This is a genomic window from Occallatibacter riparius (assembly GCF_025264625.1).
Taxonomy (GTDB): domain Bacteria; phylum Acidobacteriota; class Terriglobia; order Terriglobales; family Acidobacteriaceae; genus Telmatobacter; species Telmatobacter riparius.
On record NZ_CP093313.1, the window covers coordinates 1,438,042 to 1,495,712 of the forward strand.

Sequence of the window (57,671 nt, forward strand, 5' to 3'; positions counted from 1 at the left end):
TCAGAACAGTTCCGACGATGAGGCACGCGAGCTTTTCCTGGCGATTCGCAGGGAAGTACAGCCAGATGTGGACAACCCCACAACATTGCTGCATCCGGACGGCATGCTGGAGAGCGTGTACGCTGAGGGGCGCGGCATTTCGGGAACATCCCTCCGCGACAGCTTTCATCTGGGTCAGACGATTGTGAACGACTATGGACGCCCTTACGAGCACGGATTCAACTTTTATGGGGGTCTTTCAGCACGAGCGGAGGCGGGACGATTTTCGGTCTACTTCCGCGGCGAATATCAACACTCTCCGTCGGCGGACGGCTACTCCCCCGATCTGCGGTCCTATCTGTCGGACACTGTAGATACAGTCGATCTGGCGACGCATCCCGAACAAGAGACGCTTCCGGACACACACATCAGATCGCAGAACAACGCACGCCTGATGGAAGGTTATGTCTCGTATCAGGTGCTGAATCACGAGGTAGCGTTTGGAAAGATGGATCACTGGCTTTCGCCGGCGCGTGGCGGAGCTCTGCTGATCAGCAACAACGCCCAGAATGCGTATGAGTTCCAGATCGATCGGATAGAGCCTTTGCGGATTCCCGGGCTGTCGAAGATCACCGGCCCGTTTCGTTATGAGTTTTATGTGGGAAGCCTGAAGGGACATACCGAGCCAAACGCTCCGTGGGAGCACGTAGAGAAGATCAGCTTCAAGCCTTACAGAGATCTGGAATTCGGCTTTTCTCGACTCGTGATCTGGGGCGGCGAAGGTCACGTTCCGATTACACTGCACTCCTTTCTCAAGAGCTTTTTTAGCGTGGCCAACGTCTCCTATGCGGAGAAGAACTCCAGGAACGATCCGGGAGCGCGCTTCGCGGCCTTCGACTTCAATTGGCGTCTTCCGTTCATGCGTCACTGGATCACTCTCTACAGCGACTCGTTCGTTCACGACGATGTGAGCCCGGTGGATGCACCACGACGCGCAGCCTACCATCCGGGCATTTATCTCTCGCGGATGCCGGGCCTGCAGCATCTGGACCTGCGTGCGGAAGCTGCTACTACGGACGCGAGCGCAGCCTCTAACCGCAACAAGAATGGTCAGTTCTTCTATTGGGAAACGATTCAGCGTCAGGGGCCCACTAACGAGGGTTACCTGCTGGGCGACTGGGTTGGGCGGAATGCCAAGGGTGGACAGGCATGGGCGACCTGGCATTTCTCGCCGAAGGATCAGGTTGGCGTGGCCTACCGACATGTCAAGGCTTCGCAGCAGTTCTTTACCGGTGGATCTACGCAAAACGATTATGCGGTCAGCGCGCGCAAGTGGTTTGCGAAGCAGTTCCAGGTGGAAGGGTCAGTACAGTACGAGAGCTGGACCATTCCTCTCTACCAGAGCGGCAAGCAGAGCGATACGACGGTGGCGGCACGGTTCACGTGGTTCCCACCGCGCAAGGATTAGCACAGCGGCCTTTCGGCGAAAGAGAGGGTATATGTATAAGCAAGTCTTGATCGCCGCGATGGCAGTTAGCCGCTTAACGGCGTGTTTTGCATTGCAGGCGGGACCGCCCCCTACAACGGATGGACCCGGGACTGCTGCGAAAGTGCACGTGCTCTCAGCCGCGCAGATGTCCAGAGAGGATGCGGAGGTAATCGCGGCGCACCGGAGGGATATTGCAGAGGCCGCCGAGGTGAACGGGTACGACCTTGGAACGGGGTCATGGATACGCAACCAGGTGGTGTGCCCCGATGCCCCCCGGCACGTACTGATGCACTACCTGAAGATCAACCAGGACGGCTCTCTTTCGCAGTTCACTGCAGCGGTGCCCCGCTCGAGGGGCGCAGAAAATCTCAGGGTGCGGATCGTTCCGGTGCTGTATCACGGGGCGCAGGCGTTCCACATGTTTGGGTCGTCTCCGTCGCAGCGCCAGCTAATGGACGAGGTGGTTTCGGCCCAACCGCACGCGATGCCGCTGAAGGACAACCTTGACTGGACCACGCTCGCCTATTGCTACGCGGGATTGGCAGGGGCGGAACCCAGAGCAAAGAGCGTGACCGCGCCGGAAGAGATGACGCCCTTGCTTTCGGTCTCAGAAGACGGAAAGCTGCGGGAAATGCGTTTTAGCGTTGTGGGCCCGGAACACCTTGTTCAAAGCTGGAACGTTGAGTTTGACAAGGAAGCCAGGGTGAAGGGCATCTATCTTTCAACCAAACCGGCGAGCGAAGCGCATCAGGTTGTACAGGCGCTGCCAGCTCCCAAAGAGAAGCGGCTCAAGGAGAAACCGATCCCGGAGGCGAAGCCCACTGCGGAGAAAACTATTCCAGCGGTTGGGCCTGCGAACGAGAAGCCGATCCCGCCTCAGTGATGGCGCACGGCAGATCCTAAGTGCGGGGTCGACACTGCCCTACTGGACCTCTGATGATGGTCGCCGCGACTCAAGGACGTCAGTTGATAAAGCAGCTGCTCAGGAACCGAGTAGACGAGCCAAGAAGCTTTTTTTCTTGGTCGGGGTGCGTTCATACAGTGGACCGAATGCCTCAGGCTGTTTCGGCAAGGACTCACCCAGGAATATAGATTTGGGATTGTCCACACATAACCGCTGGGCTGTCTCCACTCCGAAGTCCCTCTTCAACACGCCAAACGCCCTGCTCATTGAAGGACGGCGCGAATCGAGGTCGTGGGCGTCGCTTGCTATGACATGGACGTAATTCCCCTTCAGAAGCAGGCGGGACAGCATCTCGGAGCGGCTGCCGAATCGTCCTGTCAGGGAAGAGGCGGTGACCTGCATCAAGCAGCCGCTGTGCACCCAATCGATGATCGGATTGGGTGACTGAAGCAGCGTTTGATTCCGCTCGGGGTGGGTGACGATGGGGGTGATCCCCATGCTCAACATTCTGAAGAATACCTCCGCGTACGTCGCGGGGTTAAAGAGATCTGGAAATTCAACGAGCAGATAGTTCGTGCCGTTGATCGTGAATTTCTTGGGGTTGGTTTCAAGTTCTGCGAGATTATCGAAGGAGAGGTGAAAGTCGCATCCGAGCCCGAGCGTGAGGCGGCCATTTAGGCACTGATTCAAGGCGTCCAGCCGCTCCCGATTCAATTCCGCCTGATAGGGATACCTATATGACGAATGCGGCGTTGCCACAATATGGGTGACACCTTCTGCGATGGATGCCTCGGCGAGTCCCAGAGAACCTTCGATGGTTTTTGGCCCGTCATCCACGCCGAAGATCAGGTGATAATGAATATCAAACATTCGTCCTTTTTCCCCGAGGACGCAAAGATCAAGAGACCGCAGGGTAGTAAGTCACTTTTTCCGGCTGCCTTCTCAGCTCCCTTTGGCGCGTTTACTCGTTGCTCCATTTTACGCCTTCAATCAACGAACTGGGCGCTCTCTATGACGTTCCATTATGCTCCGGAACCCCGGCTTCTTGCCAATCGCTGCAACAGTCCTCAAACCCCGCGGCTCTAGACGAGGTGGACGCAACAGCTCTGTGGTGCTGGTTGGGGATCTGTGACGGACCGACGCGGCCCATTCTCCGGGCTAGCTGGTTTTGCCGTTGGGCTTGTGGCTGACACCGTGGCAGACCAGGACGCAGGTGTTCGTGGCCCGACTGTACGAGATCGGTTGCTTATTGTATTGAGCAACGATATTCATATCGAAGTTGACCATTCGCTCGCCTGTGATGGTGGCGCTAGTGGCACCCATGCCGTGGGCCGTGTGGCATGTGGAGCAACTGAAGCCATCATTGATGTGGATTGCGTGCTTGCTAAAGCTGGTGTTCTTGAGGATCTGATTGGGCAGATCGTGGCACTTGCCGCAGAGGGCATAGGGCCCGGCGGAGCTGGTGTCGGGGGTGGGGAACAGATTGGTGACGGTCTGGCCGGGGACTACGGCTTTGTTGAACTCGTAACGGCGCTCGAGGATGTGCTGCCAGCGCGAGCCGTGAGGTCCGTTGGCGCCGGTGCCGCCGAACTCGCGGTTGTCGTCGCTGTTGTGGCAGTCGGTGCAGAGGATCTGCGTGCCCATGGTGCGGCCGTGGCTGATGCCATCCAGCTGAAGCATGGAGGTCATGAGGCTGGGCTGGAGCAGGGAGCTGTTGCGCGCATGCATCACGGGGTGGCTTGATGTGGAGGTGAGGGCAAATTGCGGGATGACGTTGAGAGAGTCACCCGCAGAAACTGCCCACACCGGGAAATACCCATAGATGGCCAGAGCTTGTTTTCCGGAGCTTGTGCCATGGCAGCGCAGGCAGTTTTCGTACTGATTGATGGCGGGGGTGACGGGAGAGGTGCCGTCCGCGGCGCTGATGCCGGCGATGTTCTTCTGCGAGGCGCGCATGAGAGGCGGCTGGGGGAAGACGCCGACGAGCTGGGAGCCGTGGCTGTTGTGGCAATCGACGCAGGTGGAGTGGCGATTGTTCTGCAGAAGCGCGGGTTCAGTGTCGTCGTGCTGACTGGTTGATTGCGGAAACGGGTGGCCGACTTTGCCGCTGCCGTACTCAGCAAAAGCGTTGGCGTAGGTAGGCATGGACGTAATATTGGTGCCGCCGTTGTGGCAGGCGATGCAGTCCTGCTCATTCTGGCCGCGGAGAATGCGGGAGGGGCCACCGGCATTGTGCGGCGCGTGACAGGAGATGCAAGCACTCGTACCGACCGTGGGATAGGTGCCGAGATTGGCCGAGGCCGCTACCTTTGCCGTGGAGATGGCGTGTGCGCTGGTAGCCCAGTCAGCGAGCGGGTTGACCTGGCCGCTCATCTGGCGGGTGGGATCGTGGCAGGCTAGGCAGAGCTGGCCGCCGGAACTGTCCTTGACCAGGAAGTTCTGCGAGAGAGTATCGCGGGACTGGACGTGGGGATCGTGGCAGGAGATGCACTCGACACTGCCGTGAGACAGCTTGACTGCGCCGGTCGTGTCGGCAGTGGTGCCGTTGGATGCGAGCGAAGCTGCCAGATGAACATTGTCCTTCAGCGGAGTTGTGAGGCTGAATGGGTGCGAGGACTGCATGGTGCCGTTGAATACGTCGGCGCTGTACATGGAGCCCGTGGTGGTGATGCTACCGTAGGCGACGGAGGTGCCGACCGCGACGGTTCCGTCATGGCAACTGAGGCACTGATTGGTTGAATTTCCGAGAATGGGTTGGCGGCTGGTGTTCTTCTCGGTGTTGCTGGTGTACATCGAGTAATTCTTGGTGGTGAGCTGCTGGTTCCAGAGACCGACGTTCAATCCGGAATGGGGGGCATGGCAATAAGAGCAGGCATCGGGCCTGGCACCCTTCACGGGCGAATTGCTGCGAGGCCCGAGATTGTGCATGCCCATGACATCGCTGGACGGCCCCTGGGCGGGGGCGGCTACCGCGGAGATCGCGATGCAGGCAAGACCTGCGAGCCAGAGTGTGATCTTCACTTCAATCCTTCCCTGGCCTGTGTTTTCAGGCCCGAGTATTGGAAGACCTGCACGCGGCGGTTGAACGAGTCTACAACGTAGACGTGATCGTCGTGATCAATGAACATGCCAGCGGGCAACTGGAACTCGCCCACATGGGTACCGTGGGTGCCGAAATAGTAGAGAAGCTGCCCCTGGCGGTTGAAGACCTGGACGGCGCCGAGGGCGCCATCAACTATATAGAGGTCGCCTTCAGAATCGACAGCAAGCCCCTTGGGCCGGAAGATATCACCCTGTCCGTCGCCGGACTTGCCGATGGCGAACTGGAAGGCTCCGGTGCGGTCGAACGCCTGCACGCGGAAGTTCATGGCGTCGACGACGAGCAGGTTGGAGCCGTCGAGGCGGAGTTCGGTAGGAAAGTTGAACTCGCCATCGCCTGTGCCGGGCTGGCCGATGGTGCTGAGGACCTTGCCCTCCATGTCGAGGACGACTATCTTGTTGCGCAGAGTATCTGAGACGTAGATGCGCTGCGCCTCTGAGTCGACGGCGATGCCCGTGGGGCGCCGGAAATAGCCTTCCCCGCCGCGCAAGCGTCCGATGGTACGAACATATTTGCCGCCTGAGTCGAAGACAAATACGGCGCCGGAATCGGAATCGCTGACGTAGATATTGTCGCGGGCATCGACGGCGACGCACTGCGGCTTGAGCATGGAGTCGCGGGTTTTGCCGATGCGTTGAATCAGCTTGTACTTGTGCTGTTTGAAATCGAAGATGTGAACACCGGCCACGGCAGGGTCGGTGATGATGACGCGTCCGCGCGAGTCGACTGCGATGCCATACGGCTGCACGAGCGGACGGAAATCAGGCGCGCCGGCGATGACGTCGACGACCTTATTCCAGAAGCTGCGATCGGGCTTGACCTCGGACTCAGAACTGAAGCTGCGCTCCCATGTGAGCTTGCGGCCGCCGAGGAGGGACATCTCCCAGAGCTCGCGTTCGGAGGTCTTGGAGCGGGATTTTGGAGCGGCCTGAAGCGGGAGCAATCCGGCGCACAAGACGAGAACCAGAGCGCCGGCAAGGCGGCATTTTTGCCTGCTCAGAAGAACTTGAACCACCGCGATGCCCCGAAGTAGTACGATGCAACCATTTGTGGCGGCAAACCCGACCCGCTGAAACCTTGCACAAGGCGCGCATAGCCGCTAGTAAAGTTCAATTTACGATAATGGTACCGCAGTAGTGTATTGAATTGCTCATTCTCGTTCTCCGAAGTAATGTCATTGCTCGATGTATTGCTGGTGGACTTCGCATAAGAGGCCGAGATGATGAGGTTCTTCACCGGATTGCTCGAAAAGCTGAAAGCGTAGCTATTGCCGCCGTAGAGGCTCACCAGCGAGGAGGGAACGACCGGCGGGGGTATGGGAATCGGGACCAGCCCGCCGCCAGTGGCAATGGCCTGTCCGCTTGCCCGCGAATAGCTGCCAGTAAGTGTGGCCCAAGAGCTGTAGCCAACAGTGGCATTGAACCCGGCACTGCTGCTGGCAGTGCCTTCCTGGGAAGTCAATGCAGTGCGCCCTGCGGAACCTCCTACACCGAAATTGAGCTTGCCCCAACTCCGCCGGGCGGTGCCCGAATAGTTGTAATGCGAGTTCATGTAGGTGACAAGGATGGTCTGGACGTTCTGGGCGTAGGCAAATGAGCCGTTCAGGTGCCATCGCGCGATCTTGGTTGTATAGGTTCCGTAGGTTGAGAAGCCGAGAGTGTCCTGCCCCGTCTGATCGGCACTATTGGCCAGGAAACTGAGCGAGGCGCTGAAGTTTCCCTCTAAGAGGGAATGGGCATAGCTGGCGCTTGCAGCGTAGGACGTCATACCGTAGTTCTTTCCCAGAAAAGCCTGAGAGCGCCGCTCGACCGAAACGTTTGTCTGCAGATTCTCCTGGGGCGCATAGCCGACGACGCCCAGTAGGTCGAGCGCGCTGGAGCTCGAATTGTTCAACAGCGACGCGGACGAACCGCTCTGGACTACCGATTCGAATAGCTGCCCACTGAGGTTATCGGAATAGGTCGCGCTGCCTGAGACCGAGACTTTTGTCGCTGGGTGCACTTGAGCTACGGCATCGAGGATATCGACACTTCCGGTGGACTTATCGCCGAGGAAGTTGGTGTCCCAGTAGGAACGGCTGACAGTTCCGGACGTGGATCCATGCATCGGCAGAGCGTGAGTGACGTTGAATCCATACGCTCCAGTATTGGAATTGGTTTCGGATTGCGGCAGCCCGGAGATGAACTGCGGAACCTTTGAGTGGCTGGTGCCATCGGAGAAGAACGCACCCATGTTGAAGCCGGCCAAAAGGTATGACGAGTGAAGGTTTACCGCCTGGAAGTTACTTTTGCCGGAGTCATCGGTTCCGTACACCGTGTAGCGGCTACTCCCCAGGCTGTACCCCGCAGATACACTCGGCTTGCGCGGAATGTTCTCGGTCCAATTGATGTTGAAGCTGTCGCTATCGCCATGCGTCACATAGTCCGCTATGCCGGGGATCGCATAATTGCCATCGCTGTTATAGCTCTTGGTGTAGTTGATCGCTCCGGGAAACTCGCTGCCTGCAAAGATGTTCGCAGTACCGCTGAAGCCGCTGGCGTTCGAGATGGACTGAAAGTTGGAGTTGGCACGAGACTGGTTGAGGTAAAGGCCAAGATCGTAGGACAAGAAGTTCGGGCTGTGATAGGAGCCTGACAGGTCGGCTGTACCGCCGATGGCCCAACTGTGGCTCGAGTTGGTTTGATTGCCGTAAGTAGCCGAGTAGCCGGGCGCCACTGTTCCGCTCATGCTCGCTTTGAGCTCTCCAAGCTGCACCTGTGCGTGGGCGGCCCATGCCTGGACGACCAGGCATGCCGCCAACCCCCACGCGGCTTGGATTTTCGATTTCATCGTTACTCAATCTCTCCGAATGGCTCATAAAGGGGACGTGCCTTCCGGTCCACCTACTAAATCCGCTCTACTTTGGCTGCCTTCCGTAACTGCGTATCCAGGTCCTTACGCAACTGCTCTTTTTTCCGCTCGTGCAAATCTTTAGCGAGATTTGCCCTCACAGCAGTGAGCGGCGTTTTGCCGGCGGGCGTATGTTCATTCAACTTCACGATGGTGTACGCCTGTTCGAGCTGGATGATGTCGCTGACATCGCCCGGCTTCATGGCCTGGAGCGCCTTCAAAACCTGAGGTGCGAGTTGGCTGGGCGGTATTGGTTTGTGCTGGCCCAGCACGACGCGGTAGTCGTCATCGGAGAGCTTCTCAGCCAACAGGCCGAAATCCATGGCAGTTTTGGCGGCCTTTGCCTGCTTCAACGCCTTCTCTGCGCGCGCGCGGTTTTCCTTCACCTGCTCCGGGGTCGCGTTTGGCGGCGGAAGCATGGAGATGGTCTGAAACGTGTAGAGTTCCGGCTTCTTGAATTGGTCGGCGTTCTTGTTGTAATAGGCCTGAATTTCAGCCGGGGTGACCGCGCTCTTGTTGTCCACTTCGGACTTAAGGAGCGCCTCAATGAGCAGCGAGCGGCGGATCTTGTCGTCGAGCAGCTTCTGCGAGTCCTGAAAATCGGTCTTCAGGAATGATCCGTATTCGTCGGGGGTGGAGAACTGCTTGCGGAAGTCGGCACGGGCGCGCTGCATGCGCGCAGGCGCCACAGCCATATGGCGGCGCAGAGCTTCCTGGTAGACGAGTTCCTCAAAGACGATCATCTGGAGGGCGCCTTCGCGGATTTGCGGAGCAAGGTCTTTAGGGATGCCATTGTGCTGCTTGGCGTAAGGGAAGATTGCATATTCTTCGCGGACCAGGTCGACGTCGGTGAGCTCGACACCGTTGACGCGGACAACGGGCTTTCCCGAAGCCTGCAACGGCACGACGGATGAGCTACCCGCTGCGCCCATCTGGCCGTGGGGTGCCTGCTTCGAATTTGTGGGCGCGTGGGAAGCGACCTGGGAATTGGCGTTGCCGAACGCCAGCAAAATCACGGCCGCGACGGAGAATGTGCGGTTCATAGGACCTCCAAGCCGAGGGAAAAGCAAGGGGAGGGAAAACTGCTGCCCTCCCCTGTAGTGCAGGTGCAAGTTAGAAGATTGTTCCAGCGGAGCTGCCGTTCATTTCGTTGGCCTCTCCACCATGGCACTGGCGGCAGAACTGCGCCGTCTGGTTGCTCGCCTGGTTGGTGTCGGCCGGGTTGTACGGTCCGCGCAGGAAGAACATGGTCGCATAGGTTCCGTTGGCCAAGCCGAGGGTGTTGCCACCGCCGAAGGTGCCACTGGTGGTGGAGATCGCGCCGGTCTTGACGGTGACTGTGTTCATGACGTGCTGATTGTGGCAGGTGGTGCACATCACAACAGGCTTGTTGTTCACGACGTAGGGCCGGACGAAGAAGCCGTAGTTGGTGATGAACGAGGTCATCTTCGGTCCGGGCACGATGCCCCCGGTTGCGTTGACCGTGCAGTCCCAGTTGTACTGACCGCCGCAGCCGATAACGGCGTCATCGCCTACCGGGTGATCGTTGGAGTAGTTGCCGGCTGTGGTTCCGTCACTGCCGAGCAGGGTGGGGATGCTCTTGGCGGCGGGGCCGTAGGTGGACGGGAGAGTCTCATACACCGTACCCGACATGTGAGCGCCCTGAGCGAGGTTGCCGTCATGGCAGCTGAGGCACATGAGGATGCCGGCCACGTCGGGGGTATTCGCCGTCAGGCTGCCGGGGAGAGTCACAACGGAGCTTCCGTGCTCGCTGGTGCCGGTGGTGAGGACCTGGCCGTAGAGGCCGCTTACATCCTCACCCCAGAGAGCGATTCCGCCGGTGCCGGCGTCCTTGGTGGCAACGCCGTTTCCGGCCGCGCCGCTATGTGGTGCGTGACATGCGGCGCAACCGCGGCCGTAGTTCAGGTGAGCGCCGAGTACGTCCGACGTCTGCGTGATTTGTTGGGCGGCTGCAAAGCTGGCAGCGCCGATGAAAATAAGAGCGATTGAGAACATCCGCTTCATAAATGAAGCCTCCTGGTGCGCACTTTCTGCTGCTCGGCTGAACTGTGCATCGGGCTTTCTGGTGTCGATCGAAAAGTGGTCTTTGAGCGGTACCGATTCACGAAACATGCCATTGCCGAAAGGCAGGGGCAGAGTCTGGCTACTGTTCGTGTCCGGTTGCTGGCAAAGCGTTCCGACAATTGCCGGCCCGCTGCTTACAAGACCGATTCCGAGATCCACCAACCGATGATGAGCGTCCTGGCACAGTGACATTGGTGAATAGCCCCAATCGCAGTAAACTCCAAGTTCGAAAATTGCGTCGTGAGCTACGTCACACATGATTAGGAGGCTTTAATCGCTGGAGTGCTTCTGATGCATTCCAAGGTCACGTGCCCTTGGTCACAAGTGATTGGGATCACACCCCAATTCAAAACTGCATGATCTTCTAGCTATGGACATCACCTCGGACTATCGATGGGCCGGGACCGAGGCGCCGGGCGGCGCGGGATCACCGATAGGCTGAGTTGCTCCGGCAGGTACCGATACGGGATCGGCCGTGAAGATGCCAGGAGACAGCAAGGCATGGAAAGCAATGAAACGATGGCGCCGCCAGTGAATCGGATGTTGCAAGCGAGGCACGTCTACCTGATGGCAGCGCTGTGCCTCATCGCGGGCCTGGCCATCGGATACCTGGTGCGCGCATGGCGGATGCCTGCAGCACCGGTGCAGGCGCGCGTGGTGATGCCGCACCCGCCCATGAGCGGACGCAGGCCGAGCCTGGAAGAGATGAAGGTGATGGCTGATAAGCAGGCTGCGCCGCTGCTGGCTAAGCTCGACAAGGATGAGAAGAATACAGACCTGCTGGTGCAGGTAGGCGGAATTTATCACAGCGCGCACCAGTACAAGCAGGCGGCCTCGTACTACGACAGGGCGGTTGCAGCCAAGCCCAGCGATGTGGCGATCCGCACGAAGCTGGCAGCGAGCCTCTTCCGCATGGGCGATATCGATAGCGCGATCGACCAGTTGAATCAGGCCCTGAGCTACGATCCGAAGGATGCGAACTCGCTGTTTAATCTCGGCCTGATCCAGTGGCAGGGCAAGCTCGACGGCAAGAGCGCACTGGCAACGTGGCAGAAACTGCTGAAAACCAATCCCCAACTGGCCCCTGAACGCAAAGCGATGGTGGATAAGATGATCGCCGAAGTGAAGGCGCATGGGCATCAGGGCCAGTAATAAAGGTTGAAGGAGCACGAAAGCGATGAGTGGAACGAATCAAGTTTCGGAAGACTGGGCACTGCGGCGTGCAATGTTGCTGGGTGCGCTGTGCCTGGCGGTGGGACTCGCTGCGGGATGGTTGATCCGCGGTTGGGAGAGCCCGGTTGCTCCGACGGTAGCCGCTTCGGCTCCGGTGCAGGCGGGCTCGGCCGCGCCGTCCGCGAATGCCGCACAGCAGAAGCAGCAAGCTGATGCGCAGGCTGCTCCGATACTAGAGCAGCTCAAGGCGCAGCCCGAGAATGCGGACCTGCTGACGAACATCGGGAACATCTATTACGACGCGCAGTTGTATCCAACGGCCATTGATTACTATACCCGTTCGCTGAAGGCGAAGCCGGCGGATGCGTCGGTGCGCACCGACCTGGGGACGGCTTACTGGTATTTGGGGAATGCCGACTCGGCGATTAAGGAGTTCGATACTGCCCTCACCTATGCGCCGACGAATCCGAATACGCTGTTCAATCGCGGACTGGTGAAGTGGCAAGGCAAAGGCGATGCTGCCGGCGCGAGCGCGGACTGGAAGAAGCTGCTGGCTACTAATCCGAACTACGAGGCCAAGGACAAGGTTGAGCAGATGCTGGCGCAGGTTGAGAAGCACACGAATATCGGCATGAAAGGGCAGTGACGCTCGGCAACTGCCCGCAAGGGCCGGACGCGAGGAGGCGTCCGGCCCTTTCCTTTTTTCGGATCTGGACACATTGCGAACAGCTTCCTGTTGACATTCGTACTATAGACCTGTAGTAATTCAACAGGAACGAACTTTATGGGCGAAAACAAACCTGACATCTTGCAGGGCACGCTGGATTTGATGGTGCTCAAGACGCTTGAAGCGATGGGACCGCTGCATGGCTACGGCATCGCGCGGCGCATCGAGCAGGTGAGCGGTGAGACCATCATGCTGAACCAGGGCACGATCTATCCGGCACTGCTGCGCCTGGAACAGCGCGGGTGGATCAAGGCCGAGTGGGGAAAGTCCGAGACCAACCGGCGGGCCCGCTTCTACACACTGACTCGCACGGGCAAGAGCCGGATCGCCGAGGAAACGCGCAACTGGGAGCGCGTGGCCGCCACCATGGCACTGTTTCTCGCTTCGGAATAGGCACCGCAACAGGAGTAACCTATGGACCTGGTTCGCTCGCTACTCAGCCGCATGGTCGCCATGTTTCAGCGGCGCCGCCTCGACGCTTCACTCGATGAGGAACTTCGCGTACACATCGATCTAGCGATCGAAGAACAGATGCGCCGCGGCGTCCCTGAAGCCGAAGCGAGGCGCCTTGCACTGCGCGAGTTCGGCGGCGTGACGCAGGTGCGCGAGACGTATCGTGAGCAGCGCGGCTTGCCGCTTATCGAGCAGATCCGGCGCGATATTCGGTACGGCATCTTCCAGCTTTGGAAGTCGCCTGGATTCGCGCTGACAGCGATCCTGACGCTGGCGCTGGGTGTGGGTGCGAATACGACGGTGTTCTCGATGATCAACGGGCTGCTGCTGCGGCCGCTGCCTGTGCCGGAGAGCGATCGGCTTGCCGTGGTGGGGATGCAGTTTGGAGCCCCGAATCCCAATTACAGCTTCCCGGAGCCGTTGTTTCGCGCATTTGAACGGAGGCATGGCGCGTTCAGCACCACGTTCGCATTCAATCACACCACGTTTCAGGTGAAGAGCGGGGCGTCGACGGAAAACATTCAGGGGCAGTATGTGAGCGGAGGCTTCTTTGATGCTCTGCGGACCGTGCCGATGCTGGGCCGCACGCTGAATGCGCAGGACGACCGCAAAGGTGGCGATTCGGCGGGCTTTGCAGCAGTGATTAGCGAGACGCTATGGGAGAACCGCTACCACCGCGATCCGGCGATTCTGGGGCAGCGGATTGTGATCGACAATGTGGCGTTCACGATTGTGGGTGTGATGCCGCGCAGTTTCTTTGGCGCGGATCCTCTGCAGAGACCGCAGTTCTTCGTTCCCCTGGCCGATGAGGAGGTGCTGGCGGGCGAGCGCAGCCTGGTGAAGTTCGGGCATCGCGCGTGGTGGCTCAACGTAATGGGGCGGCTTGCGCCCGGAGCGACGCTGGAGCAGGCGAGCAAGGAGGTGGGCGCCGCGGAAGGCGCCGTTCTACGCGAGGCAGTTCAGGACGCGGATTGGATCAAGCGAACGGAGCAGGAGCGGCATATCCGGTTTTTCGCGGAGCCGGGATCGACGGGGTTCACGTATATCCGCCTGAATTTTCGCAAGCCGCTGATGGCGGTGTTTGCGATGTGCGGAGGGATTCTGTTGCTGGCGTGCATGAACCTCGCGAGTCTGCTGATGGCGCGGGGCACGGCTCGACAGAAGGAACTGGCGACGCGGATGGCGCTGGGCGCGACGCGGCGCAGGCTGATTCAGCAACTGATGATTGAGGGGCTGCTGCTGGGAGTGACGGGCACGATCGCGGGACTGGCGCTGGCTCCAGCGGTCAGCCACCTGCTCGTGGCGGTTCTGCTGAGCGGACATCAGCAGGCGCACCTCGACACCTCGCTTGATTGGCGGGTGTTTGCGTTTGCCTCCGCGACCGCGGTGCTGGCGACACTGCTCTTCGCGCTGGTGCCGGCGATTAAGGCGACCTCGCGCAACTTGATGGAACGGATGAAGGACGGTCAGAATGCAACGCGCACGATCGATAGAAGCGGAATTTTGCCACGAGTGTTGATGGGGGCGGAAGTGGGTGTGGCGCTTCTGCTGGTGGTTGGCGCGGGCTTGATCGCGACGAGCCTCGTGCGCCTCTATCACGATGGGATGGGATTCGATCCAAGAGGGCTCGAGAATATCGAGTTCAGCATGGAAAACTCCGGGCTGAAGGGCGATGCACTGATGAGTTTCTATCGCGAGATGGGGCAGCGGCTGAGCCATGCGCCGGGAGTAACGAGCGTGAGCTACGAGCTCATGACGCCTCTGATCGGCTATCAGTGGGACGAGGACTACAACGATACCCGGGGCGCGGTACACGACACGTTCATGAACTCTGTGGCTCCGGCCTATTTCAGCACCATGCGAATTCCGCTGCTGGCCGGGCGGGATTTCACATGGGACGACACGCCGTCAGTAGGAAAGAAGCTGATCCTGAACCAGACAGCTGCGGGCCAGCTCTTCCCGGATGGGCCGGCACTGGGGCGAACCATTCGCCATGAGGAGCGCAAGAAGCTTGAAGTCTACGAGGTGGTGGGGATTGTGGGAGACGCGAAGTACGCCGACATCCACTCGGTTGCGCCGCCCACGGGGTACGTTCCGATGCCGCAGAATGATTTTGTGCAGTCGGCCTCATTTGTGGCGGTGGTGCGGACGAATGGCAGCACGGGTTCGCTGATGGGCACGGCGCGCGCGATCACCGCACAGATGGCGCCACAGGTTCCTGTACCTGAAGTCACGTCGATGGAGAAGATTATCGATGACGCGATGGGTCCGGAGCGCATGATGACGCTGCTCGCCGTGTTCTTCGCTGTTTGCGCGCTGGTGGTCACGGCCATCGGGCTCTACGGCACGCTGGCGTATGCCACTGCTCGGCGCACAACGGAGATCGGCATACGCATGGCGCTGGGCGCGAAGCGCTCGCAGGTGGTGGCCATGGTGTTTGGTCAGAACCTGTGGGTGGTGATGGGCGGGACGGTGGTTGGCCTTGCTGCGGCGTTGCTTGTAACACGAGCGCTGGCCAGCTTCCTGTTCAGCACGTCGGCGCATGATCCCTGGGTGATCGCGGCTTCGATCTGCGCACTGGGACTTGCGGCGTGCGCAGCGTCTCTGCTGCCCGCATTGCGCGCGGCGCGCATTGAGCCGATGGCGGCGATTCGATGCGAATGACCACCTTCGGTGGGGCTGGCTGCGGCTTCGCCGCCCGGTGGCTGAGGCGGCGTCCTGTGCGTGGTACCATCGCACACGATGCCGTCTGCAGATATCCGAAATAGAAGAAGCTTCCTCGATGTATCAGGTACGCCGGGCTCGTTTTTTGGTGCAGACAGGACTGCGGAGGCGACGTGGTTCGTCGCGATTTTTATATTTGCATTGTTCGCAGCGGGCTTTCTGGTTCGAGTGTGGGGAATCTCCAAGTTTCATTACTGGGACGAGTGGGTCTATCTGCAAGATGCGCAGGTGATCTGCTGCGGGAAGATCAATTATTCTGAGCTGGATTTCCGGCCGCCTTTGCTCTCGGTGATCTTTGCCGGCGTTTTCCTTTTCTGGCGATCTGTTTATGTCGCTTGTATCACGACTGCGATCCTGAACGCACTGGCGCCGGTGTTCCTGTACTTTGCCGGAACCAAGTCGGTGGGCCGAATCCCGGCCGCCATCGCGAGCGTGCTGCTTGCATTCGCGCCATTCTTTGTCGGCGTATTTCCTGATGGATTTGCCAGCGATGACACGGGCAACAGTCTGCTCACCGATTCGCCATCTCTGACAATGCTGATTCTCGGGTTGTGGCTATTGCTTCGGGCGCTGGAACGGCCGACAGCTCTGCGGTTCTTCTGTGCCGGAATCAGCCTGGCGCTCTGCATCCTGATGCGATTCGGAGCCATTCCCAGCGTTGCGATGCTACTGCTGTTGCCGCTGATCAGCCCAAGCCGCTGGAAGGCGCTTCTCGCTTCTGTGGGTGGCGTAGCAGCGGGGCTCGCGCCTTATCTTCTCTGGTCGAGGTTGAATTTTGGAGGGTTCTTGTCAACCCTGCGTTCTGCGTGGTCGCATGTTGAGGGACCGGTGGAACCGCGTACTTACTTTCTACACAATGCGGCGACGGTATTTACACCTGTGGCGATTGCCGGATTGTTGCTCTGCCTTGTGTATCAGCTCTCTCTGTTGCGGGAGAGATTCGTTCGCGGCAGCGGTGTTCTACGCTCGGTAACAGATTCGCGTCAGAGTGCTATCCGAGTTTTTCTTTGGCTCTGGCTTGCAGCGGGGCTGCTGTTCTTCAGCCTGATGCCGCATAAGGAGCCGCGGTATATTCTTCCGCTTGCGCCGCCGGTGCTGCTGCTCGCGGGTTCGGGGCTGGCTCTCTTTGCAGCACTCCCCAGCAGGGCTCTGCGCGTTACCGGAGCGATGTGCGTGGCTGCGGCCTTGCTTCTCGTGTTTCTCCCACTACGGGAACGCTTCCGCACACCATTCATCAATCTGGGCATTTCGGATGAGGAGTTGGCGTCGCGTCTTCTGCAGTCCAGCGTTCCCGCCGGCGCGAGTCTCTGGATGAGCTTCAACTATCCCGTGTTCGCCTTCTATACAAACTTGCCCATCCAAGAGCTCTCAGATGTTGGGCCGGCGCTCTATGAGGATATGAAGAAGGTTCCACCGGGAGACGTGCTCATCGTCTACCGTGAGGCCGAAAACCCGTCGCAGTCGGATATTGCCTGGGTGGACGCGAGCGGCAGATTCAAGCGCATTGTCGAGTATCCGTCGCTGGTGATTTACTGCAGCGTCGGTTCGCCGAAGCAGGGCGCTCGTTGAGTTGGACTACTTCTCCGTTGCGATGTGGCGTTCAAGGCGGCGGAGAATGCCGTCGGGCTCGGCGATGCCGAGACGCACGATCTCTTCGCATCGGGCCAGCGAGTCGGCAGCAGCGTAGATGCGGAACTCATCAGCATTGCCAGACGGCCGCAGATGCGCGACCTCGCCGCCGGCAAAGGTGATGCGCACTCCGTCGACATAGTTGAGGCGAGAGACAGGGCCGAAGCAGTCGAAGAAGATGCCACAGCGTGCGCGGATCTCATTCAGCGCCGAGGAGAGCTCAGGCGTGAGCTCTACGGGATCGCGCTGTTCATCGAGCGCGATTGGGTGACCGGCAGCGTCGAAATCGACTTCGCGGATGCGCGGATGGTCGCAACAGAAGGCGTTGATAATCCTGAGAGCGGTGGCTCGCGGGAACTCCTTCAACAGGCCGGCGCGGCTGTGGCGGCTGGGCAGTGCGGAGAAGAGTTCGGCAAGCGAGACGCCCTTCTCCTTCGCGCTGAAGAGCGCAGCCAACAATGGCAGAATTGCGTCGCGCGTAGGCAACGCGGTGAGGGTGCGGCCGTTGCGGACGATGTCAGAGCCGGTGAGGAAGCCGCCGTTCGCCTCCCAACCGCAGACGCGCTGTTTGCCTTTGCGCAGAGCCCCTGACATGCCGGCGATGACAAAAGGCGATCCGATACGCGTGCGCGGTTCCAGCTTGTCGGCAAGCGGACCGCGGTCAATGCCGTCGTTGCAGCTCACAGGAACCACGACCGCGTCAGCGCCGAGGAATTCGGCTGCGATCATTCCGAGCTGATCGCCGCCGAAAAACTTGACCGTTCTGCCATCTTCTTCGAAGCCGAGCAGCAGGGGGCGGTCGCTGTCGCCGTCTGTCGAAACGACCGCGAAAAAGGGGCCGTCTTCCGCGATGGCTTTGTCGGCCAGCGCCTGAATCACAGCCAGGCGCTCCGCATCGATGTTTTCGGTGTCGATGGGCACGAAGGCATCGCTGCGGCCGGCCGGAGTGACTTCGGCGCCAAGCGCGCGGAGGAGTTCGACGAGGAGATCGCGGCCCACGGCCGAGTGCTGGTAGCAGCGAATGCGCATGCCCGCGAGCGAATCGCCGGAAAAGAAATCTACGTAGCGGCGAATGTATCCTTCGCGAGCCGATGGGTCTTCAGGGCTGAGCTCGGCATGGCCGGACTTGAACATGCCCTGCGTGTTGAATGGCGACTCATGCGCGGGCTGATTGTAGATGCGCTCGCGAACGCGATGGACGTACTCAGCGATGGGAGCTTCATGCTCCTTCAGCAGCTCGCCACAGCAGGTGTTGGTCTTGTAGCCGTTGCGGTCAAAGGGGATGTGGCTGCCGGTGATCATCATGCTGCCCTTGCGGCGGGCGAGCGCATGAAAGGCGAGCGCGGGCGTGGGAATGCGGCCGCAGTTCACCGGGCGCATGCCGGCATCGCGGATGGCGCGTTCGATGGCCTGAGCGATTTCGCCGCGGCCCTGCTCCTCGGGAACAAACTGGCTCGAGGAGGGCCGGAGATCGTAGGCGTAGAAGAATTCGTCGCCTTTGCCGATGCCGCCCTGAGCGGGATCAAGGGACTGGAGGTATTCGAGTTCGCCGAGCGCGCAAATGTAGATCTCGATCTGCGTCAGGTCGCAGACACGGCCGCGGCGGCCGCTGGTGCCGAACCCCAGCACGCGCGGCTCGAAGCTCAATAACGAGACAAGCGGGGCTTCCGCAATGGATGTACGCGCCGGTTGCATAAAATGACCGCTCCTAAAGTAGTGTAGGGATTTTTAGATTAGCAAAGCCAGCGGTGGTGGTTGGCTTTTCGGCTGCGGATGCCCCTGCATCTATTAGATGCGGAAACGGCAGACTGGCTCGAGCGGGTCGGAAACAGCTCAGTAACGCCAGCTGCAATCGCTCGTGAAGGGCGTTGGATCGGCGCGTTTCCAGGTGCCGTTCTCCTTCCGAGCTTCAAAGATGCCGCCAGTACCGCAATACGGTCCGCACTTTTTGAGTACGGAAACGATAGCGCGCGTACGCGTTGGGTCGAAGCCGGGCACGCCGAGGATGCGGATGTGTTTCATTTCCTTGTAGGGGGCACATTGGGGAGCACTCTGGGCATGTGTGGCGAAGCAGTTCATCGCCTCGTTGAACTCGCGCGCGGAGAGAACGCGATAGCTGAATGGAATCGAAAAGCGCGCGTCCCAGCGCTGGCTGTGCCGATTGACAGATTCGAAGCTGGCGGCCATCTGGCTCTCTTCAGGCGTCGTGGGCTTAAGGCAATTCCCGTTCAGCTGGGGTATGTCGGTGCTGGAGTCCTGTGCGATCACGAGGGGCTCATCGAGCGGTGCGGAATAAAGGCCGGAGTAGACGTCGTAAGCATCGTTCGGCGCAGCACCGCCGCCGGGTTGATTGAGCGGGCTGGTGACGGAGAGATCCGTGACGCGGCTCTTGCGGGCGTGGTATCGGTTCCAGAGCAGGACGAGTGCGACGGCGAGGAGAGCGAGAGTGAGCCAGAGGTTTCGAGATAGGCGCATGGTCGTTTTGAGGCTGTGGTGGACCGAGGTCCACACTTCGAATTATCGAGGACAGCCGTAGAAAACGAGAAAGGGCGCCCCTTCGAGGGCGCCCTTTTTTTGGATCAGTTGATCCGGGTTATTTAGAACACGAACTTCGCCCAGAAACGGAGCTGACGGCCTCCGCCTCCACCCGTTGACTCACGGGCCTGCGAGGTGTTCGTGAAGAAGGAGGTGCCGACGTCAAGCAGGTTCACGTCGAGGATGCCTACGTTGTTGTGGTTTGCGATGTTCTGCGCCTCAGCGCGGAAGATGAGCGAACCGCGGTCGAGATGCAGGAAGCTGGTCGGAACCGCCTTCTCCAGGGCGACGTCGTTATACATGGTGCCCGGGTTAAGGAAGCTGTTGCGGCCGATTTCGTGAGGATCGTAGCCGTTCATCACAGGGATGATCCAGCGGGACTTTGTGGGATCGACGACCACGACGTCGTTGTTGTTGGCGGCCGCCATGTCGATGTAGGTGCCCGGAGTGTCAGTCAATCCGAAGAACGCTGCATCGATGGCAACCTTGTCCATGGGAGCACTGTGGGTGCCGACAAACGGGCGGTCGTTGCCAACGTTGCCGTCTCCGTTGGCGTCGAGGCCCAACATGTTGACGGTGCCGTAGGCGCCGGACTGGAAGCGTGAAGCACCGGAGATGGTCCAGTGCCGGGTGAGGGCGCTGAGGACCAGGTCGGTGCCACGGCTGTCAGAACGGAGGCCTGCGGGGGTCCAGACATAGGTGATCGCGCCGTAGTGGCGGTGATCGTAGGCCGAGTTACCCCACTCGTTGCGGCGGCCGCCGGGCGCGAGGTTTGCGCCGTAGGAGGTCTCTTCCGCATCGGGCGTGAAGACTTCCGATCCGTTGTCCAGGCTCTTGCTGTAGACATACGAGCCGTAGACCGCTATGCCATGGGAGAAGTTGCGCTTTGCGCCGACTTCGAGGCCGTTGTAGTCAGAGGCCGCGAAGTTGCCGCGGGTGTTGATGGCGCCGCGTGTTGGATCGAGGCGGTTGCCGGTGTTGGGGTCGAAGTAGTTGTACTGCTGGTTGGCGAACAGCTTCACACCACGGCTGCCCACATAGGTACCGCTGACAGCGATGCCATAGGGAAGCTGATGCTCGACACCCAGGTTGTACTCGATGGTGTAAGGAGAGGACAGGTTCTTGGTCACGCTCAAGACCGAAGCCTTGGGGTTCAGAACGTTCGGAATCTGGCCGATAAGGCTGGTAGCGTTGCTCAGACCGTTGGGTGCCGTCGAGATAAGCTGGCCGGCCACGGCGTTGGGAGAGCTTTGCGCCTCGTTCACCATGATGTTGGAGAAATCGGTGTCATAGAAGATGCCGAAGCCGCCACGCACGACGGTGTTGCCGTTGGAGAACGGTCCCTGGTGCGGAGTGTAGGCGAAGCCCACGCGCGGCGCCCAGTTGTTCTTATCCTGAGCAACCTTGTAGACGGTGTTGACCGGAGCGAACGGGTTGTTGGGATCGAGAGCCGGATAAGGAAGTGCATTTTCCGGCGAGCTGAAGTAGTCGTAACGCACGCCAAGATTGACGGTCAGATCAGGATTGATCTTGATGTCATCCTGGGCGAAGGCGCCGGTGCGCCAGCTATGCGGATCCACGCGGGTGGGCCCGTACGTGATGTCGGCATGGCCTGACTTGCCGAGCTGATCGAGGAGGAAGTTGCCTTCCGACGATCCGCCGTTACCGCCGGTGCCGGGCTTGGCAAAGGTCAGCGAACCGTTTGCGTTTTGGGACACGGTGTCGATTTCGATACGGCGGCCGATATCGGCGCCGATGCGGACCGTGTGACGGCCGTGGGTCCAGGAGACCGTGTCCTGGAACTGGTACTGGTCTTCAGAACGGCCCTGAGGGAAGTTCTGGTCGAAGCCCAACGAGCTTATATCGACGAAGTTGAGAGTTGGCGCCTTGAAGAGCGGGTTGGCTTCCGTGCTGGCGAGCGGCGCGAACAGGAAGGAGATCCGAGTCTCAGAGGCGCGGAACTCGTTCAGGAGGTTGGAGGTGAAGATATGCGTCCAGGCGCCCTGACCGAGTTCGGAAGGGCCGCCTTGATAGGTATCGAACCCGGGAAGTGCCGCGCCGTTGGTGAAGAAATCGGGCGAGAGACTGCTGCGGTCGTGGAGGTAGCGCACCGTGAACATATCCTGCTGGCGCGGGGTGTAGTCAATGCGGTAAGTCCACTGCGTGTCAGGCTGGCTGGCCGCGACGCTGGGGCGGCGGAACAAGCCGATTTCCAGTTGGCACCCCGCTTGTTGGTTCCCCTGCTTGCACGCATCGCCCAGATTCACCAGCTTGGGAGCGTTGGGGTCGCCCTGGGGCGCGTTGGGATCTGTGAACTGCAGGAAATCATTCAGGTACGAGCCGTTGTTCAGGTACTTGAGCATCAGGGCGGCGTTGGTGGCAGTGACACCGCTGCCGGCGGCGAAGCTCTGCAGTGTGGCAATGCCGTTGGCGTCAGGCAGATTCACTTGCGTGGGAATTTCCTGGCCATAAAAGCGCTGCCACTGGGCGGCACCGAAGGCGAACAACTTGTTCCTGATGATCGGACCGCCGGCGGTGAAGCCAAAGGTGTGCTGGTCAAACCGCGCCTTATCACCGCGGCTGGTGGCAACCTGGCGTGTCTGGCCGTCAATGGCGTTCAGACCCGAACCGGTGTAGAGCTCCCAGGCGGATCCATGGAAGGTATTGCTGCCACCCTTGGTGACTAAATTGACCACGCCACCCGAGGCGCGGCCGAATTCGGCGGGAGCGTTGTGGGTGTACACAACGGTGTCGGCATACATATCGGGGATGTTCGGCTGAACCGCCTGCCCGCCGATGCCCACGTCATTGATCTCTTCGCCATCGATCATGAAGTTGTTGGAACGTGGACGCGCACCGCTGACCTGGATCGACTGTCCGTTCGACATGGCGGAGTTGCTGACGAGCTGAACACCGGGGACGGTGGTCAGAACTTCAATCGGATTGAGCGAGAAGATCGGCAGCTTGGCGAGCTCTTCGCTCTGAATGCTGCCTGAAAGCGAGCCGTTCTCCTTATTGAGGAGGGGCGCCGACTCGGCCGAGACTTCGACGGTCTCGCTGACCTGACCGGTCTTGAGAACCACGTCGAAAGACTGGGCCGTGGATGCGACGATCTTCACACCCTTAGCATTGAACTTCTCAAAACCCGCGGATTCGACATCAACTGTATAAATACCAGGAGTAAGGGCATCAAAGCGGTATGCACCCAGGGAGTCGGAAACGATGGTGCGCGTTTCCCCAGTTTGAACGTTCGTAAGCCGGACATTTGCGTTGACGATAACGGCGCCGCTGCTATCGCGCACAACGCCGGTGAGAGTACCCAAGCTGGTTTGCGCCATGCTGTTGGGAGCGAGCGTTGAAGTAACCGCGAAACCAGCGCCAAGCAAGGCAGCCAGAAACAGCGACCGCAGACGCGTTCGAGTGAACATCATTGTTCTCTTCCTTCCGAAAGTGGGTTGGAGATTGTGGTTTTGTCTTAGCCCGACAGAACTTGAGCACTGCCTTCGTGGCCAGCGGGAGCCGACCTGAGCTTTAGAAATTAAAAAGTTTTGCCGTGCTCTGGGTTTCGGACGAACCCATGCCGGTTAGCTATGCAGTTTGCATGCCATATCAGAAGTAATCAGGAACACATATCGTACGTGTAGGTTACGAGCTGGAACCGCGATGCGATACGGCGAAATATATGCGATTTCATATTTTGGAAGGGCGGAATACACATCTCTGTAGACGCGGCATTAGTTTCGACTGAGTACGGTCAGGCGACCGGCTGCATGAAGCTGATGGCACGAATCAGATAGTCCTTCAATTCGCGGCGATGCACGACTGCATCAAGGAAGCCCTTCTCGAGCAGGAATTCGGAGCGCTGGAAGCCCTCAGGGAGCTTTTGGCGGATCGTCTGCTCGATAACGCGAGGGCCAGCGAATCCGATGAGAGCGCCCGGTTCGGCGATATTGAGATCGCCAAGCATAGCGAAGCTGGCAGTAACGCCCCCAGTGGTGGGGTCGGTGAGGACGCAGATATAGGGAACGCGAGCGTCGTCAAGCTGAGCCAGGCCGGTGGAGATCTTGGCCATCTGCATGAGGCTGACCACGCCTTCCATCATGCGGGCGCCCCCGGAAGCGGCGACGACGATCAGGGGCTTGCGGCCTTCGCGTGCCCGGTCCACGGCACGGGCAATGGTTTCGCCCACTACGGCGCCCATTGAGCCGCCGATGAAGCTGTACTCCATGGCGCTGACGACAACCGAGTGCGGACCGAGATTGCCGACCGCGTTCAGAATGGCATCGTCGAGGCCGGTCTCCTCCTGCGCCTTGCGCAGGCGAGATTTGTACGGCTTCACGTCGTGGAAATTCAGCGGATCAGTGGAGCGCAGTCCGCCGTCCACGAGCTCGTATCCGGGATCGAGGAGCATCTCGATGCGCTGGCGAGCAGAGAGCTTGAAGTGATGCTGACACTTCGGGCAGACGTTGAGATTGGCCTCGACATCAGGCTTGTAAAGTGCCTGCCGGCATCCTTGGCACTTGATAAACAGGCCTTCCGTACGAACGCGCCGTTCGGAATCGCCGTTGCCAGGCGTGTTTGGGTCAGGCTCGTAATCGCCGCTCTCTCGCTTAAACCAGGACATAGACAGTGCAATTGTACGGGATTAGCCCAGGGCTGCCTCGGAGTGCTCAGAACTCGATTCCGCGCTGAGCGAGGATGCCTTTCTGGTAGGCATGTTTGACTTCGCGCATTTCCGTGACGGTGTCTGCGATCTCGACGAGCAGCGGATGCGCGTTGCGGCCGGTCAGAATGACGTGGACCATCTCCGGCCGATTGCGGAGGGTATCGGCGACAGCGGCAGGATCGAGCATGCCGTAGCTGATGGCGTAGTTGATTTCGTCGAGAACGACCAGGTCCCAATCGCCGGATTCGATTGCGACGCGGGCTTCGGCCCACGCTTCTTCGACGAGCCGGATGTCTTCGGGGTCAGTCTCTGCGCCCCCGACTTTCACAAAGCCGCGGCCCATCTGCTTGAGGACGAAGTTGTCGCCGAAGGGCAGAACCGCGTCGAGTTCGCCGTAGTGCCACGAGCCCTTGAGGAACTGCAGCACGAGGACGCGCATGCCGTTGCCGACGGCGCGCAGTGCGGTGCCTAGAGCAGCGGTGGTCTTGCCCTTGCCCGGGCCGGTGTTGATGAGAATCAGTCCTTTTCGCGAATCGGTCATGGCTGAGAGCTAGATTACAAGGCCAGTCCTGGTCAGTGGCCGGTGTGGTAGGGATGTCCGGTCAGGATGGTGGAGGCGCGGTAGATCTGCTCGGCGATGACGACACGAGCGAGCGCGTGGGCGAGGGTGAGTTGCCCAAGCGAGAGCAGAAGGCGGGCACGCTGCCGCGATGCATCGCTCCATCCGCTGGCCGGACCAATCGCAAAGACGATGTGCTGGGCGCCTTCATCGCGGCGAGAGCCGAGCCACGCCGCAAATGCCTCGGAGCTCATCTGCTTGCCCCGCCTGTCGAGAAGAACGGCCACGGCAGGAGTGCGGGCCTGCTGCTTTGAGAGCCAGTCGAGCAAAGCCTCCTCCGTTCGGAATGCCGCACCTTCGCAGCGCGCGAAGGTCGAGGTGCGCTGGAGATACATCTGCACGAGCGGCTCAAACTGATCGCCAGCGGAAGGGCGGCTCCCGACGTAAGCAAGGGTGATTAGCACAACGCGAGGATAGCGAAAACCAATCGGCCTTGGTTGGAAAAGGACGAAGGATTATGCCCTGCGATCCGCTCCCTTCGAGTAACTCCAATGCTCCCAAAAAACAGATAGTTACTCAAAATTCTGGATTTACTTGATCTGAAATCCATTTTTCTGTAGGCATGCGCCCTCTTAAACCGCGCTCCAAGAAAATAAGTGCTTTGCTTTCAGTGACATTGTTACTGTCAAGATTTACAGAGATTGGCAATGCTCATGCATAGTATCCCGCTCAGAGCCGATGCCTCTCCCCGGCCGCTTGGCGGCAAGTCTGGCTATGGCCCCTTAATTCATCTTCAGACCCAATCAATTTCGCAGTATTGCTCAGGCAGTCTTCTTCGAGTTGCGAATCGGCAGCCTTAAATAAGCCGAAACGCTAAGAGAAAAACTGATGGAATCGGGAGCCCCCTTGTTCCCGCTTCCTTACTGTTTCTGGAGGAGTTCAATGCGAGTTTCCCCGTTCCTTCTCGCGGCGCGTGTCGTTTGCACCGCTTTCGCGCTAATACTGGCGACAACCTTCATCCAGCAATCGGCCCACGGTCAGGCAATTTCGATGACGGGCGGATCGATCCAGGGTACTGTTACCGACCCTAACGGTGCGATCCTTCAGGGCGCGAAAATCACGATCGCAAGCGAGGAAACGGGGTATTCGAAGGCGCTGACTTCCGATTCAGCGGGCTTCTACAGCCTCGGGCCATTGAACCCCGGTCGTTACACGATTACGGTCGACGCGCCAGGCTTTCAGCAAATGGTGGTGAAGACGACTGTTTCGGTCGGCGTGGTCAGCTCAGGTAACGTGAAACTGCAGGTGGGCGGCTCGGGCGTGACCATTGAGGTGAGCGCCGGCGACGTGCAGATAAACACGGAACAGATCGGCGTGGCGGGCACCGTTTCGCAGGAGCAGATCGATACCCTACCCATCAACGGCCGCAACATTCTCGACATCGCGCAGATTCAACCGGGCGTTGTTCTTCAGTCGGGCCAGTCGTTTGACCCGACCAAGACGGGATACTCGGCCATTGGCGTGAACGGGCAGAACGGCCGTACCACGCGTATTCTCCTCGACGGCCAAGACATCTCCGACGAGACAGTCGGCACCCTCCTCTTCAACGTCCCTTCAGGCGGCATCGGCGAGTTCCAGTTGAACCGCTCCACCCAGGACGTCTCCGGCGAAGTCACCTCCACCGGCCAGGTGCTAATGGTCTCCAAGTCGGGCTCCAACCGCTTCCACGGAAACGCCTTTTATCTTTTCCAGGACGCGCGCGCGGGCTTCGCGGGCATCAACGGTGAATCGGGTGATGCGGCTCCTTTCCAGCGCAACCAGTTCGGCGGCTACGTCGGCGGACCCATCCTGAAGGACCGGCTCTTCTTTTTCGGCGGCGCCGAGCGCAACAAGCAGATGGACCAGAGCCCGGTGGGCGTTCCCAACGAGTTCTTTACCGACATCTATAATCGCTGGCCTCAGGTTCCCGACCCCTTCAAGGACACCACCAGCATCGGGCGCCTGGACTGGGCCGGCCCGTGGGGCGTGCACTTCTTCGCGCGCGCCGCGTACAGCAACAACGCCGGATTTGGCTCGGGCCAGCCGCCATACGGCGTCTTCCAGAACCAGGACAACGTGCCGTCTTTGGTAGGCGGCGCGGACTTTACCACGCATAACGTCACCCATTCGGTCCGGTTCGGCTACCTGAAGTTCATCAACAACATCAACAACGGCACCGAACAGTTGGGGAACAGCATCTACAACCCCTCCACGGCGCTGGGTGTTCCGTTTGAGCTCTACGGGTCGCTCGATGCGGGCGGCAACTACCTGTCGCCTCAGAACACTTACCAGAGCAGCAAAAGTTTCCGCTACGACGGCACCTGGACCAAGGGTGGGCACAACATCAAGTTCGGCGGAGAAATCTCACGCATCCTTGAAGGTGGATTCGCGGCTTTCTTCGACACCATGCTTTCGCGCGTTGAAACCAGCGTCTCTTCCACGGAACTGGCCCAGTGCGCCTCGTCCAATCCTATTGGCGGTATTGATGGAAACGGGCAATGCCTGGGCGATCCAATGTACGGCTGGAAGAACTATGAGTTCATCCTCGGCAACGGCAACGGCAGCTTCTCTGAGAAGCCGGGCTTCGGTCTCCCGGGAGGTGCATTCCAGAGCTGGCGTCTGGCCTCCTATGTGGGCGATACCTGGAAGGTGAGGCCTTATCTGACCCTCGTCGCCGGCGTGCGCTGGAGCGTTGATACCGACCGCGCCAACCAGGACCTGCCTACCGTCACCTGCGGCCAGGTAGATGCTGACCTACAGTTCGATGGCTGCGACAGCGCACATGCTTCGACCCCCTTGTTCGACTTCTTCGGACCGGGCCTGGGCCTGGGCAAACGCACCAACCAGCCGTGGGCCAACCTGGGCCCGCAGGCCGGATTTGCTTTCAGCCCCGGCGCGCACAAGTACGTGATCCGCGGCGGCGCCGGAATCTTCTACGAGAGCAATCTGTTCAACAACCAAAGCAACGCGCGCGCACAGAATACGCCCGCTGAGTTCCCGGGATTTGCTGACGGTGCGATCCATTATTACAACCAAACACTCAGCCTTCCGGGTTACGCCATCGGGATCCAGGGCCTCAGCAGCGGCGGCGACCCCTGCACACCGGGCACGGATGCAGATTGCAAGAGCTGGGCCAATATCTTCAACATGTCCGTTGCCGACGCGACGCTGCTGGTTTCCAAGCTCGATGCCAAGTACAAGACGGCATCCGCGAAGCCTCAGCCAAACACCTCATTCATCGGCTTTGCGAACGGCGACGCTCTGCAGGCTATGAGCGCCTATGCCGGCCCTTACAAGACGCCGTATTCGATCCAGCTCAACGCCGGAGTGCAGTACGAACTGCGACAAGGGCTGGTGGTGAACGTGGATTACATCCACAACGCAACGCTGCGCGTGCCGCTGACGGTGGATACGAACCACACCGGTGCGGCGCGGACACTGAACAAAGCTGCCGCCGCCAATGCGATCGCCGCTACGCTGGATGCATGCGGGGCGGATTCGATTGATGGCGCTATCGCAAATGGATGCACGATCGACGACTTCGCCGCAAACGGACTGACTGACGGCAACGAGTACCTGGGTGGGTACCCGGCGTCTGCCTACGGTATCCCGGCAGAATTCGGCTCGGCCTTCCCGGGCACCAACACCAACGTAGGCGCTGGGAACTTCATCCTGCCGGAGGGCAAGTCGGCCTACGATGCGTTGCAGGTGGTCTTACAGCAGCAGAATCAACATCCCCTGCCGGGCATTGTGAGTAGCAACGCCCAGATCTCGTACAACTTCTCGAAGGTCACCACCAACTCCAAAGGAGGCAGCAACCAGTTCTTCGGCGGCTATGGCGCCTGGAACAACGACTGCACCAGTTGCATCATGGGCCGCAACGGCCAGGACTACACGCAGATGCTGAGCCTTGCGACCAGCTTCACGGTCAAGTACGGGCCGCAGATCTCGCTGGTGGGCCACTTCTTCTCGGCCGCTCCCTCTGACCTCACAACCCCGACGAGTGGGATCACGCCCACGGGCGGAGAGACCACCGCCGCCGGTATCTTCAAGTCCGATCTGAACGGCGACGGCACCACGGGTGATCTCATGCCCGGGACCGACCCTGGCGACTACATGCACCGCATTAAAGGGAAGGGACTAGGACGGTTGATCGATAATTGGAACAGTCACTATGCGGGCAAGGTCACGCCTGCCGGTCAGGCTCTGATCGATGCCGGCCTGATAACCGCCGACCAGCTCTACAAGCTGGGTGGCGTGACTCAGCAACTGCTGCCGTTGCAGTCGAAGACACCGATCCAAAACCCGGCTACACGCACCTTCGACGCAGCCTTCCGGTATCCCATCGGCTATCTGAAGCGCTTCCGTGAGGGTCTGGTACTCACACCGTCGGTCACCGTCTACAACGCTTTCAACATGGCCAACTACGGAGCTTTCAGCGGGCTTGCCGACACCACAACGAGCCAGGACTCGCTGCAGGCGTCCGGATACCTGAACGGTTACAACGACATCCCGCACCTGTATCAAAACCGCACGTTGCGCGGCACTGGGAACGGAACCTACGACCAGGGCGGACCACGCACCATGGAGTTCAGCCTCAGGCTTGACTTCTAGGGAAGGCGCACAAACAAAGGAGAAGGGGCGTCCGGATCGGGCGCCCCTTTTGCTTTGTAGTCGAAAACTGTCGAGCTACGGCTGGCCAGGCTCGACTTTCTATTTGGTGCGGCGCGCCTTCGCCGCTGTCTTCTTCGCCGGAGCCTTCTTTGCGGCCTTCGCAGCGACAGGCTTCTTTGCGGCAGCTTTCTTGGGCGCGGCCTTTTTCGTAGCCTTAGCGGGCTTCAATGCAGCCGATTTCTTGGCCGGAGTTGCGGTCTTCGCCGTTTTCTTTGCAGGAGCCTTCTTGGCCTCCGCAGGCTTGCTGCGAGCCTCGCGGGTCTTGTCGGCGAGTGCGTGTTTCAGTTCGGTTTCGAACTCCTCCGGCGTGAGCGGGCGTGCGGACTTGCGCAGCCGCTCGATGTCGTAAAAGGCACGGCGCTCGGCCAGGAAGACGTGCGCCACAAAATCCACGTAGTCGAGCAGTATCCACTCGCCATTCCGGCGGCCCTCAACCGAGTTCGCCATCACCCCGTAGTCGCGCTTGAGGCGAAACTCGATCTCGTCGGCGATGGCCACGGCCTGCCGGTCGTTGGTGGCCGAAGTGACCAGGAAGAAGTCGGAGAGACCGGAGTCGGCTGGATCGAGCTCGAGGATGCGGGTGTCTTCGCCTTTTTTGTCTTCGCAGGCGGCGGCTGCTGCCTGAACGAGAATGCGCGTTTGCTGGTGGCTATGGTGTGTGACCATTCGGGTCCTTCGTTCTCCGAAGTTCATCCTAGAACACGAAACAGGTAACAGGGAACTGCCAACGGGAACCGCAAGCCAAGAAGGAGGGTCACTGGTAAAGGCCGTGTTCGCGGATGTACCGGGCGACCGCCGGCGAAATGAGCGGGCGGGCCGGATCCGCCGGACGGCCTGCTTTGATCTGAGCGCGGATCTCGGTGGCGCTGATTTCGACGTCGAGCCCGGGGAGCACGTAGAGCGCGGCTGTGCGGCCCTGGGCGTTGCGCACGGTGTATGAGACGAGTTCAATCTCCCGATCGGCAGAGGGGATGGGGGGCTGCGATGGCTCCACTGTGAGCCCGACTGGAATGGATGCGGCGAGGTCGCCGAGCTTCTGGCCGGGGCGCGAGGCAACAACCAGCGAAGCGGAGAAGGGCACTTCAGCCGCGCCATACCAGTGGCGAAGGCTGAGAAACGAATCCGCACCTACGAGGCAGAAGATGGTTGCACCGGGCATCTCAGTCTGTAGCCGGCGGAGAGTGTGCAGCGTGTAGTTGGGCGCTCCGGCGGGATTGGGGGCATCCAGGAGCGAGATGCCGAACGCGGGTTCGTCCGCGATGGCCAGTTCGGTCATGGCAACCCGGTCTTCAAACGGCGCGCTCGATCCCTTCGGCTTGAGCGGCTGTGCTCCTACGGGGGCGAAGAGGACGAGATCGATGCTCAGGGCAGCGCGGGCCGCATGGGCCACTGCCAGATGGCCGAGATGCGGCGGATCGAAGCTCCCTCCAAAGAAGGCTACGCGACTGCCGCCGAAATATGCACCGCGCTGCGCCGGGCTGCCGGACTGGGCCATGGAAACCATCGTAAATCGGAAAGGGAGCGTGATCCCATTGAGCCCTCTTGAGTTGCAGGCGTCACACGCCCAAAAATGATGCGCTGATAAACTTGAAGTTGACTCATGTTCAGGAAAAGTTACGCGCGTTGGATGTACAAGTGGGAAACGCGGCTGACAACGCGCGATGAAAATCGCGTGGTGCGGCCGCTGGAGTGGGGCCTGGAGTGGATTGAGCCGTTTCTTTCGGCACATCATCTTGGCACCGCTGAGCTTCGGCAGGCCGCAACCGGCAACGATGCCGCGGCAGAAGACGCATTCGCCCGGATCAACCAGATCCTCATCGGGAAGAGCGCGGAGTTCTTCGGCTACGAGAAGCCTACGGACTTCCGCTTGGAAGATCGCTTTCCGCAGTTATTCCCGACAAACGTCCGGCCCGAGACGCTGGCGCAGGATGCGGAGCTGAAGCAGCGCGCTGAGAACGGGCAGATCGAGCGGGCACAGTTTCTGCGCTTCACATCGCCGGAGCGCACGCCCTATCCCGAGAACGACTTGGTCAACGCGCGATGGTTTCCGGCGCCGGTGCACAAGGATTCTGGGCGGCCCAAGCAGGCCATCGTTGTGCTGCCACAGTGGAACGCGGATGCTTTCAGCCACAACGCGCTGTGCCACCTCTTCAATCGCATGGGCATCTCGGCGCTGCGGCTATCGAAGCCCTATCACGACATTCGCCGGCCCAGCGAGTTGGAGCGGTCCGACTACGCGGTGAGCGCGAATATCGGACGGACCCTGTCAGCTTGCCGGCAGGCGGTGGTCGACATCCGCTGCTGCATCGACTGGCTCGAAGATCAGGGCTACGAGCACTTCGGCGTGCTGGGAACGAGCCTGGGCTCATGCTACGCGTTCCTGGCCAGCGCGCACGATAAGCGCATTCGCGTAAATGCGTTCAACCATGCGTCGACTGCGTTCGGCGATGTGGTGTGGGCGGGACAGAGCACGCGTCATATTCGCGCCGCTCTTGAACAGGCAGGCCTCACTCAGGAACGGCTGCGTAATTTGTGGGCAGCGATCAGCCCCGTGCACTTCTACGACAAGTTCGCGGGCGAAGCCGCGGGCGGACCGCAGAAGAAAGTGCTGGTCGTCTACGCCGACTACGATCTGACGTTCCCGCGCGAATACTCGGTACAAGTGGTCGATGCGTTCCAGAGGCACGGCGTTAATTTCGAGACGCGCGTGCTGCCGTGCGGCCATTACACCACGGGCGAGACACCGTACAAGTACATGGACGGCTGGTTCCTCGGCTCGTTTGTCTACCGCGCCTACAAGCAGTTACGCGAGGAGAAGGCTTTCCAGAGTGCACAGGATGCAGCGCGCGACGAAGAGGAAGTGCTGTCGCAATAACTCAGCGCTGCTTGCGTGTCTTGTGCGAAGAGTGACTCGCGCTCTGTGGGCCAGCGTCCGGCGCGTTCAGATTCAAATTCAAATGCAGCAGCTTCACGGGGTCGAGATAGGCATTCTCCCAGCGCACCGCCCAATGCAGGTGCGGGCCCGTGACGCGGCCTGTGGCGCCGCTGAGGCCTAGCAGGTCGCCGGTGTTTACGTGCTGCCCTTCCTTCACATCGATCCGGCTGAAGTGCATCGACAGCGTGAACAGGCCGAGGCCGTGGTCGATGATGACGCAGTTGCCTTCGAAGTAGAGGGGTCGCGCAAGCACGACAATGCCACTGTTCGAGGCGTGTACCGGGGTGCCCGTAGCCGCGTGAAAGTCCGCCCCTTTGTGGATGCTCGCGAGCTTGCCGTTGAACATGCGACGCGTGCCGAAGGAGTCCGTCGCCTGTGCAGGAACCGGCGCATGGAAGTCGCCTTCCCACAGCGGCACGATGGCGCTTGAGGCGAAGACCTTCGCCTTCAACTTGATCTCTTCTTCGATTTCCTTTTGCACCTCGGGCGGCGGCGCGACGAACTTCGACTCGACCGTGAGTGTGCCGGTGCGGTAGTGCGCGGCGTGAATGTCGACCATCTGCGTGAGATCAACAGGACGGCCGTTGACATGCGCGGTGATGTGCAATGTCGATGGGCCGAGCGGCGCTTCAACATCGACGCCAGCCAGTGCAAACCTCTCCGTGCCGTGCTGGAAGAATTGAATCTTGCGCGTTAGCCATTCGCCGTCGACCGAGGTCGCATCAGGAGCGGTGACTCGGATGAGTTCAGGCGATCCGGCGGCCACGACAGCGGGCGTAACGGTCACGCTGGATGGAACTTCCCTCTGCGCCGAGAGAGTGACAGGGGGCAGAGCGAGGGCAAGCATCCAGCGAAAAGCGCGAGAGCCGGTCATGGGTTCAGCATAACGGCTCCCGCGCAGCTTGCTAGTAGGTCGTCAGCTTCACTCTCAAAAGATAATTGGCGTTCGCGATGAGATTGAGGCCGTAGTCGGTCTGATCGCCGTTCCAGAGGCGTTTCATCTGCCACTTGCCGGACGCATCGTAGTTGCCTTCCTCCACGACGAGGAAGAACCGCTTCTTCGCCTTGTCAAACTTGGGCGTGAAGTCCACGCGAACATGATGCCCGGTCACTAGAAACTCATCGGGGCCAAGAGCCACAATCACTGCGCCGCCATCGGGCGGGTTGTTGCCTTTGGGCTTGATCCAGTTCCCAAAGGCGGGCAGGCCATAGCTCAGGTCCACTTGCCACCGCGGAAAGTCCAGCGTCTGGGTGTGCGCATTCGGGTCCTCGCTAGAACCGCGCAGATTGCCCTCGAGATTGGCCTGCGCAAGCCTGCTTGCAATGGGCTCCAGAAGCGCGTACTCATTGGCAAAAGGAGCTAAGCGCGTCTCTGGTCCGGCCGCCGACTTGTCGCCCATCGCTTCGGCGCCCTCGGTCAGGTTCGAGTACGCGGTAAGGTCCAGCCCGAACGGCGCAAAGCCGATAGCGCCCTGTCCGATCGCAGCGAAGACATAATGCGCGTAGATGGGTGCGTTGCCGGTCTCCGGAATCAGCAATGGATTCTTGAAGCGCTTGTACTGATCGATGACGGCCATGTACTTGGCGTACTCGGGCATGTAGATGTCGGGCGCAATCACCGACAGCGAGGGCGCGGCTATCTTGTAGAACTGGACGTTCTGATCGGTCGGCGCGCCCGACTCATAGGATCCTGGCAAACCGGGATTGATCGGATCGCGTAGCGCGGCGTTCGTGTAGAGTGGCAGCGCATACTCGGCCTTGCCCGCCGCCGCAACCTGCTCGATGTAAGTGGCGATGCACCACGCCTGGAAGGTCTCATCGGCCGCGTCGCCGAAGACTTGGCGCCAGGTGCCGGGCTGCTTGCCCAGCGCGTCCACAAGCTTTTGCGGTACTTGTCCGGCAAACTCCTTCTCTGCTTCCGGTCGATAGTCGCGAATGCCATGCCAAACGCCCGCTTCGTTTTCGACCTGCACCATCAATACGGTGCGCTGCGGATCGGCTGTGCGCAGATGCCGCATGAGCGCAGCGAATGCGTGCCTGTCGGCTTCGAGCCGTGCCGGCGAAAAAGTGCTCGGCGAATCGACCGTGTCCCCGTCCTTATTCACGAGAAACGGATACTTTTGCTGATCCTGCTTGATCCACTGCGGCGTGTAATGCGACGAGCCGTTCTTCCATGTGCCGAACCAAAGCAGCACCAGCCGCACGTGATGCGCGCGAGCCTGCACCAGCATGGCGTCGACATTCGAGTAGTCGTAATGGCCGGGCGTAGCTTCGAACTGCTCCCAGTAGACGGGTAGCTCGATGGTGTTGGCGTGCAGAATGGCCGCGGCCGGAAATACCTTGTCGAAGGTTGCGGGCCACGCTGACGAGTTATTCGCCTGGAAGCCAAGCATCAGATAAGGCGAGCCATCGACCATCAAGGCAAATCGGCCGTCTTTCTCGGCGATGCTCGGTATGGGGTGTACGCCAGCAGGCGTCTTCTGGGCCAGGGCAAGGCATGGACATGCAAGCAAAAGAGCAGCAAACAAACATGAGGGCTTCATCATTGGAAGAATAGAGCAAGCCCCCGCGAATGTCCTGTGATCGTGTTGCTAACCGTGAACCATGCGCGCGAATGCCTGCCAGGCCGCGGTCTGCGCGAGCGGGATGCGCGTGAGCCACACCACCAGCAGAATCAGCGTTCCAACCCAACTCACTCGCTGAATCTTGCGGCGCGAGATCAGGTCGTGCACCATCAGCGCTGCCGGAAAAATGCAGAGCAGCAGTAATTGAACCATCGGGTTTGATGCGATACCAAGGGTCTGGGGAAAGCGTCCGACAGCGGCATCGAGCAGCGGAACGGTTGCAAGAATGATGAGGCGCTTGTGCTGGTCGGGCTTGCGGCGAACGCTATAACTCCACGCGGCCAGAGTGCCAAACAAGAGCAGCCCGGTGACCGGCACCACAAAGAAGGTCAGCGACGAGAGCCCGGAGCCTGGGGGCGACAGGTCTCTGCGCAGCGAGTTGATGGCGGCCAGCGTGCCGATCGGAATCATGCTCGCGGCCAGTGCGAAGCCCCACAGTCCCACAGTCATGTGCAGCTTGACCTTGCGCACGGACACCAGTGAGGTTTGCACAGTCAGGGTCAGCAGCCACAGCGTCATGATTGCGGCATGCACGTGGATGATCGGCGCGGGCAGGTGCGCCTTCACCATTCCGGCGGCGTAGTAGGTCTTCGAAAAGCCGAGCCAGACGGTCACCAGGATTGTCAGGCAGATTAGGGGGAAGAAGACGCGGTCCGGCTGAGTCTTGGCCTTGCGCGGAGTCATGACAGCAGTGGCCATGGCTACCTCCAGAGATTTTGAATTGTGTACCGGGGAAAGTGCGGGGATTCGCCGGGTCTCACCATAACAAGCGATCAGGCGACGCGCAACGAAAATGTCTCCGCACCGCATTAGCAGTACGCAAGGCTAGCGGGCTTGTATGCCAGAAAGTCGGCTTATTTCACCGCATCGGCGTGCGGATGCGCAGCCTTCCACTTCTTCAGCCGCTGCTGTACAGCCGCGAGTTGATCCGCCGTGATCCGCGTGCCCACGTTCTGCCGATTGATAAGGTAGCGCTCTTTGTTTGGAGTATCCGCGGAGGCGGCCAGATCAAACCAGAAATAAGCTTCGGCATCGTCCTGGGGAACGCCCTGGCCCATCGTATAAAGCATCGCGAGCGTGCCCTGCGCGCGGGCGTCGTCATGGTCGGCTGCCTTGCGATACCACTCCGCAGCCTTCCCCTTGTCGCGGGTGACACCGCGGCCGTAGCTGTAGCAATCGGCCAAGTGAATCTCTGCGGGAACATAGGACTGCGCAGCGGCCTTTGCGTACCACTCGGCTGCCTTGTTCCAGCCATCAGCGGCAGTCTCAGGATCGGAGGCGGCTCCTGCAGCCTTTGCATAGCTCTCGCCCACGGACACCTCTGCCGCCGGATCTCCCGCGTCAGCCTTTGCCTTTAGAGCGCTATCGATCGCGGGCGTCTGTGACACAGCCTGCAAGATACCGAGCCCCAATACAGCCGCCACAACGAACTGGGCCGATTTCACCGCGATTCCTCCAAGAATGAAGAAACCATAGCAGATAGCACCCACCCGCTTCAGCGCGCGAAATCATTGGGCGCGCGACACGCCCAAGCAGCTAAAATTCCTGTATGACCGATCGCATGTCGCTTCCGCTTGCCCAGGCCGACCCCGAGATTGCCGCAGCCATTGAACATGAGAGGCTCCGCCAGCACGAAGGGCTGGAGATGATCGCCAGTGAGAACTTCGTCTCTGAAGCTGTGCTGGAAGCTGCAGGCTCCGTCTTCACCAACAAGTATGCCGAGGGTTATCCGGGACGCCGCTATTACGGCGGCTGCGAGTTTACTGATATCGTCGAGAATCTGGCGCGGGACCGGGCCAAGCAGATCTTCGGCGCGGAGCATGCGAACGTGCAGCCTCACTCTGGTTCGCAGGCCAATGCCGCGGCGTACATCGCCGTCCTGCAGGCGGGCGACACTATCCTCGGACTTGATCTCGCGCACGGCGGGCATCTGACTCACGGTCATAAGTTGAGCTTCAGCGGCAAGCTTTATCGGACGACCTTCTACGGTGTGCGCCGCGATACCGAGATGATCGACTACGACGAACTCGAGTCGATTGCCCAACGCGAGAAGCCGAAGGTCATCATCGGTGGCGGCAGCGCCTATCCGCGTTTCTGGGACTTTGCCCGCATGCGGCAGATCGCCGACTCGGTGGGCGCCGTCTACATCTTCGACATGGCGCACATAGCGGGCCTGGTGGCTGGCGGAGCGCATCCGTCCCCGGTTCCCCACGCACACATCACCACCACGACAACGCACAAGACGCTGCGCGGACCACGCGCGGGTTTGATCCTCTGTGGAAAGGATCTCGCTGCCGCAGTCGACAAAGCCGTCTTCCCCGGCCAGCAGGGCGGACCGCTCGTTCACATCGTTGCCGCCAAAGCTGTTGCATTCGGCGAAGTGCTTCGGCCGGAGTTCAAGACCTATGCCGCGCAGGTAGTAGCCAACGCGAAGGTACTTGCGGAGGCGCTGCAGGGCGCGGGCTATCGCATCATCTCCGCCGGAACCGACAATCACCTCATGCTCGTCGATGTCTTCGCCAACGGAATGCTGGGCAGTGAAGCGGAATTGGCACTCGGCAAGGCCGGAATTACGGTGAACAAGAACGCCATTCCATTCGACACTAATCCGCCGCTCAAGCCCTCTGGTATTCGCATCGGTACACCCGCGCTTACCACGCGCGGCATGAAGGAAGCTGAGATGCGTCAGATTGCGAAGTGGATCACGAGCGCGCTCGAACATCGCGACGACGATGCTGTGCTTGATCGCATCCGCGGCGAAGTAGCTGAGTTAGCCAATCAGTTCCCGCTGTATGCATGGCGCAAGCATCCGGACCCTGTTGCCGTCTAACTTCTAAATCCCACAAAAACTCAACCGCGCATCGGAAACTTTCGATGCGCGGTTCTGTCTTGTACGTCTGATAACCCGAACTTGACTTAAGGCAGCCCCCCTCCTGTTCGCGTGTTGGATCTATGTTGATGAACAATAGAGAAGCATCTTGCACTGTTTCGCTTGAGTCAATGTAATGTTTACCCGCAGCGAAATGTTGAAACCTCCGAGAGCTGAACGTCATGCGGAGTACATAAGAGCGCCGGTAATTAGCCATTAAGACGCAGCTTGAGATATGCTTTCCGCATGACGATTGATTCCATCATCGCGGAAATCGACTCTGAAATAGAACGTCTTACTCAAGCAAGAACGCTGTTGGCTGCCGCTGGATCGACTAAGTCTGCGCCTGCACCTTCTCGTCGCGGTCCTAAACCCTCTGCCGCGAAGAAGGGCGGCAAGCGGCGCACATTGAGCCCGGAGGCTCGCAAGCGCATCGCTGAAGCGCAGCGCCGTCGTTGGGCAGCTCAGAAAAGTAAGTCGAAATAGGAAATCGCAGGAGCGACTAAATGCCGAACCATGGCGCATTCAATCCTGAACGCGCCATGGAGCTGTGTATCTCGATTGCGTTCTGAACGGTAACGTTTGCTTTGAGCAGGTATTCCCGCTCACCCGCGCGAGCTCACCAGGTTTCGACCGCGAGGATACTCGGCGGGCCGGGATGGCCCTCGATAACCTGTGTCTCAATCACCGCCTCCATGTTCTTCTGCTCCCAGTCGGATGGCGCCTTAGCGAGAAGCGATTCGAGATACTCCGGGTTATAGAGGATCTCGCCGGCAGCCTCCGTGCCCTCTTCGGAGATACCCGCCGCGATGATCACGGGCTGCCCCGTCGTCTTGTCGTGAATGCGCGCAACAATGGCGTAGTCGCGCGAAAGCTTCTGATAGGGCAGATCCCACGCGGTCGCCCATGTCGTCTTATTAGGGCTGTTGCGGTCGACGAGCAATGCGACGCCATCCTTGGATTCAAATCCGAAGCGAAGTTTCTGCGTAACGCGGAGAGTCCAGATATTGTCGAACGCCCCGATGAGTACGATGGGGCCTTCGCGCAGCTGGCCGAAGGTAGCCTCCGACGCCGGAAGAACCCGAAACGCCTTATGTTGCGACGCAAGCGCGGCCACTGTGCGCGTCAGCGTGATCACGTCTGCGAGCGCCAGGTTGCCGGAATAATGAAGGCGAAAATAAAGCGGTTCGGGCTTGGAGCCGCTTACCGGGCTGTCAAAGTTGTCGATCGCGCTCACGTCGATGTTCTTGGCCGGTTCGCCGAGACAGAATGTGGTCGGATTCACGCTCCCCGTTACCGGCGCCCAGAAGCGATCGGTATTTGAGGGAGGCGGAGGCTCGGGTTTGTAGCGGAGGCCTGCCAGCAGACCCGCCGCTCCTGAAAGCCCCACCAGCAAAACCATGCCTGCCAGGGCAAACCACCTCAGGCGCCACAACCTTCCGTGGCTCGGCGTCACCGGCAGAGGCATAACCGGCACAGCGGCCGGTTCAGACATCGGTGCCACGTCCAGGGGCTCTTCCGGAATAGGATCCGGGGGGCGCTCCGTCTCGCGGAAGGCGGGCACGTAGGAACCCGTCGGCAGGTCGATAATCGGTTCACCCGGCTGGCTGTACTCGTAGTAGTACTGCTTGAGGCGGCCGCGCACCTCCTTGGCCGTGATCCTCACAACCGGATCGGCGTTCGCGTCGTAGGCCGGGTCCTTCCCGAAGACCTCTACCCCAATCGTCCGTTCCTTCAGCTCCGATGCGTGGCCCAACAGGGTCTGCTCCACCACATAGGAAAGCAGCGCGGGGTAACGCCGGCTGTTGGCGAACAGCGGGTGAGCGAGAAGTCGGTTCAGCTGCTCGCGAATCCGCGGCGCATCGGCGACCAGACTCGACTCCGCGAGTTCGGGCCCGTTTCTCTGCCCTACGGCCATTTCTGGCTCCTCAAAAAGTACATGGGTCTTTGCAGCATGGAACTCCAGCCTTGCTACTGCTCCCTGACCTTTGCTGCACGCCGGGAACGCGCTGTTGGCGGAGTGGATATTCCACCCGGCTTTCGCCGTGATCGAGCAAATCGACCCTGAATTTCGATCGTGTAGCGTATGATACGTCCCCGTAATTTACTTGTCCAGCATGGATTAAAAGACAGTTTCCAAACGGGTTAAAGCAGCGGCCCCCAAACGCTACGCGATTGTACCTATTTTCCATTAAGCGGAAGGCTCTATATTCCATCTCGGTCCAGAAGATGAGCCCAACGGCATCGGTGTGCTGGGCGGTGACGCACCTCCCGCCTGTGTCCTAAGCGCATTTTCTTGTGATTGCGGCTCCTCGCCCCTCCGTTTGCCAGACCTGGATCGATCCAGGCAGGACTCACCGAGGGGCGCTTTTTTGTCTTGTTCTCGGCAGCGGACTTTGATCCGGCTGAAAGATCGGCTCTGATCGTTTACCTCTATTGATCGAGTCGACCCGCGCGATTGTTCAATCTCTTGCTGAACTGTGCATTCGGCTGATAAAAGAAGAACCAAGTAAGACGGCGCACGTGCCGCGCACTTCCCGAAACTGCAAAATATGCGTGGGACGTCCCTGGGGCGCCTGTATCCTCTTGGCCTGTGCCCTTCGGTAGCGGCGGGTACGGCTCTGTGTTGTTCTCTCGCCAGCATAAGAATCGTTCGAGTTTTGAGGCAGGCTCACTATGTCCCCATCCCTGATGCCCCATGCGGTCTGCTGGAGTCAGGATCAGAACCTTATCTGGACCATGGTGATCTCCAATGGGATCACCTTCCTGAGCTACTTCACCATTTGCCTGACGCTGTTTTACCTGGCGCGCAAGACTGGAAGAGTTGTGGCCCGCGACTGGGCTTTCTTCCTAGTCGGCTTCGCCATCTTCATCGTGGCCTGCGGCTCTACCCACCTCATGGAGGTGGTGACCACATGGATCCCGGTCTTCTGGATCGATGCCTGGACCAACATCATCACCGCCGTCTTCTCCGCCTATGTGGCCTTCGAGTTCACTCGCAAGGCACCGGGTTTGGTTGTCGGGATCAACGACTATGCAGACCGCCTGAGCAATACTGAGACCGAGCGCGCGCGGATGGAACAGAGCCTCGTGGCCGCGCGGAAACTCGACGAATGGAACAAGATGGCTGCCGTGGTCAGCCACGAGATCAATAATCCGCTCGCCGCCATCGGAAACCTCCTGTTCCTCATGCAGCTGAACCCAGACCTTCCCGAAGGCGTGAATGGCATTGTGCAGCAGGCCACCGACGAAGTGAAGCGGATTGAGGCGCTTACTCGATCCACCCTTGGCTTTTTCCGCACCGCGAAAGATCCTGAGCCGGTTGATCTTGCCTCGTCCGCGGAAGCGGTGCGCTTCCTGCTCGGCCCCACCCTCCGCCAGCGCTCCGTCGAGATGGTGATCCAGGCGCACGGCGATTGCACCGTGAGCGCCTATGCAGTGGAGACGCGCCAAGTTCTTCTCAACCTGGTGCGGAACGCCGTTGAAGCTACGACGAAGAAGGGTGCAAAGGTTACAGTCGAGCTCGAAGGCAGACCCGACGACGTTCGGATAGAGGTCGTAGACGAAGGCGGCGGTATCGCCCCGGCAATAAAGGACACTCTGTTCCAATTCGGCGTAAGCACCAAGGGCGAGGGCGGCAATGGCATGGGGCTATGGCTCGTGAAGCAACTGGTCACCAAGCACGGCGGCACTATCGACGTCGATTCAGCCTCGGGACAGGGCGCCCGCTTCACGCTGATCTGGCCGCGGCGCATTCCCGAGAATCCGTCAAACGAAGAGCAGGTAACCGCCAGGGCCGGACAGTAGGCTAGGTGAGTGCCCGATCCAGGTGCACATAGCCGCCATCCACGATCAGATGCTGACCCGTCGTGTGAGCGGACTGCGTTGGCGAAAGCAGAAACACCGTCGCAGCAGCGATCTCTGAAGACAAGGTCATCCTCTTACCCAGCGGAATCTTGCTCGTGATCTCCCGCAGCTTTGCATCCGGGTCGCCCAGCGTCTTGAGCCATCTCTCATAGAGAGGCGTCATCACTTCCGCGGGCAGAACGGCGTTGACCCTGATGTTGAACAGCAAAAGCTCGGCGGCCCATTCCCGCGTGAGCGCAAGCTGCGCGCCCTTGCTGGCGGCATAGCCTGAGGTGTTCCCCTGCCCGGTAAGTGCCACCTTCGAACTGATGTTCACGATGGCCCCCTGCGAGCGCTTCAACGCGGGCAGCGCGTAGTGAGCTAGCGCATAATAGTGGATCAGGTTCTTCTGCAGGCTTTCCTGGAACCGCTCCACGGAGCCAGATGCGAGCCCCACACCGTCATTCACGCCGGCGTTGTTGACCAGCCCGTAGATCTCGCCGAACTGCTGCTCGACCTCGGCGATCGCCTCCCGGCATCGATTAGCATCTTCGAGATGTGCCTCGATCAGAGTGCACGCCGATCCCGCCTGCTCCATCTCTGCCATGAAATGCTGAACATTTTCCGAGCGCCGGCTCAGCACCACTACGCGCGCGCCTTCAGCCAGGCACGCCCGCGAAATTCCCTCGCCAATGCCGGCGCCCCCCCCGGTGACGATGATGACTTTATCTTTCAGTCCCAGATTCATGGATGCCCTGCCCAATCAATCTAATTTCTGTCCTGAGCCAGTGTAGTATGCGACGCGGTGGGCCAGCGACACCGCGGAATCACGAACACGGCGGGGAGCTACGGGAAATCGGCGAGGATCTCCGCTACCTGTTCGCTCGTCAGCGTGGGAGCATCTTCGCCAGCGCTGATCACCGGCATCCCGGTTACAGGATCAGAAACGATCTCGCACTCGAAACGTCCCGTACGACTCCGCGTGAGCACCACCCTGTCGTCTTCGACCGACGCGTCCAATTGGTCACCCGGTTTGATTGCAAGCTGTTTGCGAATCGCCGCGGGAATGACGACCCGGCCCCTGGTTGATAGCCGGATTTCCATTTGCGGAATCCTCCGCCGTCTAGCGTGGAAGCAAAGTAGCTAATTCAATCCCGACATCACCAGCATCCGCGGCTCGGTCATCTCCTGGATGGCCGAACGCACTCCTTCGCGCCCGATGCCCGAATCCTTCACGCCGCCATACGGCATTGGATCGAGCCGCCAGCTCGGCGTATCGCCGACAATCAGGCTGCCCACCTCGATCTCGCGAAACGCGGTGAGGATCCGTCCCGCATCGCGTGTCAGAAGGCCGGCCTGCAGTCCATAGCGCGAGTGGTTCACCTCCGCCAGCGCTTCCTCAAAATCGTCGTACGGTTCCACAACGACCACTGGCCCGAAAGCTTCCTCATCCCGCACCTTCATGGAGTGCTGCGTGCCCGTCAGAACCGTCGGCCTCACAACGGAACCATGGCGCTCGCCGCCCTCAACCAGCTTCGCTCCGCCGTCGACAGCCTCCTTGATCCAGGCCTCCACGCGCTCTGCCTCCGCAGGACGGATCAGAGGACCCACATCCGTGGCCTCATCCAGCGGATCACCCACCGCTAGCTTCTTCGCGCAATCTACTAGCTTCCACAAGAATGTCTGGAACACCGTGCGCTGCACGAACACCCGCTGCACGCTGATGCACGACTGCCCCGCATGCCCGAACGCCGCATGCGCCGTACGCAGCGCCGCATCGTCCAGATCAGGCCAGTCGCCGTGCACAATCATTGCCGCGTTCGATCCAAGTTCCAGCAACACGCGCTTGCGGCCGGAATGCGCCTTCAACTCCCAACCCACCTTCGATGAGCCCGTAAATGTGACCAGCTTGATCCGGTCTTCCTTCTCGGCGAGCCACGCTGTATCGGCGTTCGACAGCGGCAGAACGGCGATTGCCTCTTGCGGCCAGCCGGCCTTCAGAATGATCTCGCCCAGCGCCAGCGCGGTAAACGGTGTCTGCGGCGCCGGCTTCAGAATGAACGGACATCCCGCTGCGATCGCCGGCCCAACCTTATGCGCGGCCAGATTCAACGGAAAATTGCTCGGCGTGATTGCCAGTATCGGCCCCACCGGGAAGCGCTGCACCAGCCCCCAGCGACCTTCGTTGCCCTCCGTCAGATCCAGCGGAATGGTCTCGCCGCCCAACCGCGACGTCTCTTCAGCCGACGTCTTGAACGTGAGAATCGCGCGATCGACCTCGGCGCGCGCCAGGCGAATCGGCTTACCGGCCTCGGCCACGATAAGCTGTGCGAACCGCTCCTTCTGGTCGATCAGCGCGGCGGTCACATCTTCCAGGATCTCCTTGCGCTTCCAGCGGGGCAGGGCACGCGTACGCCGGATCGAAGCCACCGCGTGGTTCACGGCCTGGCGTGCGTCGCCGCGTGTAGCCTGTGTTACACGGCCTACCAGCCCCTGGTCCCACGGCGAACGAACCTCAAGTGTCTCGCCTTCGTTCCATTCTTTTCCGCATAGCAGAAACCCCGTCTGCGTACCCGGTCGCATCTTCATTTGCGTGCTCCCTTGTTTCGGCGCTACCCCTGATGTTACAGGGAAAGACCCGCGTCACCGGCATGGAAGACGCCATCGTCGAGCCCCGATCTACGCCCTGATCTGATATCGGAACCGTGCATCCTCGCCGCACCACATGATGTAGTTCGTGCCCCACGCATTGTTGTAAAGGCAGGAGTGAACGCCTTTGCCCAGATCCGGCTGCTCGTTCGAAAACAGAAGCGGCGTGCGCTCGCCCAGCGCCACCAGAGGCGCATCCAGAGTCATCACTTCAAATCGGCCGGCGCCCTCGCCATGAAAGAAGCTGGTGCTCAGCGCATGCATGTGGCGATTGCCCGATTCCACCACGTCGAACGGCGATACCATCTCGTCCGACTTATGCAGACTCCATCCCTTCTCATCGCGCACGTCGGGATTGAACGTCATCCACAACGCCTCCGGCATGCGCGTGGGCGGCTTCTGGAACCAGCTCGCCGTCACATGAATCACGGCCTCGGCCTTCGGCAGAACGAGCTCAACGTAAACCTTTCGTGGAAATGCCGCGCGCCCGGATTGAAACGCCGCTTCATCCTCAAATCGCGGCTGAATCAGGATGCGATGAGCGTCGGCCGTCTCTTCGATATGTACCGCGGCCGATGCCGGAAGCCATGTGCGGCTTTCAGCTCCGAACCTCTCGATATTCGGCTTGCCAAAATCCTTGTAAGCCCAATCCTCTGTCGTGGTCAGATAGCTCTTGATGAAGCGGTCGTAGTCGCCCTTCGACAACGTCTGGTACGCGAACAGGCCGATCGGCTTTTCATCGCTGGCCCACTCCCGTTCGGTCGTCTTAATGCGTAGCCGCGTAATGGCGCCCGTCTTGCCATCAATTCCCAGGATGAAGTGCGCAGTTTCAATCGCCTTTCCCGTCGCGTGCACCTGTACCGGAATTGTCGGCTCCGACGGCTTCATCGCATCAATAGCTTTCTGTGCCTCTGCGCGAAGCGCATCTGGTAGCGTTGCCACGCCGTCCAGCAGATCCTGCCGCTTCTCCTGCCAGCTAAACTGCACAACCTTGTAGTTCTTCGTGTTCAGCATGCGCTCGAGATCGGCCGGCCTGTAGTTGTCAAAATCAAGCCACGTCTTCGTATCTGTTCCCCACGTGTGCTCAACTTCCAGCAGCAAGCGACGGAGCAGCGCGACATCCGTCGCATCGCCCAATTGGAATTGACCCTTTGAAATCCAGCACTCGCGCAACCTTGCGATCTCCCGATAGCGCGTCACCTTGATCGGATCGCTCGCCACGCCATAAATCCACGTATCGCCGATTTCGCTGGTCACCACCGGTAGCGCATCGCGATGTGGAGCAATGGCCTCCGCCATCTCCGACAAATTGCACGCAACAATCTCCGCGTTCGGATACTGCGCCGCCAGTTCCGCGTGTATCTCGGCGATCTCGGCAGCAGTGTGCGGCCCGCTGTTGTCGCCGCGCACGCGCGTGGCCAGCACCACATCCGATCCGGGCACGCGCGCCGTTCCGCTGTAATCCCAGTGGTACATCACCGGCAGGCTCGCGCCACCCGCCGATTTCCACAGAAACACCGGCGGCAACTTCGCCACCGTCGATCCGCCGTTCACCCCGATCTCCAGGAAGCCGACGCCATTCTTCGCGAGCGGCGCAATCAGCCCCCGCGTGTGCCCCGGTACATCTGTCATCTTTGCGCCGGTGGTGACTTTGCCGAAACGCTTGTCCAATGACTTCGAAAGCCCAAAGCTCCCTTCAATCAGCGACCTCCCCATCATCTCCGTCTGCCACGTGAACGGCAGCGCATGCCACGCGATATCGCCGCGCGCAATCGCTTCCTCCATCGTTTTGCGATCGGCCGTCGACGCCTGCTCCAGGTATTCGCAAACCAGCCATGATCCCGTGGTCCACACATACTGCCGCTTGCCGCCCTTGTTCACCTCGCTCGCAATCTTGATTGCCTGCGGAAAATACTCGCTGAAGTAGCGCTTCACCACGTTGGCTTGCGTGTCGATGAACCCGGCGTCGAAGTGACACTTGAACATCACCAGCACGCGCTTCACGTCCGGCTCAGGCTTGGGTGCGGGGCGCATCATCGGCTTATCCGGCGGGCCCGCTTGTCCCCACAACGAATTCTGTGCACCCAGCAGCAAACCCGACCCCGCCGCTGCCATCGTCTTCGCAAATTCGCGGCGCCTCATCCAAACCATGCGGAATTCTCCAATCCGCTCAGGAGTCTAACACCGCACACTTACTTCTGCGGCGTCAACGCGTAGTCACGCATTGCCGGCGGACTATAGACTCCATTCATGATCCACGACGGCCGCGCCCGAAAACTCCCCTTCGACCCCGACGAAGCCCTTGCGTATCTTCGCGACCGCGACCCGAAGCTCGGCACGCTCTTCGATCGCGTCGGCCCGTTCGGCCTGCGGCTCGACAAGTCGCCCTCGCCCTTCGAGTCTCTGCTCGAATCTATCCTCTACCAGCAGCTTCACGGCAAAGCCGCCGCCACCATTCACCGCCGCGTGCGCGAGTTCTTTGGCGGCGATCCGTCTCCACAGGCTCTCATCGACACGCCCGACGAGCGCCTGCGCGGCTGCGGCGTCTCCGGCAACAAAATCAAGGCGATGAAAGACCTCGCCGCCAAGACAATCGACGGCACCGTGCCCTCGCATGCGGCGATCAAGAAGATGCCCGATGCCGACATCGTCGAACGCCTCACCGAAGTCCGTGGCATTGGCCCCTGGACCGTCGAGATGCTGCTCATCTTCCGCATGGGACGGCCTGACGTGCTGCCTGTGACCGACTACGGCGTGCGCAAGGGCTACGCTCTCACTTTCATGAGAATCCCGAAACACCGAGCCCTCGCCGCCGAGGATCTTCCCAAGCCCGACGTCGTCTTTAAGCGCGGTCAGCGCTGGAAGCCGTTTCGCTCCGTCGCTACCTGGTACTTGTGGCGCGCCTGCGACGTTGCCCAGTCCACTCCGCCTGCCGGAAGAGCCTAGAATAGAAAAACACCACCGCCGGGAAGATCCTTGAGGCCCCAGCGCGGAGACGCTCTTATGCCCGCACCCCGCCGCTTTGTCTGCATTCACGGCCACTTTTATCAGCCGCCCCGCGAGAACCCGTGGCTCGAAGCCGTGGAAACCCAGGACTCGGCCGCCCCCTATCACGACTGGAACGAGCGCATCTGCGCCGAGTGTTATGCCACCAACGGCGCCGCGCGCATCGTCAATGTTAAGAACAAGATCACGCGCATCGTCAACAACTACGCGCGCATCAGCTTCAATTTCGGTCCCACGCTCCTGAGCTGGCTGCAGGAAAATGCGCACCGCACTTACCGCATGATCCTCGACGGCGAGAAGCGCAGCCGCAAGAATTTCAAGGGCCACAGCTCTGCCATGGCACAGGGCTACAACCACATCATCATGCCGCTCGCCAATTTGCGCGATCGCATGACGCAGATCCGCTGGGGCATCGCCGACTACCAGTTCCACTACGGCATTCCGCCTGAAGGCATGTGGCTGGCCGAGACCGCAGCCGACACAGAAACGCTCGAACTGCTCGCCGCGCACGGCATCAAGTTCACCGTGCTCGCGCCGCACCAGTGCAAACGCATCCGCTCGCTCAAGACTACCGACAGCGAATGGACCGACACGCCGCACGCCTCCGTCGACACCACCCGCCCCTATCGCATCAGTTTCGATAACGGCCTCTCCATGGCTGTCTTCTTCTACGACGGACCCCGATCGCGCGCCATCGCCTTTGAAGGATTGCTCAACTCCGGTGAAAACTTCGCCGCGCGCCTGAAGGACGGATTCAAGGACACGCCCGATGCGCAGCTCGCGCACGTAGCCACAGACGGCGAATCCTACGGCCATCATCACAGGCATGGCGAGATGGCCCTGGCCTATACGCTACGCCTCCTCGAAGAAGACAAGAACGTCAAACTCATCAACTACGGCAGCTTTCTCGCGCAGTTTCCGCCCGAGAATGAGTGCGAAATCGTCGACAACACCTCATGGAGTTGCGCGCACGGAATCGAGCGCTGGCGCTCCAACTGCGGCTGCAACGGCGGCAAGCCCGGTTGGACGCAGGAGTGGCGCACGCCTCTGCGCAAGGGCCTCGACGACTTGCGTGACGCGCTCATCCCCCTCACCGAGCGTGAAGGCAACAAGCTCTTCAATGATGTGTGGGCCGCGCGTGATGCCTACATCGGAGTAGTCCTCGATCGCACCGAAGAAACCGTCGAGCAGTTCCTGCGCGAGCATCGCCACCATCGCCTCACCGCCGACGAACGCGTGCGCGCACTCGAGCTGATGGAAATGCAGCGCCACACGCAGCTCATGTACACAAGCTGTGCCTGGTTCTTCGACGACATCTCGGGCATCGAGACTGTGCAGATCATCGCCTATGCCGCGCGTGTGCTGCAGCTTGCACAATGCGTCTTCGGCAACGATGCGGCCGTCCTCGAATCCGCCTTTCTCGCCCATCTCGCCGAAGCAAAATCAAACGACGCGAACGCCGGCGACGGCGCGCAGCTCTATCACAAGAAAGTGGCATCCCTGCAGCTGGGCCTCGAACAAGTAGCTGCGCACTATGCGATCAGCTCCATCTTCTCGTCGTTTGCTGAAGAGACGGACCTCTACTGCTACAAGGTGCGCCGCGACTCCTACGACATCCACACATCCGGCCGCGGACGCCTCGCCCTCGGCCGCGCCACCATCTCCAGCATCATTACCGGCGAACAAAAAAGCTTCAGCTTCGCCGTGCTCCACTTCGGCGACCAGAACATCACAGCCGCGGTCAAGCCCTACAGCAGTGCCGACGCAACAAGCTTTGAAGCCTTCAAGAAAGAGGTCGCCGAACAGGTTCTGCGCGCCGACTTCCCCGATGTGATTCGAATTCTCGACCGCTACTACGGCCACGTCGACTACTCGCTTACATCGCTGTTCACTGACGACCAGCGCCGCATCGTGCGCGTCATTCTCAATTCAACGCTCTGGGATATCGAAAAATCCCTCACCAGCATTTACGAAGATCACGCCAGCCTGCTGCACTATCTGTCGCAGGCCGGGCTGCCGAAACCTCCCGCACTTGCCCTGGCCGCAGGCTTCGCCGTCAACGCCGGACTGCGCCGCGCACTCGACGGCGATCCCATCGATCTCGCTCTGATGCGCTCGTATCTCAAACTTGCAAAGGCTGACGGCGTGCAGTTCGAAACCCCAACACTGTCCTATCTCGCCGATCAGCGCATGAAGCTGGCCATGGTCGAGCTGCAAATGTCCTCCGGCTCGCGCGAAATGCTCGACCGCGCTGTCACGCTCGTGCGCGCCCTCGTCGAATTGCCCTTCGAGCTGAATCTATGGCAGGCGCAGAACGTCTGGTACGAGATCATGCGCAGCTCCAGCTATGCCCTCACTTCGCTCGCCCCTGAAGACCGCCCGCTATGGGATCGCGATTTCGCCGAGCTCGGCCGCCTGCTTAACATCGACACCGCCGCCATCAAAGTCATCGACCTGTCCGTAGTCACCACCGGCGACTAAGTGCACTGCGACGCTGTTGCACTTGTCTTTTCGCTGTTGTACTTGTCTGCGCTTACACTCGAAGGCACTCTGCTGTTGCCGCTCCAAGCCGGCACAAAGGTGCCATCAGCTTTCCTTACACCGCATAAGTATTTCTGCTTAGACACGGGTGCCATCACGCGCGAAACTCCAATCTTGACGAGATAAAAGCGCAGCCGTGGGCAGTGCTCGCGCATCTCATTCTCGCTATCTCTAATTGTTCCAACTCTCGGTTAGATAGTTCCCCAGGAGATCCAGGTGAAGACAACGGGCAAAGTTGCGCTTGCAGCAGTCGCTGCGTTCCTCGCGATTCAATGCGTGCGCCCATCCATACCCTCCGCGGCGCCTCGTGCAGAGGTTCAGGCGCCGCCTGAAGTGCGCAGAATCCTGCAGAAGAGCTGCTACAGTTGCCACTCCGACGAACGCCGCCTCGCCTGGTTCGATCAGATCGCACCCGCATACTGGCTGGTGCGCTATGACGTGCTCACGGCGCGAGAGCACCTGAACTTCTCCACGCTCGGCGAAAAGTCTCCAGCCGCGCAACGAGGCGCGCTCTTTGAAGCAGCTAACTTCATCCAATTGGGCGCCATGCCGCTGCCGCGCTTCACGGCCGCGCATCCCGCGGCGAAGGTCACCGATCAGGATCTCGCCACCCTCAAGGCATATCTCGCTCCATGGAAGACACCACCTCCTGCGCCCTCCGATGCCGCTCACGCCTCAAGCGCACAACCATCTACCGCTCTCGCATCGCTCGCAGCAGTGAAACCGGCGCTGAACGGAATTCCATTCGATCCCAGCTTCATAACTTGGAAGCCCATCAGCTTCAGCGACCGCGGCGATAACAACACGCTCCGCTTCATTCTCGGCAACGACATCGCTATGCGCGCCGCCCAGTCCGGCAACATCTCCCCCTGGCCAGACGGCACTCGCTTTGCCAAGGTCGCATGGCAACAGACTCTCGGCTCCGACAGCCTGATTCACCCGGGCAAGTTCATTCAGGTCGAGTTCATGATTAAGGACTCGCGGCAGTTCAAGAACACCGACGGCTGGGGATGGGCGCGATGGGTCGGCCTCGATCTCAAGCCCTACGGCAAAGATGCTCGTTTCCTGAATGAGTGCACAGGCTGCCATCTTCCCGTGCGTGGCGATGACTACGTATATACGCTGCCATTCACGTCCGCCCAGATCGGGCGTGCTGAAATCGTCAACAACCATGCGGCTGCGCTTCCTCCATCGCTGCCTTATCAGCCGCTCTCCTGGCAGCCCATCACCATGTACGTCGATCCCAGCACGCGTGCCATGGCCACTCTCTTCGGCAATGCGGCCGCGATCGATGCGATCCACGCATCCGGCATGGCCAACAACTCCGCTCCGCATCTCCCCTATCGCGAAGGCGCCGTCGTCGCCCTGGTGACGTGGGCTCAGCGCGAAGATCCGCATTGGTTCGGAGCGCGCATTCCGGATCGCGTCGAGTCCGTAGAATTCGTGCAGCTTGGTAAAGAAGGCGCTCCCGCCGCATACTCGCGTTTCTCCGGCGATCGGCAGGACCAGCCTCCGGCTTCCGTCACCATGCAACGCACCAATCTGATCCTGGGCCTGAGTCCTGCCCAGCTTCCCTGATCGCCACCCGATTTACTACCCGCCCGGGCTCATTCGCAGTACCATGGGTGCGACAATTCCATGAGAACGCGAATCCTGCTGTGCGTCCTGGTGGCAGCAGCCTGCGGCTTGCTGCACGCCCAATCCTTCGACCCTTCGCGGGGTCCGCATTGGCTGCTGTCCCTCGAAGGCCAATGGCGCTTCCAGGCCGGCGACAACCCACAGTTTGCCCAGGCGCAGTTCGATGACTCGCGCTGGTCGCTCCTCGACTCCAGCCACGATTGGTCCGCACAAGGATTCAACCGCTATAGCGGAATGGGCTGGTATCGAATCCACGTATCACTCCCGCCGCAGCAGGGCCCCGTCTCCCTCATCCTTCCGCACATTTTCACCAGCTACGAAGTGTATGCAAACGGCCAGTTAGCCGGGCGATTCGGCGACATGCCTCCGCGCCCGAAGGCCTTCTCAACCCACGCGGCGCGGCTCTACAACCTGCCGCCCGCCGCGACGCAATCGCGCAATCTCCTCATCGCCATACGCGTGTGGCAGTGGCCTCCGTGGTCGCGCTACTTCGGTGGCGGCCCGTCGGAGTCGGGCTCCTACATCGGCGACTCTGAATCCGCCGCCCGGCAGCACACGATGATGCTGGCAGCACTGCACTGGGAGGACTCCGGCGTATTCCTCACCGCCCTGCTGCAATCGATAGGAGCGCTCGTAGCAGTTTGTCTTTTTCTCCTTCGCCGTTCGGAGCGCGAATACCTCTGGTTTTCCTTGATCCTCGCCTGCGCCGCGGCCGCCGGATGGATCTGGTACTCGTATCGGTACACCGTGTGGCCCGTATGGCTTGTGAACCAGATTCGCGATCTGCTGATCGTCTGTGGTATCAGCGCCGCCCAGTTTGCGTTCTTCACGCACCTATTCAAGCCGCGGCGCACGCTCGTCTACTGGCTCGTGCTCGCGTGCGTGCTTCTGCCGGCATGCACCGGCCTCATCGACACCGGGGACCGCATCGGCGTAGCGCAATGGAATCTGTTCACATCGCTGCTGATCGTGCCCCTGCACATCTGGATCCTTTCGCTGCTCGCCGCCCGCGCCTGGAACAACTACCTCGATGCGCGCGTGCTCTTCGTCCCTGTCCTGCTGCAGAGCGCAGCCACCATGTTGCAGCGGATCGCGATCATCACCTATGTGCTCGACTGGCAGCATCGCTGGGCGTTCCAGTTAGCCTTGATACAGCGTCCATTCACCATCACCGTTACCCAGGCCGGCGATCTGCTCTTCCTCGCGGCGGTTCTTGCCATCCTGCTCCGAAGATTCTCGCGCGCAGAAACCGCGGAAGAGCGTTATGCCAGCGAATTCGACTCCGCTCGCTCCGTGCAGCAATATCTCATTCCCAGCCAATTGCCGCGTACGCCCGGCCTCGACATCCTTTGCGAATACCACCCCGCGCTCGAAGTGGGCGGCGATTTCTTCCAGGTCGTCACCGAGACGATCGATGGCAGCACGCTCATCGTGATCGGCGATGTGGGAGGCAAAGGCATGCATGCCGGCATGCTGGCCGCCCTCATCATCGGCGCCGTACGAACGGCGGCGGAGTTCACCACCGACCCCGCCCAGATTCTCAACATTCTCAATCAGCGGCTGCAGAACCGCGGAGTCGCCACCTGCCTCGCCCTGCGCATCGATGAGGCGGGCCACGTGACCTCGGCCAATGCGGGCCATATTCCGCCTTACCTAAACGGAGATGAAGTCGCGATGGAAGGCAGTCTCCCTCTCGGCATCATTCCTTCAACGGACTACACCACCCAGCAGTGGCAACTTAAAGAAGGGGACGCCCTGCTGCTCATGACTGACGGCGTCGTAGAAGCTCAGAACATCGCCGGCGACCTCTTCGGTTTCGATCGTCTGCGAGACCTCATCCGCCAGCATGCAACTGCCGCTTCGCTCGCCGGCGCTGCTCAGAATCACGGGCAGACCGACGACATTACGGTGCTCTCCGTCGAATTCCAGCGCAGGAAAGCCTCAGTTGCACGCGACCAGCTCGCCCAGCCCGCCACAGCATAGAGCAGAACAAAGCTCTTGTTTCGCGCCGGCCGTGCTTGGAAAGCCTGAACAAGCCCGCCACCTCGCACGCGTGGCAGCGAAGGCGCAGTCAGGCGCACCGCAGGTGCTCAGCTCCGCCAGTGCAGCTCCACCGGCCCATCCATCGGATGCTTCCCAGTCCCATCCAGCCGCGCCTGCTTCAGCGCGAAATACCACTTCGCCGGCTTGTCCGCATCGTCAATCAGCATCAGGCTGGGATTGTGCTTCAGCCCCTCCGCCTGCTGAATCATCGTCACCTGGTCCTGCCGCACAAACTTCGCGCCGAAAAACTTAGCGACTGGAGTGACGAACGGCACGTGATAGAACACGTTCCACGCCGCAATCACATCAATCCGGCACGTCGAGCTCGTCACCGGCGTCACCGTTGTCAGCGACGAAAACCACTTATCCCCGCAACGAATCGTCTCCGTCCTCCGATTCGGCAGCACGAAATCGATCGTCGTCTCCACCGGCTGCCCATATACGCCCAGCAGCTTGTAGGGCGCGGAGTTCCCGCTCGGCGCATGGGCACTCATCCGGAAGCCCTCCAAAATCGGCTCAAACTTTTTAGTCTTCTCGCGAATGGACGCGCGCGAACGCCACCACCACGCCTGGTGCACAAACGGACCATGCGCCGGATCCATCAGCCCGATGATCCCGTGATCCACATTGCACGGCAGGTCCGCGCTCAAATGCGCCGTCCGATACTGCGGCCCGAACTTCGCCAGCTCCGGCGCCGCACGATCGGCATCACCGCGCTTGCGCCCCGGTCCCGGCACATACACCCACGCGTGCCCATCGCGCTCCTCGCACGGATACGCCGTCGCATAGATCCGCGTCGCATCCAGTTTGTCCACTGATGTCAGCGAGGGAATCAGTTCGCATTGCCCGCTGCACGGCTCGAACTCCCATCCGTGATAGCGGCACGTCACGCGCTTGCCGTCGAACCATCCCTCGCTCAGCGGAATGCCTCGATGCGGACAGCTATCTCGCATCGCAAAGATGCGGCCATCGCTCCGCCGCCCCAGCACCAGCGGCAAATCAAGCAGCATCGCGGTCGCTAGCCTGCCCTTCTGCAACGTGTCGGTGCGCAGCGCGGGATACCAGTCGTCGTAGATCAGCGTCGCGCTCGGCCCCTGAATCGGCACGCCCGCTTCCGTAGTGGTCACAAACGGCATTTGGGACTCACCATAGCATTCCGCCTGCCCACGATGCCAATTCCCCGCGCCCGCCAACCGTCCACTTCTCCGATTGCCGTTCGTCCGCCTTGTGATTCGCTAGTTGAGCGGCCTGACGATAAGACCTGCCGGGCTGGAGATCGCGTGTGGAGAGCCGGGTGCAGCCGCGGCCGTTGTGCTGGTGACCGTGAAGACGTAGAGCTTCCCCGCGTTCTTGCTAATCGCGAACAGATGCTGGCTGTGATCCCAGTAGGCCATATCGATATTGGCGGTGGTCAGCGGACCGGTAAAAGCCGTGACGGGGCCGGCTCCATTGAAGTGGAAGACCTGTAGACCCGCGGTCCCATTCACCGCAAGCAGCTTGCCGTCTGGCGACATCGCCAGCCCGGCAATCGTACCTATGGCAGTAGAAGGCATGTTGGACCAGGTGCTGGTGGTGGTGAGACTACCGCTTGGCTGCACGGTGTAAACCCCGAGTTGAGCCGCCGGAGAGTCGAAGGGGTTGTTGAAATCCGTATCCGTGAAGGTCACCGCCAGATGGTTCGTGGGGTCGGCCGCGGTATAGGCGCGGCAGTAAAAATGGCTTGGGTCATGCGTTGCAGGCGCAGGAGCGCTTATCGATTCCAGGTTGAGCAGCCCGCTCGACTCGCGTACGTACCAGGAGAAGTTGTCGAGGGGGCCGCCCTGATAGTTGAAGCACTCGGACGCATAGGCGAACTGATTGTTGCCGCTGACACTCAGAGGCTCATCGAACAGGAAAATGTCAGCGCTCTTGCCGAGCCAGAGAAGCTTACCTGTGGGCTTGTCAACCATGAAGGATTGGTAATGAGAGTGATCGCAGAGTCCTCCCGTGAACTGCATGCGGTAAAGAGTGGCGCCGGCGTGGTCCAGGATGATGTCACTGGGGTAGACGCACCCGGTCTCGTCCGGGCTTTGCACGTCAGTCGAGTTGACCCATTGAAGCGAGCCGTCTGAATGAACCCGAAAGGAGGCAACGTATTGGCCCGCCAGGTTCGATCCGAAAAGGTATGCGCCATTGGTTGCGATGCTGCCGACGTTGGCGCGGTAGGGCATTCCGGGGAGGGTGGCAAGGGCGCCGTTCGGGGAAACCGAGTAGCCCAGGAGCTTGTTGAGCGAGGCCGCCGATGGGGTGTAGGAAACGTAGACCCGGGCTACGGGCGCCTGGGCTGCGGCGGTGTGGAAGCCGGGTAGGAAGGTGACGATCGCAAGAGCGGCGGCAAGCAGGAGCGATGCGGCTCTGTTCCGGGTGGGTGGGCGCAGGGACAGGTGTTGAGCGGACACGGGTAACCTCCAAAAATTATCGATAGTGCCGTAATGTAGAGCGCCACTTGCCCGTCAAGTCCAATGACTGTCTATTCAGTTCTCTTTGATGCTGTTTAAGTCGTGCCTGGAAGCCGTCCGCTCCCTTCAGCACATTTCGCAGGCCCTTCATCAGCGTCTCGCCAGTCTGCTATCGCCCCTTCCGCTCTCAACGATCCAGAAACTCCGTCAGCTTCCCCTCCCCGCAAAGTCGCGCGCACACCGCAACCACCTCGGCATCCAAAGCCGTTCCCGCTTCGCTCTCCAGAATCTCCAGCGCTTTCTCAATCGGATGCGCCGCCCGGTACGGCCGGTGCGAACTCATCCCCTCCAGCATGTCCGCCACGGTCAACACGCGCGTCTCCGGAAGAATCGTCTCGCCCTTAAGCCCATTCGGATATCCCGACCCGTCCAGCTTCTCGTGGTGCTGTAACACCATGGCCGCCACAGGCCATGGAAAGGGAATCCCCTTCAGCACACGATAGCCATGCTCGCAGTGTTCACTCACCAGCGCGCGCTCCGTCGCCGAGAGCCTTCCCGGCTTCGTCAGAATCTCCGCAGGAATCGACATCTTCCCGATGTCATGGATCAGCGCCGCAATACGCAACCCGCGCAGCCGGTCGGCCGTCCAGCCCATCTCCGCTCCAATCGCCACGGCAATATCCGCTACCCGGTTCTGGTGCCCTGCCGTGTAGGGATCGCGCATCTCCATCGCCAGCGACATCGGCTCAATCATCAGCAGCATCGCTTCGTTCAGCCGCCGCTCCATCGCCAACGCATGTTCCCGTTCCGCTTTCAGCAAATGGTCGTGTTGAATCGCAATCAGCCCATGCGCCACCTGCTGGGCCAGGTGCGTGAACATGTCCACCGGCACCTGCCCAAAGGCCTCCGCATTTTCCGCGCACACCACAAGAGCGCCGCGCAGCTCCTCGGCCTGAAATGGCACCGCAATGCATGAGTCGATCCCGAAATCGATGAAGCGATCCGTCCAGGGACTCGATGCCTGCATCTTCCGCGTGTCTGGCACGATCTGAATCGTGCCCGTCCTGATCGCCTTTGAAGCTGGTCCCTGGCCCCTCTCGTTGTCTCCCCAGGTCAGTCGCAGCCCCTCCAGAAGACCGCTCCCCGGTCCCGCTTCCGCAGCCACGCGCATCGTCTGCTCCGCGTCATGCTCCGCCACACCGATCCAGGCAAACACATACGCAGGCTCCGTGACGATGGCCGCGCATATCGCCCTCAACAGGCTCGACTGGTTGTGTTGGTCCGACAAAGCGTTGGCCGCCGCAGCATAAGCCGAAAGCGCCCATCGCTTCGTAGCCAGTCGATGCTCCTGGTGCTTCTGAACCGACAGGTCCTGGAACTCGCAGACGCTCACCACTCTGCCGTCGTCCAGCGTCAGGGCGCCCGATGTCGACACAAGGATGGCGAACGCTTGACCA

General features: G+C 60.3%; 42 protein-coding genes (2 of these 42 only partly in view). 16 read left to right on the forward strand and 26 right to left on the reverse strand.

All coding sequences use genetic code 11. The features are described from left to right. A protein-coding gene (locus MOP44_RS05685) for a capsule assembly Wzi family protein (protein WP_260794954.1) crosses the window boundary here: on the forward strand, nucleotides 1–1,447 show its 3' portion. Its footprint begins 293 nt before the window's first position; the window shows 1,447 of its 1,740 coding nt (coding positions 294–1,740); its start codon lies beyond the left edge, outside the window; its stop codon occupies nucleotides 1,445–1,447. 31 nt (nucleotides 1,448–1,478) lie between these two features. Continuing rightward, nucleotides 1,479–2,351 (forward strand): hypothetical protein, encoded by an 873-nt coding sequence (locus tag MOP44_RS05690; RefSeq protein WP_260794957.1) that lies wholly within the window; start codon nucleotides 1,479–1,481, stop codon nucleotides 2,349–2,351. Between the two features lie 99 nt (nucleotides 2,352–2,450). Here the strand turns inward: MOP44_RS05690 and MOP44_RS05695 are convergent, their stop codons facing one another. The 6 genes from MOP44_RS05695 to MOP44_RS05720 form a co-directional block, all read right to left on the reverse strand. After that, entirely contained in the window at nucleotides 2,451–3,242 is a 792-nt protein-coding gene (locus MOP44_RS05695) for a tyrosine-protein phosphatase (RefSeq protein WP_260794958.1), read from the reverse strand. A 288-nt stretch (nucleotides 3,243–3,530) separates the two neighbouring features. Beyond that, on the reverse strand, nucleotides 3,531–5,393 hold the full coding sequence (locus tag MOP44_RS05700) for a cytochrome c3 family protein (protein WP_260794959.1): 1,863 nt from the start codon (nucleotides 5,391–5,393) through the stop codon (nucleotides 3,531–3,533). Further along, nucleotides 5,390–6,352: a 6-bladed beta-propeller gene (locus MOP44_RS05705; protein WP_260794960.1), complete on the reverse strand. Its 963-nt coding sequence runs from the start codon at nucleotides 6,350–6,352 to the stop codon at nucleotides 5,390–5,392. The genes MOP44_RS05700 and MOP44_RS05705 overlap by 4 nt, the downstream gene beginning before the upstream one ends. A gap of 116 nt (nucleotides 6,353–6,468) precedes the next feature. Next, nucleotides 6,469–8,301 (reverse strand): hypothetical protein, encoded by a 1,833-nt coding sequence (locus MOP44_RS05710; RefSeq protein WP_260794961.1) that lies wholly within the window; start codon nucleotides 8,299–8,301, stop codon nucleotides 6,469–6,471. Between the two features lie 56 nt (nucleotides 8,302–8,357). Further along, nucleotides 8,358–9,404, reverse strand: a complete 1,047-nt coding sequence (locus tag MOP44_RS05715; RefSeq protein WP_260794963.1) for a peptidylprolyl isomerase — start codon at nucleotides 9,402–9,404, stop codon at nucleotides 8,358–8,360. A gap of 70 nt (nucleotides 9,405–9,474) precedes the next feature. Next, complete coding sequence (locus MOP44_RS05720; protein WP_260794964.1) at nucleotides 9,475–10,386, reverse strand: hypothetical protein; 912 nt, start codon at nucleotides 10,384–10,386, stop codon at nucleotides 9,475–9,477. Nucleotides 10,387–10,947: 561 nt separating this feature from the next. Between MOP44_RS05720 and MOP44_RS05725 the strand changes: the two genes are divergently transcribed. The 5 genes from MOP44_RS05725 to MOP44_RS05745 all read left to right on the forward strand — a co-directional run bounded on the left by MOP44_RS05725 (nucleotide 10,948) and on the right by MOP44_RS05745 (nucleotide 17,092). Then, complete coding sequence (locus tag MOP44_RS05725) at nucleotides 10,948–11,598, forward strand: tetratricopeptide repeat protein (RefSeq protein ID WP_260794965.1); 651 nt, start codon at nucleotides 10,948–10,950, stop codon at nucleotides 11,596–11,598. Between the two features lie 25 nt (nucleotides 11,599–11,623). Continuing rightward, nucleotides 11,624–12,265: a tetratricopeptide repeat protein gene (locus MOP44_RS05730; protein ID WP_260794966.1), complete on the forward strand. Its 642-nt coding sequence runs from the start codon at nucleotides 11,624–11,626 to the stop codon at nucleotides 12,263–12,265. Between the two features lie 138 nt (nucleotides 12,266–12,403). Further along, a complete protein-coding gene (locus MOP44_RS05735; protein WP_260794967.1) occupies nucleotides 12,404–12,739 on the forward strand; it encodes a PadR family transcriptional regulator in 336 nt (111 codons plus the stop codon). A gap of 21 nt (nucleotides 12,740–12,760) precedes the next feature. Beyond that, complete coding sequence (locus tag MOP44_RS05740; RefSeq protein WP_260794968.1) at nucleotides 12,761–15,463, forward strand: ABC transporter permease; 2,703 nt, start codon at nucleotides 12,761–12,763, stop codon at nucleotides 15,461–15,463. A gap of 78 nt (nucleotides 15,464–15,541) precedes the next feature. Beyond that, a complete protein-coding gene (locus tag MOP44_RS05745; RefSeq protein ID WP_260794969.1) occupies nucleotides 15,542–17,092 on the forward strand; it encodes a glycosyltransferase family 39 protein in 1,551 nt (516 codons plus the stop codon). A gap of 6 nt (nucleotides 17,093–17,098) precedes the next feature. Here MOP44_RS05745 and MOP44_RS05750 read toward each other — a convergent pair whose 3' ends face one another. The 6 genes from MOP44_RS05750 to MOP44_RS05775 all read right to left on the reverse strand — a co-directional run bounded on the left by MOP44_RS05750 (nucleotide 17,099) and on the right by MOP44_RS05775 (nucleotide 25,376). Then, nucleotides 17,099–18,847 carry a phosphohexomutase domain-containing protein gene (locus MOP44_RS05750; RefSeq protein ID WP_260794970.1) on the reverse strand — a complete coding sequence of 583 codons (1,749 nt, stop codon included), beginning with the start codon at nucleotides 18,845–18,847 and terminating at the stop codon, nucleotides 17,099–17,101. Nucleotides 18,848–18,985: 138 nt separating this feature from the next. Then, nucleotides 18,986–19,627, reverse strand: coding sequence for a hypothetical protein (locus MOP44_RS05755; RefSeq protein WP_260794972.1), 642 nt, complete (start codon nucleotides 19,625–19,627; stop codon nucleotides 18,986–18,988). Nucleotides 19,628–19,749: 122 nt separating this feature from the next. Then, complete coding sequence (locus MOP44_RS05760; RefSeq protein ID WP_260794974.1) at nucleotides 19,750–23,118, reverse strand: TonB-dependent receptor; 3,369 nt, start codon at nucleotides 23,116–23,118, stop codon at nucleotides 19,750–19,752. Nucleotides 23,119–23,441: 323 nt separating this feature from the next. Beyond that, complete coding sequence (gene accD, locus MOP44_RS05765) at nucleotides 23,442–24,311, reverse strand: acetyl-CoA carboxylase, carboxyltransferase subunit beta (RefSeq protein WP_260794975.1); 870 nt, start codon at nucleotides 24,309–24,311, stop codon at nucleotides 23,442–23,444. A gap of 46 nt (nucleotides 24,312–24,357) precedes the next feature. Further along, complete coding sequence (gene cobO / locus MOP44_RS05770) at nucleotides 24,358–24,894, reverse strand: cob(I)yrinic acid a,c-diamide adenosyltransferase (protein WP_260794976.1); 537 nt, start codon at nucleotides 24,892–24,894, stop codon at nucleotides 24,358–24,360. A gap of 32 nt (nucleotides 24,895–24,926) precedes the next feature. Next, nucleotides 24,927–25,376, reverse strand: coding sequence for a 23S rRNA (pseudouridine(1915)-N(3))-methyltransferase RlmH (locus tag MOP44_RS05775; protein WP_260794977.1), 450 nt, complete (start codon nucleotides 25,374–25,376; stop codon nucleotides 24,927–24,929). A 478-nt stretch (nucleotides 25,377–25,854) separates the two neighbouring features. Between MOP44_RS05775 and MOP44_RS05780 the strand changes: the two genes are divergently transcribed. Further along, nucleotides 25,855–29,565 carry a TonB-dependent receptor gene (locus tag MOP44_RS05780; protein WP_260794978.1) on the forward strand — a complete coding sequence of 1,237 codons (3,711 nt, stop codon included), beginning with the start codon at nucleotides 25,855–25,857 and terminating at the stop codon, nucleotides 29,563–29,565. A gap of 99 nt (nucleotides 29,566–29,664) precedes the next feature. Here the strand turns inward: MOP44_RS05780 and rsfS are convergent, their stop codons facing one another. Both rsfS and nadD read right to left on the reverse strand, forming a co-directional pair. After that, nucleotides 29,665–30,291 carry a ribosome silencing factor gene (gene rsfS / locus MOP44_RS05785; protein ID WP_260794979.1) on the reverse strand — a complete coding sequence of 209 codons (627 nt, stop codon included), beginning with the start codon at nucleotides 30,289–30,291 and terminating at the stop codon, nucleotides 29,665–29,667. A gap of 88 nt (nucleotides 30,292–30,379) precedes the next feature. Then, entirely contained in the window at nucleotides 30,380–31,120 is a 741-nt protein-coding gene (gene nadD, locus MOP44_RS05790) for a nicotinate (nicotinamide) nucleotide adenylyltransferase (protein ID WP_260794980.1), read from the reverse strand. A 105-nt stretch (nucleotides 31,121–31,225) separates the two neighbouring features. Here nadD and MOP44_RS05795 point away from each other — a divergent pair, with 105 nt between their 5' ends. Continuing rightward, nucleotides 31,226–32,500 carry an alpha/beta hydrolase family protein gene (locus tag MOP44_RS05795; RefSeq protein WP_260794981.1) on the forward strand — a complete coding sequence of 425 codons (1,275 nt, stop codon included), beginning with the start codon at nucleotides 31,226–31,228 and terminating at the stop codon, nucleotides 32,498–32,500. Nucleotide 32,501: 1 nt separating this feature from the next. On the opposite strand, the gene MOP44_RS05800 is transcribed toward MOP44_RS05795, so the two are convergent. From MOP44_RS05800 to MOP44_RS05815, 4 genes are all read right to left on the reverse strand, one after another. Beyond that, on the reverse strand, nucleotides 32,502–33,434 hold the full coding sequence (locus MOP44_RS05800; RefSeq protein WP_260794982.1) for a M23 family metallopeptidase: 933 nt from the start codon (nucleotides 33,432–33,434) through the stop codon (nucleotides 32,502–32,504). Between the two features lie 31 nt (nucleotides 33,435–33,465). Beyond that, nucleotides 33,466–35,106 carry a DUF5597 domain-containing protein gene (locus MOP44_RS05805; RefSeq protein ID WP_260794983.1) on the reverse strand — a complete coding sequence of 547 codons (1,641 nt, stop codon included), beginning with the start codon at nucleotides 35,104–35,106 and terminating at the stop codon, nucleotides 33,466–33,468. A 45-nt stretch (nucleotides 35,107–35,151) separates the two neighbouring features. Continuing rightward, nucleotides 35,152–35,883 carry a hypothetical protein gene (locus MOP44_RS05810; protein WP_260794984.1) on the reverse strand — a complete coding sequence of 244 codons (732 nt, stop codon included), beginning with the start codon at nucleotides 35,881–35,883 and terminating at the stop codon, nucleotides 35,152–35,154. Nucleotides 35,884–36,038: 155 nt separating this feature from the next. Further along, a complete protein-coding gene (locus MOP44_RS05815) occupies nucleotides 36,039–36,629 on the reverse strand; it encodes a tetratricopeptide repeat protein (protein ID WP_260794985.1) in 591 nt (196 codons plus the stop codon). A gap of 104 nt (nucleotides 36,630–36,733) precedes the next feature. On the opposite strand from MOP44_RS05815, the gene MOP44_RS05820 reads away from it, so the two are divergent. Further along, on the forward strand, nucleotides 36,734–38,014 hold the full coding sequence (locus MOP44_RS05820) for a serine hydroxymethyltransferase (protein WP_313901051.1): 1,281 nt from the start codon (nucleotides 36,734–36,736) through the stop codon (nucleotides 38,012–38,014). 285 nt (nucleotides 38,015–38,299) lie between these two features. Beyond that, complete coding sequence (locus tag MOP44_RS05825) at nucleotides 38,300–38,539, forward strand: hypothetical protein (protein WP_260794986.1); 240 nt, start codon at nucleotides 38,300–38,302, stop codon at nucleotides 38,537–38,539. 133 nt (nucleotides 38,540–38,672) lie between these two features. On the opposite strand, the gene MOP44_RS05830 is transcribed toward MOP44_RS05825, so the two are convergent. After that, entirely contained in the window at nucleotides 38,673–39,971 is a 1,299-nt protein-coding gene (locus tag MOP44_RS05830; protein ID WP_260794988.1) for a hypothetical protein, read from the reverse strand. A gap of 758 nt (nucleotides 39,972–40,729) precedes the next feature. Between MOP44_RS05830 and MOP44_RS05835 the strand changes: the two genes are divergently transcribed. Then, a complete protein-coding gene (locus tag MOP44_RS05835; RefSeq protein WP_260794990.1) occupies nucleotides 40,730–41,860 on the forward strand; it encodes a sensor histidine kinase in 1,131 nt (376 codons plus the stop codon). Nucleotide 41,861: 1 nt separating this feature from the next. On the opposite strand, the gene MOP44_RS05840 is transcribed toward MOP44_RS05835, so the two are convergent. The 4 genes from MOP44_RS05840 to MOP44_RS05855 form a co-directional block, all read right to left on the reverse strand. Further along, entirely contained in the window at nucleotides 41,862–42,647 is a 786-nt protein-coding gene (locus tag MOP44_RS05840; RefSeq protein WP_260794991.1) for an L-fucose dehydrogenase, read from the reverse strand. Between the two features lie 98 nt (nucleotides 42,648–42,745). Beyond that, nucleotides 42,746–43,003, reverse strand: coding sequence for an AbrB/MazE/SpoVT family DNA-binding domain-containing protein (locus MOP44_RS05845; RefSeq protein ID WP_260794992.1), 258 nt, complete (start codon nucleotides 43,001–43,003; stop codon nucleotides 42,746–42,748). A gap of 39 nt (nucleotides 43,004–43,042) precedes the next feature. After that, nucleotides 43,043–44,488 carry an aldehyde dehydrogenase family protein gene (locus MOP44_RS05850; RefSeq protein WP_260794993.1) on the reverse strand — a complete coding sequence of 482 codons (1,446 nt, stop codon included), beginning with the start codon at nucleotides 44,486–44,488 and terminating at the stop codon, nucleotides 43,043–43,045. 90 nt (nucleotides 44,489–44,578) lie between these two features. Beyond that, nucleotides 44,579–46,699 carry a DUF5054 domain-containing protein gene (locus MOP44_RS05855; protein ID WP_260794994.1) on the reverse strand — a complete coding sequence of 707 codons (2,121 nt, stop codon included), beginning with the start codon at nucleotides 46,697–46,699 and terminating at the stop codon, nucleotides 44,579–44,581. A 99-nt stretch (nucleotides 46,700–46,798) separates the two neighbouring features. On the opposite strand from MOP44_RS05855, the gene MOP44_RS05860 reads away from it, so the two are divergent. From MOP44_RS05860 to MOP44_RS05875, 4 genes are all read left to right on the forward strand, one after another. Beyond that, on the forward strand, nucleotides 46,799–47,494 hold the full coding sequence (locus tag MOP44_RS05860) for a DNA-3-methyladenine glycosylase family protein (RefSeq protein ID WP_260794995.1): 696 nt from the start codon (nucleotides 46,799–46,801) through the stop codon (nucleotides 47,492–47,494). A gap of 57 nt (nucleotides 47,495–47,551) precedes the next feature. Then, nucleotides 47,552–50,035 carry a DUF3536 domain-containing protein gene (locus tag MOP44_RS05865; protein ID WP_260794996.1) on the forward strand — a complete coding sequence of 828 codons (2,484 nt, stop codon included), beginning with the start codon at nucleotides 47,552–47,554 and terminating at the stop codon, nucleotides 50,033–50,035. Between the two features lie 276 nt (nucleotides 50,036–50,311). Further along, a complete protein-coding gene (locus MOP44_RS05870) occupies nucleotides 50,312–51,673 on the forward strand; it encodes a cytochrome P460 family protein (RefSeq protein ID WP_260794997.1) in 1,362 nt (453 codons plus the stop codon). A 60-nt stretch (nucleotides 51,674–51,733) separates the two neighbouring features. Beyond that, a complete protein-coding gene (locus MOP44_RS05875) occupies nucleotides 51,734–53,716 on the forward strand; it encodes a PP2C family protein-serine/threonine phosphatase (RefSeq protein WP_260794999.1) in 1,983 nt (660 codons plus the stop codon). 107 nt (nucleotides 53,717–53,823) lie between these two features. Here MOP44_RS05875 and MOP44_RS05880 read toward each other — a convergent pair whose 3' ends face one another. The 3 genes from MOP44_RS05880 to MOP44_RS05890 form a co-directional block, all read right to left on the reverse strand. Next, a complete protein-coding gene (locus MOP44_RS05880; RefSeq protein ID WP_260795001.1) occupies nucleotides 53,824–54,912 on the reverse strand; it encodes an aromatic ring-hydroxylating dioxygenase subunit alpha in 1,089 nt (362 codons plus the stop codon). A gap of 99 nt (nucleotides 54,913–55,011) precedes the next feature. Beyond that, complete coding sequence (locus tag MOP44_RS05885) at nucleotides 55,012–56,214, reverse strand: hypothetical protein (protein WP_260795003.1); 1,203 nt, start codon at nucleotides 56,212–56,214, stop codon at nucleotides 55,012–55,014. 187 nt (nucleotides 56,215–56,401) lie between these two features. After that, nucleotides 56,402–57,671, reverse strand: partial view of an HD domain-containing phosphohydrolase gene (locus MOP44_RS05890; RefSeq protein ID WP_260795004.1) — the 3' portion only. Its footprint extends 305 nt past the window's final position; the window shows 1,270 of its 1,575 coding nt (coding positions 306–1,575); its start codon lies off the right edge, out of view; the stop codon is at nucleotides 56,402–56,404.

Coding starts and splice junctions, on each gene's coding strand:
- MOP44_RS05690 (WP_260794957.1), top strand. CDS start 1,479: ATGTATAAGCAAGTCTTGATCGCCGCGATGGCAGTTAGCCGCTTAACG.
- MOP44_RS05695 (WP_260794958.1), bottom strand. CDS start 3,242: ATGTTTGATATTCATTATCACCTGATCTTCGGCGTGGATGACGGGCCA.
- MOP44_RS05705 (WP_260794960.1), bottom strand. CDS start 6,352: ATGTCCCTCCTCGGCGGCCGCAAGCTCACATGGGAGCGCAGCTTCAGT.
- MOP44_RS05710 (WP_260794961.1), bottom strand. CDS start 8,301: ATGAAATCGAAAATCCAAGCCGCGTGGGGGTTGGCGGCATGCCTGGTC.
- MOP44_RS05715 (WP_260794963.1), bottom strand. CDS start 9,404: ATGAACCGCACATTCTCCGTCGCGGCCGTGATTTTGCTGGCGTTCGGC.
- MOP44_RS05720 (WP_260794964.1), bottom strand. CDS start 10,386: ATGAAGCGGATGTTCTCAATCGCTCTTATTTTCATCGGCGCTGCCAGC.
- MOP44_RS05725 (WP_260794965.1), top strand. CDS start 10,948: ATGGAAAGCAATGAAACGATGGCGCCGCCAGTGAATCGGATGTTGCAA.
- MOP44_RS05730 (WP_260794966.1), top strand. CDS start 11,624: ATGAGTGGAACGAATCAAGTTTCGGAAGACTGGGCACTGCGGCGTGCA.
- MOP44_RS05735 (WP_260794967.1), top strand. CDS start 12,404: ATGGGCGAAAACAAACCTGACATCTTGCAGGGCACGCTGGATTTGATG.
- MOP44_RS05740 (WP_260794968.1), top strand. CDS start 12,761: ATGGACCTGGTTCGCTCGCTACTCAGCCGCATGGTCGCCATGTTTCAG.
- MOP44_RS05745 (WP_260794969.1), top strand. CDS start 15,542: ATGCCGTCTGCAGATATCCGAAATAGAAGAAGCTTCCTCGATGTATCA.
- MOP44_RS05750 (WP_260794970.1), bottom strand. CDS start 18,847: ATGCAACCGGCGCGTACATCCATTGCGGAAGCCCCGCTTGTCTCGTTA.
- MOP44_RS05755 (WP_260794972.1), bottom strand. CDS start 19,627: ATGCGCCTATCTCGAAACCTCTGGCTCACTCTCGCTCTCCTCGCCGTC.
- MOP44_RS05760 (WP_260794974.1), bottom strand. CDS start 23,118: ATGATGTTCACTCGAACGCGTCTGCGGTCGCTGTTTCTGGCTGCCTTG.
- accD (WP_260794975.1), bottom strand. CDS start 24,311: ATGTCCTGGTTTAAGCGAGAGAGCGGCGATTACGAGCCTGACCCAAAC.
- cobO (WP_260794976.1), bottom strand. CDS start 24,894: ATGACCGATTCGCGAAAAGGACTGATTCTCATCAACACCGGCCCGGGC.
- MOP44_RS05780 (WP_260794978.1), top strand. CDS start 25,855: ATGCGAGTTTCCCCGTTCCTTCTCGCGGCGCGTGTCGTTTGCACCGCT.
- rsfS (WP_260794979.1), bottom strand. CDS start 30,291: ATGGTCACACACCATAGCCACCAGCAAACGCGCATTCTCGTTCAGGCA.
- nadD (WP_260794980.1), bottom strand. CDS start 31,120: ATGGCCCAGTCCGGCAGCCCGGCGCAGCGCGGTGCATATTTCGGCGGC.
- MOP44_RS05795 (WP_260794981.1), top strand. CDS start 31,226: ATGTTCAGGAAAAGTTACGCGCGTTGGATGTACAAGTGGGAAACGCGG.
- MOP44_RS05800 (WP_260794982.1), bottom strand. CDS start 33,434: ATGACCGGCTCTCGCGCTTTTCGCTGGATGCTTGCCCTCGCTCTGCCC.
- MOP44_RS05805 (WP_260794983.1), bottom strand. CDS start 35,106: ATGATGAAGCCCTCATGTTTGTTTGCTGCTCTTTTGCTTGCATGTCCA.
- MOP44_RS05810 (WP_260794984.1), bottom strand. CDS start 35,883: ATGGCCACTGCTGTCATGACTCCGCGCAAGGCCAAGACTCAGCCGGAC.
- MOP44_RS05820 (WP_313901051.1), top strand. CDS start 36,734: ATGACCGATCGCATGTCGCTTCCGCTTGCCCAGGCCGACCCCGAGATT.
- MOP44_RS05825 (WP_260794986.1), top strand. CDS start 38,300: ATGACGATTGATTCCATCATCGCGGAAATCGACTCTGAAATAGAACGT.
- MOP44_RS05830 (WP_260794988.1), bottom strand. CDS start 39,971: ATGGCCGTAGGGCAGAGAAACGGGCCCGAACTCGCGGAGTCGAGTCTG.
- MOP44_RS05835 (WP_260794990.1), top strand. CDS start 40,730: ATGTCCCCATCCCTGATGCCCCATGCGGTCTGCTGGAGTCAGGATCAG.
- MOP44_RS05840 (WP_260794991.1), bottom strand. CDS start 42,647: ATGAATCTGGGACTGAAAGATAAAGTCATCATCGTCACCGGGGGGGGC.
- MOP44_RS05845 (WP_260794992.1), bottom strand. CDS start 43,003: ATGGAAATCCGGCTATCAACCAGGGGCCGGGTCGTCATTCCCGCGGCG.
- MOP44_RS05850 (WP_260794993.1), bottom strand. CDS start 44,488: ATGAAGATGCGACCGGGTACGCAGACGGGGTTTCTGCTATGCGGAAAA.
- MOP44_RS05855 (WP_260794994.1), bottom strand. CDS start 46,699: ATGGTTTGGATGAGGCGCCGCGAATTTGCGAAGACGATGGCAGCGGCG.
- MOP44_RS05860 (WP_260794995.1), top strand. CDS start 46,799: ATGATCCACGACGGCCGCGCCCGAAAACTCCCCTTCGACCCCGACGAA.
- MOP44_RS05865 (WP_260794996.1), top strand. CDS start 47,552: ATGCCCGCACCCCGCCGCTTTGTCTGCATTCACGGCCACTTTTATCAG.
- MOP44_RS05875 (WP_260794999.1), top strand. CDS start 51,734: ATGAGAACGCGAATCCTGCTGTGCGTCCTGGTGGCAGCAGCCTGCGGC.
- MOP44_RS05880 (WP_260795001.1), bottom strand. CDS start 54,912: ATGCCGTTTGTGACCACTACGGAAGCGGGCGTGCCGATTCAGGGGCCG.